The 56,324-nt window shown below is 70.6% G+C and carries 51 protein-coding genes, 1 tRNA gene, 1 pseudogene and 2 riboswitches (1 of these 55 running past the window's edge); of the genes and pseudogenes, 28 read left to right on the top strand and 25 right to left on the bottom strand.

Annotated features, from left to right (window positions below; translation table 11 throughout):
• The 7 genes from Aph01nite_RS27675 to bcp all read right to left on the bottom strand — a co-directional run.
• Positions 1–830, bottom strand: partial view of an ABC transporter permease gene (locus Aph01nite_RS27675; protein WP_204043932.1) — the 5' end (the start) only. The gene continues 1,690 nt to the left of window position 1, outside the view; only the first 830 of its 2,520 coding nucleotides appear in the window; the start codon lies at positions 828–830; its stop codon lies beyond the left edge, outside the window.
• A 3-nt stretch (positions 831–833) separates the two neighbouring features.
• Positions 834–1,577: an ABC transporter ATP-binding protein gene (locus tag Aph01nite_RS27670; RefSeq protein WP_204043931.1), complete on the bottom strand. Its 744-nt coding sequence runs from the start codon at positions 1,575–1,577 to the stop codon at positions 834–836.
• Positions 1,578–1,691: 114 nt separating this feature from the next.
• Complete coding sequence (locus Aph01nite_RS27665; RefSeq protein ID WP_204043930.1) at positions 1,692–2,354, bottom strand: response regulator; 663 nt, start codon at positions 2,352–2,354, stop codon at positions 1,692–1,694.
• Entirely contained in the window at positions 2,351–3,538 is a 1,188-nt protein-coding gene (locus Aph01nite_RS27660; protein WP_204043929.1) for a sensor histidine kinase, read from the bottom strand. Before Aph01nite_RS27660 ends, Aph01nite_RS27665 begins: the two co-directional genes overlap by 4 nt.
• 463 nt (positions 3,539–4,001) lie before the next feature.
• Positions 4,002–4,373: a hypothetical protein gene (locus tag Aph01nite_RS27655; protein WP_204043928.1), complete on the bottom strand. Its 372-nt coding sequence runs from the start codon at positions 4,371–4,373 to the stop codon at positions 4,002–4,004.
• A 289-nt stretch (positions 4,374–4,662) separates the two neighbouring features.
• Positions 4,663–4,736 (bottom strand) — tRNA-Leu (locus Aph01nite_RS27650).
• A 96-nt stretch (positions 4,737–4,832) separates the two neighbouring features.
• Positions 4,833–5,306, bottom strand: coding sequence for a thioredoxin-dependent thiol peroxidase (gene bcp / locus Aph01nite_RS27645; protein ID WP_373872335.1), 474 nt, complete (start codon positions 5,304–5,306; stop codon positions 4,833–4,835).
• A 142-nt stretch (positions 5,307–5,448) separates the two neighbouring features.
• Here bcp and Aph01nite_RS27640 point away from each other — a divergent pair, with 142 nt between their 5' ends.
• A complete protein-coding gene (locus tag Aph01nite_RS27640; RefSeq protein WP_204043926.1) occupies positions 5,449–5,844 on the top strand; it encodes a DUF3618 domain-containing protein in 396 nt (131 codons plus the stop codon).
• Between the two features lie 153 nt (positions 5,845–5,997).
• On the opposite strand, the gene Aph01nite_RS27635 is transcribed toward Aph01nite_RS27640, so the two are convergent.
• Positions 5,998–7,179: an amino acid deaminase/aldolase gene (locus Aph01nite_RS27635; RefSeq protein ID WP_204043925.1), complete on the bottom strand. Its 1,182-nt coding sequence runs from the start codon at positions 7,177–7,179 to the stop codon at positions 5,998–6,000.
• 216 nt (positions 7,180–7,395) lie between these two features.
• Here Aph01nite_RS27635 and Aph01nite_RS27630 point away from each other — a divergent pair, with 216 nt between their 5' ends.
• Positions 7,396–7,995: a DUF6286 domain-containing protein gene (locus Aph01nite_RS27630; RefSeq protein ID WP_204043924.1), complete on the top strand. Its 600-nt coding sequence runs from the start codon at positions 7,396–7,398 to the stop codon at positions 7,993–7,995.
• Complete coding sequence (locus Aph01nite_RS27625; protein WP_204043923.1) at positions 7,995–8,462, top strand: hypothetical protein; 468 nt, start codon at positions 7,995–7,997, stop codon at positions 8,460–8,462. Before Aph01nite_RS27630 ends, Aph01nite_RS27625 begins: the two co-directional genes overlap by 1 nt.
• Here the strand turns inward: Aph01nite_RS27625 and Aph01nite_RS27620 are convergent, their stop codons facing one another.
• The 8 genes from Aph01nite_RS27620 to Aph01nite_RS27585 form a co-directional block, all read right to left on the bottom strand.
• Positions 8,463–9,860, bottom strand: coding sequence for a hypothetical protein (locus Aph01nite_RS27620; RefSeq protein WP_204043922.1), 1,398 nt, complete (start codon positions 9,858–9,860; stop codon positions 8,463–8,465).
• 46 nt (positions 9,861–9,906) lie between these two features.
• The gene (locus tag Aph01nite_RS27615) at positions 9,907–11,328 is read right to left on the bottom strand and encodes an L-serine ammonia-lyase (protein ID WP_204043921.1); all 1,422 of its coding nucleotides are present in this window, start codon (positions 11,326–11,328) and stop codon (positions 9,907–9,909) included.
• Positions 11,329–11,355: 27 nt separating this feature from the next.
• Positions 11,356–11,742, bottom strand: a complete 387-nt coding sequence (gene gcvH, locus Aph01nite_RS27610) for a glycine cleavage system protein GcvH (protein ID WP_204043920.1) — start codon at positions 11,740–11,742, stop codon at positions 11,356–11,358.
• Positions 11,739–12,815 (bottom strand): glycine cleavage system aminomethyltransferase GcvT, encoded by a 1,077-nt coding sequence (gene gcvT, locus Aph01nite_RS27605; protein WP_204043919.1) that lies wholly within the window; start codon positions 12,813–12,815, stop codon positions 11,739–11,741. The genes gcvH and gcvT overlap by 4 nt, the downstream gene beginning before the upstream one ends.
• Positions 12,816–12,849: 34 nt before the next feature.
• Positions 12,850–12,943, bottom strand: a riboswitch (glycine riboswitch).
• Positions 12,944–13,041: riboswitch (glycine riboswitch) on the bottom strand.
• A gap of 16 nt (positions 13,042–13,057) precedes the next feature.
• Positions 13,058–13,753: a gamma-glutamyl-gamma-aminobutyrate hydrolase family protein gene (locus Aph01nite_RS27600; protein ID WP_204043918.1), complete on the bottom strand. Its 696-nt coding sequence runs from the start codon at positions 13,751–13,753 to the stop codon at positions 13,058–13,060.
• The gene (locus tag Aph01nite_RS27595; protein ID WP_204043917.1) at positions 13,750–14,514 is read right to left on the bottom strand and encodes a 3-oxoacyl-ACP reductase; all 765 of its coding nucleotides are present in this window, start codon (positions 14,512–14,514) and stop codon (positions 13,750–13,752) included. The genes Aph01nite_RS27600 and Aph01nite_RS27595 overlap by 4 nt, the downstream gene beginning before the upstream one ends.
• An 8-nt stretch (positions 14,515–14,522) precedes the next feature.
• Positions 14,523–15,860: an aldehyde dehydrogenase family protein gene (locus tag Aph01nite_RS27590; RefSeq protein WP_204043916.1), complete on the bottom strand. Its 1,338-nt coding sequence runs from the start codon at positions 15,858–15,860 to the stop codon at positions 14,523–14,525.
• Positions 15,857–17,203 (bottom strand): glutamine synthetase family protein, encoded by a 1,347-nt coding sequence (locus tag Aph01nite_RS27585; RefSeq protein ID WP_373872333.1) that lies wholly within the window; start codon positions 17,201–17,203, stop codon positions 15,857–15,859. The genes Aph01nite_RS27590 and Aph01nite_RS27585 overlap by 4 nt, the downstream gene beginning before the upstream one ends.
• Positions 17,204–17,320: 117 nt before the next feature.
• Here Aph01nite_RS27585 and Aph01nite_RS27580 point away from each other — a divergent pair, with 117 nt between their 5' ends.
• The 3 genes from Aph01nite_RS27580 (at position 17,321) to Aph01nite_RS27570 (ending at position 19,063) form a co-directional block, all read left to right on the top strand.
• A complete protein-coding gene (locus Aph01nite_RS27580) occupies positions 17,321–18,043 on the top strand; it encodes a FadR/GntR family transcriptional regulator (RefSeq protein ID WP_204043914.1) in 723 nt (240 codons plus the stop codon).
• Positions 18,044–18,061: 18 nt separating this feature from the next.
• Positions 18,062–18,832, top strand: a complete 771-nt coding sequence (locus Aph01nite_RS27575) for a hypothetical protein (protein ID WP_204043913.1) — start codon at positions 18,062–18,064, stop codon at positions 18,830–18,832.
• Between the two features lie 69 nt (positions 18,833–18,901).
• Positions 18,902–19,063 carry a hypothetical protein gene (locus tag Aph01nite_RS27570; RefSeq protein ID WP_204043912.1) on the top strand — a complete coding sequence of 54 codons (162 nt, stop codon included), beginning with the start codon at positions 18,902–18,904 and terminating at the stop codon, positions 19,061–19,063.
• A gap of 14 nt (positions 19,064–19,077) precedes the next feature.
• On the opposite strand, the gene Aph01nite_RS27565 is transcribed toward Aph01nite_RS27570, so the two are convergent.
• From Aph01nite_RS27565 to Aph01nite_RS27545, 5 genes are all read right to left on the bottom strand, one after another.
• Positions 19,078–19,752 (bottom strand): nucleotidyl transferase AbiEii/AbiGii toxin family protein, encoded by a 675-nt coding sequence (locus Aph01nite_RS27565; protein ID WP_239162014.1) that lies wholly within the window; start codon positions 19,750–19,752, stop codon positions 19,078–19,080.
• A gap of 216 nt (positions 19,753–19,968) precedes the next feature.
• Positions 19,969–22,113, bottom strand: a complete 2,145-nt coding sequence (locus Aph01nite_RS27560; protein WP_204043910.1) for a hypothetical protein — start codon at positions 22,111–22,113, stop codon at positions 19,969–19,971.
• A complete protein-coding gene (locus Aph01nite_RS27555; RefSeq protein ID WP_204043909.1) occupies positions 22,110–23,387 on the bottom strand; it encodes a tetratricopeptide repeat protein in 1,278 nt (425 codons plus the stop codon). Before Aph01nite_RS27555 ends, Aph01nite_RS27560 begins: the two co-directional genes overlap by 4 nt.
• 69 nt (positions 23,388–23,456) lie before the next feature.
• Complete coding sequence (locus Aph01nite_RS27550) at positions 23,457–24,848, bottom strand: DUF4331 domain-containing protein (RefSeq protein WP_204043908.1); 1,392 nt, start codon at positions 24,846–24,848, stop codon at positions 23,457–23,459.
• Positions 24,849–25,006: 158 nt separating this feature from the next.
• Complete coding sequence (locus tag Aph01nite_RS27545) at positions 25,007–26,920, bottom strand: cellulase family glycosylhydrolase (RefSeq protein ID WP_204043907.1); 1,914 nt, start codon at positions 26,918–26,920, stop codon at positions 25,007–25,009.
• 374 nt (positions 26,921–27,294) lie between these two features.
• Between Aph01nite_RS27545 and Aph01nite_RS27540 the strand changes: the two genes are divergently transcribed.
• The 4 genes from Aph01nite_RS27540 (at position 27,295) to Aph01nite_RS27525 (ending at position 32,056) form a co-directional block, all read left to right on the top strand.
• The gene (locus Aph01nite_RS27540) at positions 27,295–27,528 is read left to right on the top strand and encodes a hypothetical protein (protein ID WP_204043906.1); all 234 of its coding nucleotides are present in this window, start codon (positions 27,295–27,297) and stop codon (positions 27,526–27,528) included.
• Positions 27,529–27,557: 29 nt separating this feature from the next.
• The gene (locus Aph01nite_RS27535) at positions 27,558–29,264 is read left to right on the top strand and encodes an ABC transporter ATP-binding protein (RefSeq protein ID WP_307836808.1); all 1,707 of its coding nucleotides are present in this window, start codon (positions 27,558–27,560) and stop codon (positions 29,262–29,264) included.
• Between the two features lie 248 nt (positions 29,265–29,512).
• A complete protein-coding gene (hutU, locus tag Aph01nite_RS27530) occupies positions 29,513–31,159 on the top strand; it encodes a urocanate hydratase (protein ID WP_204043905.1) in 1,647 nt (548 codons plus the stop codon).
• A gap of 27 nt (positions 31,160–31,186) precedes the next feature.
• Positions 31,187–32,056 (top strand): MurR/RpiR family transcriptional regulator, encoded by an 870-nt coding sequence (locus tag Aph01nite_RS27525; protein ID WP_204043904.1) that lies wholly within the window; start codon positions 31,187–31,189, stop codon positions 32,054–32,056.
• Position 32,057: 1 nt separating this feature from the next.
• Here Aph01nite_RS27525 and Aph01nite_RS27520 read toward each other — a convergent pair whose 3' ends face one another.
• The 3 genes from Aph01nite_RS27520 to Aph01nite_RS27510 form a co-directional block, all read right to left on the bottom strand.
• Positions 32,058–32,807 carry an ABC transporter permease gene (locus Aph01nite_RS27520; protein WP_204043903.1) on the bottom strand — a complete coding sequence of 250 codons (750 nt, stop codon included), beginning with the start codon at positions 32,805–32,807 and terminating at the stop codon, positions 32,058–32,060.
• Between the two features lie 27 nt (positions 32,808–32,834).
• Positions 32,835–33,794 carry an ATP-binding cassette domain-containing protein gene (locus tag Aph01nite_RS27515; RefSeq protein ID WP_204043902.1) on the bottom strand — a complete coding sequence of 320 codons (960 nt, stop codon included), beginning with the start codon at positions 33,792–33,794 and terminating at the stop codon, positions 32,835–32,837.
• Positions 33,795–33,936: 142 nt separating this feature from the next.
• Positions 33,937–34,467, bottom strand: coding sequence for a PadR family transcriptional regulator (locus Aph01nite_RS27510; RefSeq protein ID WP_204043901.1), 531 nt, complete (start codon positions 34,465–34,467; stop codon positions 33,937–33,939).
• A gap of 55 nt (positions 34,468–34,522) precedes the next feature.
• Here Aph01nite_RS27510 and Aph01nite_RS27505 point away from each other — a divergent pair, with 55 nt between their 5' ends.
• The 5 genes from Aph01nite_RS27505 to Aph01nite_RS27485 all read left to right on the top strand — a co-directional run bounded on the left by Aph01nite_RS27505 (position 34,523) and on the right by Aph01nite_RS27485 (position 40,469).
• Positions 34,523–35,212, top strand: coding sequence for an SDR family oxidoreductase (locus Aph01nite_RS27505; RefSeq protein ID WP_204043900.1), 690 nt, complete (start codon positions 34,523–34,525; stop codon positions 35,210–35,212).
• A 389-nt stretch (positions 35,213–35,601) separates the two neighbouring features.
• On the top strand, positions 35,602–36,849 hold the full coding sequence (locus Aph01nite_RS27500) for an allantoate amidohydrolase (RefSeq protein ID WP_204043899.1): 1,248 nt from the start codon (positions 35,602–35,604) through the stop codon (positions 36,847–36,849).
• Positions 36,846–38,186: a formimidoylglutamate deiminase gene (locus Aph01nite_RS27495; protein ID WP_204043898.1), complete on the top strand. Its 1,341-nt coding sequence runs from the start codon at positions 36,846–36,848 to the stop codon at positions 38,184–38,186. The genes Aph01nite_RS27500 and Aph01nite_RS27495 overlap by 4 nt, the downstream gene beginning before the upstream one ends.
• 16 nt (positions 38,187–38,202) lie before the next feature.
• Positions 38,203–39,363, top strand: coding sequence for an imidazolonepropionase (hutI, locus tag Aph01nite_RS27490; RefSeq protein ID WP_204043897.1), 1,161 nt, complete (start codon positions 38,203–38,205; stop codon positions 39,361–39,363).
• A gap of 176 nt (positions 39,364–39,539) precedes the next feature.
• The gene (locus Aph01nite_RS27485) at positions 39,540–40,469 is read left to right on the top strand and encodes a sigma-70 family RNA polymerase sigma factor (RefSeq protein WP_204043896.1); all 930 of its coding nucleotides are present in this window, start codon (positions 39,540–39,542) and stop codon (positions 40,467–40,469) included.
• A 215-nt stretch (positions 40,470–40,684) separates the two neighbouring features.
• Here Aph01nite_RS27485 and Aph01nite_RS27480 read toward each other — a convergent pair whose 3' ends face one another.
• Positions 40,685–40,825 carry a hypothetical protein gene (locus Aph01nite_RS27480; protein WP_204043942.1) on the bottom strand — a complete coding sequence of 47 codons (141 nt, stop codon included), beginning with the start codon at positions 40,823–40,825 and terminating at the stop codon, positions 40,685–40,687.
• Here Aph01nite_RS27480 and Aph01nite_RS27475 point away from each other — a divergent pair.
• The 13 genes and pseudogenes from Aph01nite_RS27475 to Aph01nite_RS27415 form a co-directional block, all read left to right on the top strand.
• Positions 40,776–42,110, top strand: coding sequence for an ammonium transporter (locus Aph01nite_RS27475; RefSeq protein ID WP_204043895.1), 1,335 nt, complete (start codon positions 40,776–40,778; stop codon positions 42,108–42,110). The genes Aph01nite_RS27480 and Aph01nite_RS27475 overlap by 50 nt on opposite strands.
• Entirely contained in the window at positions 42,107–42,445 is a 339-nt protein-coding gene (locus tag Aph01nite_RS27470) for a P-II family nitrogen regulator (RefSeq protein ID WP_204043894.1), read from the top strand. The genes Aph01nite_RS27475 and Aph01nite_RS27470 overlap by 4 nt, the downstream gene beginning before the upstream one ends.
• Positions 42,446–42,452: 7 nt before the next feature.
• The gene (locus tag Aph01nite_RS27465) at positions 42,453–44,738 is read left to right on the top strand and encodes a [protein-PII] uridylyltransferase (RefSeq protein ID WP_204043893.1); all 2,286 of its coding nucleotides are present in this window, start codon (positions 42,453–42,455) and stop codon (positions 44,736–44,738) included.
• 211 nt (positions 44,739–44,949) lie between these two features.
• Entirely contained in the window at positions 44,950–47,808 is a 2,859-nt protein-coding gene (locus Aph01nite_RS27460) for a sensor histidine kinase (RefSeq protein WP_204043892.1), read from the top strand.
• Entirely contained in the window at positions 47,805–48,224 is a 420-nt protein-coding gene (locus tag Aph01nite_RS27455; protein ID WP_275419302.1) for a roadblock/LC7 domain-containing protein, read from the top strand. The genes Aph01nite_RS27460 and Aph01nite_RS27455 overlap by 4 nt, the downstream gene beginning before the upstream one ends.
• Before the next feature lie 9 nt (positions 48,225–48,233).
• Positions 48,234–48,593, top strand: a complete 360-nt coding sequence (locus Aph01nite_RS27450) for a DUF742 domain-containing protein (protein WP_204043891.1) — start codon at positions 48,234–48,236, stop codon at positions 48,591–48,593.
• Positions 48,574–49,158, top strand: coding sequence for a GTP-binding protein (locus Aph01nite_RS27445; protein ID WP_239162012.1), 585 nt, complete (start codon positions 48,574–48,576; stop codon positions 49,156–49,158). The genes Aph01nite_RS27450 and Aph01nite_RS27445 overlap by 20 nt, the downstream gene beginning before the upstream one ends.
• A 270-nt stretch (positions 49,159–49,428) precedes the next feature.
• Entirely contained in the window at positions 49,429–50,559 is a 1,131-nt protein-coding gene (locus tag Aph01nite_RS27440) for a polyamine ABC transporter substrate-binding protein (RefSeq protein ID WP_204043890.1), read from the top strand.
• Positions 50,560–50,647: 88 nt separating this feature from the next.
• Positions 50,648–51,928 (top strand): glycosyltransferase, encoded by a 1,281-nt coding sequence (locus tag Aph01nite_RS27435; RefSeq protein WP_204043889.1) that lies wholly within the window; start codon positions 50,648–50,650, stop codon positions 51,926–51,928.
• Positions 51,929–52,137: 209 nt separating this feature from the next.
• Positions 52,138–55,332 (top strand): sensor histidine kinase, encoded by a 3,195-nt coding sequence (locus Aph01nite_RS27430; RefSeq protein WP_204043888.1) that lies wholly within the window; start codon positions 52,138–52,140, stop codon positions 55,330–55,332.
• A complete protein-coding gene (locus tag Aph01nite_RS27425; RefSeq protein WP_250213403.1) occupies positions 55,329–55,751 on the top strand; it encodes a roadblock/LC7 domain-containing protein in 423 nt (140 codons plus the stop codon). The genes Aph01nite_RS27430 and Aph01nite_RS27425 overlap by 4 nt, the downstream gene beginning before the upstream one ends.
• Positions 55,752–55,770: 19 nt before the next feature.
• The gene (locus tag Aph01nite_RS27420) at positions 55,771–56,142 is read left to right on the top strand and encodes a DUF742 domain-containing protein (RefSeq protein WP_204043887.1); all 372 of its coding nucleotides are present in this window, start codon (positions 55,771–55,773) and stop codon (positions 56,140–56,142) included.
• A pseudogene (locus tag Aph01nite_RS27415) lies at positions 56,123–56,324 on the top strand (ATP/GTP-binding protein); the annotation flags it as partial. The gene Aph01nite_RS27420 and the pseudogene Aph01nite_RS27415, both read left to right, overlap by 20 nt.

Below are 56,324 nucleotides of genomic sequence, written 5' to 3'. Positions count from 1 at the left end.
GCGACCAGGATGTTGAACGTGTTGTAGATGACCAGGGCCGACACGAACATGGCGACCAGGCCGAACAGCAGCAGCAACAGGGTGAGGTAGCCGATCTCGACCTTGCTCTGGGCGGCCAGTTCGTCCGCGAGCTGGTCGCCCGTCTTGACCTGGAAGCCGGCTCCGAGGGCCGAGGCCACCGCGTCCCGCAGCCGCGCGGGGTCCTCGGTGCCCACGACGTCGACCCGGTCGAAACCCTTGGCGCCGGTCATGAGCCGCGCCGTCTCGGTGGTGAAGCCGACCGCCCCGCTGGAGGCGAGCTGCTGGTCCACGCCGGTGTCGAAGAGTCCGACCAGGGTGAACTCGTGCTTGACGTTCTTCTGGTCCAGCACGGTGATGGTGTCGCCGACGGCGAACTGCCGGGTCTTGGCCGTGTTGTCGTCCAGGATCGCCTCGTCCGGTTTGGCCGGCGCGACTCCACCGGTCAGCGTGAGGCGGTTGAGCTGCCCGGTCATGACGGAGATGCCCGTCGTCGGGTAGTTGCCCGCCGCCTTGCCGTCCCGGCCGAGCAGCGGGGCCGGGCCGCTGAGCATGCCCTGGGCTTCCACGACGCCGGGGACCTTCCGGATCTTCGCCAGGACCTCGGCGGAGATCGCCGGGTCGTCCGCGGGCCGGACCGCGACGTCGATCTTGGCGGCGTCGGCGGTGAACTTCTGCCGGAACCCGACCTCGATCGTGTCGGTGAGCACGAAGGTGCCGGCGATGAAGCCGACGCCGAGGGCGATGGCCAGGGAGGTGAGCAGCAGCCTGAGCTTGTGCGCGCGCAGGCCGGCCAGCGTGGTTCTGAGCACCGCCTACGCCTCCAGCTTCAGCAGCGTGTCGAGCACGCTCTGCGGCGTCGGGTCGGTCAGCTCGGTGACCAGCAGGCCGTCCCTCAGGAACACGACCCGGTCGGCGTACGAGGCCGCGCCCGGGTCGTGGGTCACCATGACGATGGTCTGCCCCAGTTCGCGTACCGACCTGCGCAGGAAGGCCAGCACCTCGGCGCCGCTGCGCGAGTCGAGGTTGCCGGTCGGCTCGTCCGCGAAGATCACGTTCGGCTTGCTGATCAGCGCGCGGGCCACGGCGACCCGCTGCTGCTGCCCGCCGGACAGCTCGCTCGGCTTGTGCGAGAGCCGGTCGCGCAGCCCCACCGTGTCGATCACCCGGTCGAACAGCACCTGGTCGGCCTGGCGTCCGGCGATCTCCAGCGGCAGCCGGATGTTCTGCTCGGCGGTGAGCGTCGGCAGCAGGTTGAACGCCTGGAACACGAAGCCGACCCGCTCCCGGCGCAGCAGCGTCAGCTGCTTGTCCGACAGCCGGGTGATCTCGACGTCGCCGATGGCCACGCTGCCCTCGGTCACGGTGTCGAGCCCGGCCAGGCAGTGCATGAGCGTGGACTTCCCGGAGCCGGACGGCCCCATGATCGCCGTGAACGCCCCCGTGGCGAAGCTCACGTCGACCCCGCGCAGCGCGTGCACCGCCGCGTCGCCCTGGCCGTATATCTTGGCGAGTCCCTTGGCGACGACGGCGTGCCGGACATCGGTGGTAATGGTCATGGGGTCAACGCTAGGGCGGCCGGCGGTCCCGATCCTCGGCCCTCGGAACGGACTCCGTCTGCTCCTGCGGGGGCTCCCGGCCGGGCCCGGTGCGACTCCTGAGGTAGCCGGGGGTCAGCCTTTCGGCCGACTCGCCACCAGGCCGCTCTCGTACGCGTACACGACGGCCTGGGCCCGGTCCCGCAGCTCCAGTTTGGCCAGAATCCTGCCGAGATGCGTCTTCACCGTGGCCTCGGCCAGCTGGAGCTGCCCGGCGATCTCCAGGTTCGACAGCCCGCGCGCCACGTGCAGCAGCACCTCACGCTCCCGCGCCGTCAGCACCTCCAGGTCCCGCGACGGCCTGGCCTCCCCCGGCAGGTACGCGGCGACGAGATCGAGCAGCCGCCGCGTCGTGCTGGGCGCCACCACGGCGTCGCCCACGTGCACGGACCGGATCGCGCTCAGCAGGTCGGCGGGCGGCACGTCCTTCAGCAGGAACCCGGACGCGCCCGCCCGGATCGCCGCGAAGGCGTACTCGTCCAGGTCGAAGGTGGTGAGGATGAGGACCTTCGGGGCGTCGGGCTGGGCGAGGATGAGCCGGGTGGCCTCGACGCCGTCCATCCTGGGCATGCGCACGTCCATCAGCACGACGTCCGCGCGGGTCTCGCGCAGCGCCGCCACGGCGGCCGCGCCGTCCGCGGCCTCGGCGACGATCTCGATGTCCGGCTGGGCGCTCAGCACCATCCGGAACCCGGCCCTGACCAACTGCTGGTCGTCGACCAGCGCGACCCGGATCACGCCGCCCCCTCGCGGACGACCGCGGGGAGGCGGGCCACCACGAGGAAGCCGCCGCCGATGCGGGGGGCGGCGTCCATCGTGCCGCCGTACATGGTGACGCGTTCCCGCATGCCGATCAGGCCGTGCCCGCCTTCGCTGACCCGGGCGGCCGCGCCGCGCCCGTCGTCGACCACTCTGACCACGATCTCCCGTCCGCCGGATTCCACCTGGACCTCGGCCCGCGCGCCGGGCCCGCCATGTTTGAGCGAGTTGGTGAGCGCCTCCTGGACGATCCGGTAGATCACCAGCTGCTCACCCTCCGGCAGTCCGGACAGGTCGCCGTCGATGGTCATCTCCACCGGCAGCCCCGACTCCCGTACCTGCCGGACGAGTTCCTCCAGCTGCGCCAGGCCCGGCTGCGGCTGATAGTCCTCCGCGCTCGCCGCGTCGTCCCGCAGCACCCCCACCAGCCGCCGCATCTCGGTCAGCGCCTGCCGCCCGGTCGCCGATATGGCCTGTACGGCCCTGCGCGCCTGCTCCGGGTCGGAGTCGATCGCGAAGCCGGCGCCGTCGGCCTGCACGACGATCACGCTCACGTTGTGGGCCACCACGTCATGCAGCTCCCGCGCGATCCTGGCCCGCTCGGCGGCGGTGGCGATCAGCGCCTGCTGGTCCCGCTCCCGTTCGGCCCGTTCCGCGCGTTCCTCCAGGCCCTGGACGTAGCGCCGCCGCATGTTGGCGTAGATGCCGGCGAACCAGACGGCCAGCATGAACACCGACGCGTTGATGAAGACCTCCAGCGACAGGTCGTTCCAGGAGCGCAACGCCAGGAACGTCCCGAACTCCACGACCGCCGCCGCGCCCACGGCCCATTCCAGGCGGCATCGGGCGGCGACGCCGTACATGCCGACCAGCACCGCGAGGTTGGCCGGCAGCGGCTCGATCCCCACCAGCCACTGGAGGAAGCTGATCCCCGCCACGACCGCGAACGTCTCGCGCGGAAACCTCCGCCGCCACAGCAGCGGTGTCAGCAGCACACCCGAAAGCGCCAACACGCCCGGCACACCGAACCGCGTGCTCTCCCCCACCGGATCGGCGACATACTCCGGCACGAGCGCCAGCGCGACGAACACCAGCGGCGCGATGGTGAGCAGGTCCACCACCGCCGGATGCTCCCGCCCCCAGGCCCGAAGTTTGCCGAACATGTCCCCACGATACGTATGACCTGTTCAATCCCGGTCACCCTCAGGACTGATTCCTGAGTACGACTCAGGTCGCAGACCTGCCTTACACCCCCCTTACGACCGGTCCAGCATCATCATTTTCGGGAACACCCCTTGGGGGTAGGTAAAGGGATACGAACCGATGGTGGATCGCCAGAACAGGTCGCGCGGTGCCAGGACACACCGCGCGACCTGACCTCCACCCCCCGAAGACCACGGCGGAGTCACTCCGAGGCTGCTGCGGGCACCGGAGTAGACTCCGCCGGCCATTTCCCCCGAAAACTCACCACGAATAGCCTCCGAGCCCCCGCCCGAGGCCATGTCCTCGCCGCTATCCGGCGCCGTTGACGCAGGTGACGCGACCCGCCGCACCGGCGCCAAGAGCGGCACGACCTGTCGAGACATTCCATCGCCTCAGCGCAATACAGCCTGCGCCATGCGTACATCAGCCGATGGTGTAGAAGGCCGGATAACCGGCGCAGCTCGCGGTGGTCAGCCTCAGCACGGAGGAAGTCTTGTCGTTGAACTTCCACTGCGGAGCCCCGAGGTCGGGCACGGACTCACCGGGCCGGATGCAGAAACGCCGATCCTCGTAATACTTGTCATCGAAGAGCACCCACGCCACCGAATCGTAGTTCCGAATAGCGCTGATCTTGTCCGAATAATAGGACGGCATATTCGCGTTACTGCCCCCGAAGATCCTGCTGTACCCCTCATACCAGGAGTCATTGCTATTCCACAGCCCACCCGACCGCCCCTGCGCCGGCGCGGAAACACCCACACCAACCAGAACGGCGACCGCAAGGACCCCCAGCACCCGAACGCCTCTCGACATGACCCCTCCAAAGAACTGTCGGCTCGTCACCACAAACCTTGCCGAACAGCACTTGGATCTACCTGGAGGCCAACTTGGCACCCACTTTATGCCAAGGTCACCGAACACTCCGCGCCCCAAAGGGCAACGCGCTAGCTCGGGGGCGTGGGGGGCTCGGCCCCCCACACCGGGGGGCTCGGGGGGTCGTCCCCCCGTGTAAACGACGAAGGGACCGGCGGGGAGCAAGCCCCCCGAAGGGGGGATCTTGCGACCAGCAGGTCCCAGTCACTCGTGGGGCTGGCGGGACTCGAACCCGCACCGGCATGATCCTAAGTCATGTGCCTCTGCCAATTGGGCCACAACCCCATTGTTCAATTATCAGAAAATTCGTTTTCGCGGAACTTTCCGGGTGCCGCCATCCTACCGGGTACGGGGTGGTGGGAGACACCCGTTTCCCGGGGGTCAGGAAATGCCCAGCTCCTTTAGCAGGCGGGCGACGTGGCCGGTGGCTTTCACGTTGTAGAGGGACTTTTCGATTTTGCCCTCGGCGTCGATGACGAAGGTGGAGCGCAGGACGCCGGTGATGGTCCTGCCGTAGTTCTGCTTCTCGCCGTACGCGCCGTACGCCTTGTGGACCTCGAGGTCGGGGTCGGAGAGCAGCGGGAAGGTGAGGCTGTCGCGTTCGACGAACTGCGCGAGCTTGGCGGGCTTGTCCTTGGACACGCCGAGGACGGCGAGACCGTGGCCGGTGAGCGCGTTGAGGTTGTCGCGGAAGTCGCAGGCCTGCTTGGTGCACCCGGGGGTCATCGCGGCGGGGTAGAAGTACAGGATGACGCGTTTGCCGCGGAACGCCTTCAGCGTGACGTGTTCCCCGTTGGCGTCGGGCAGGATGAAGTCCGGCGCGACGTCGCCGGGTTCGAGCTTGGACTGGCTCACTTCGCCTCCGGGTGGCGTGTTCTGGGACATCTCGGGCAGCGACCGGGTCGCGACGGCAACAAACTACCGGGTCGGGCGGCGTCCGGGGGCCGTACCCGGCCTGGCACACTGATCACAGACGAGACAACAGGAGGGGATCGTCATGGCGGACACCGATCCCGAGGCGCTGGAGCGGAAGATCGAGCGCACCCGGACGGAGCTGGCGCGCACGGTCGACGCCATCGCGGACCGGGTCAGCCCCAAGCGGGTGGCCGGGCGCAACGTGGCCAAGGTGAAGGCGCAGGCCGAGCAGGTGGTGACGTCGATCGGCGACTTCGTGGGCGCGCGGCCGAACGGGTCCTCGCGCGGGTTCGGCGCGACCGCTCCGCTCGCGAACGGCGCCGCTCCTTCCTCGGCCAACGGCGCCGCGCCCGGCGAGACCGAGACCTGGGAGGACGACTACCCGGCCCCCAACCTCGCCCCCGTCCTCATCGGCGTGGGCGTGCTCGTCGCCGTCGGCGCCGCGATCCTCATCATGCGCCGCCGCCGCCGTCGATAAGCCCGCTTCTCGCCGTTATCCGGCGCCGTTCACGCCGGTTCGGCTTCTCGCCGCACCGGCGCCCAGAATGCCCACGGGAAACCGTGCCGCCAGAGGGCCAACGCCGCTCGGGGCCGTCGATCGGCGGGAACGCGCCGGGTGCCGCTCCGAGGGTCAGAGGAAGAACTTGCCCTCGCCGCGGTACGTGGGGACCCGCTCGGTGACGGTGTCGTTCTCCAGGAGATGGAGGGCGGGGAAGTGTTCGCAGAGTTCGCCGGCCTTGGCGTGGCGGAACCAGACGCGGTCGCCGACGCGCAGGTCGTGGGCGGCCTCCCCGAGCAGGGGCGTCTGGACTTCGCCGGCGCCCTCGTCGGGGTGGTAGCGCAGGCCGGCGGGCAGGTACGGCTGCGGCAGCCGGGTCGGCCCGGGAGGGCCTGAGGCGTGGTAGCCGCCGCCCAGCACGGTGGCCACGCCCGGTGAGGGCTTGCGGACCACGGGGAGGGCGAAGAGGGCGGCCGGGACGCCGGTGAAGTCGCGGTAGAAGTCGAACAGGCGCGGGTGGTAGAGGCCGGAGCCGGCGGCGACCTCGGTGACCGCCTTCTCGCGGACGGTGCGCTCCAGGCAGCCGGTGCCGCCGCCGTTGACGAACTCCAGGTCGGCCACCTGCCGTACGGCGTGGACGATCCGGCCGCGGCGGACGATGAGCTCGCGGCGGGACATGGCCTGCATGAGGCGGACGGCTCTGCCGTACAGGCCGGGGATCTTGTCGCCGACGCCGGCGATCTGGGACTCGTACGAGAGCAGCCCGGTCAGGCGCAGGCCGGGGCGTTTGGCGATGTGGGCGGCGAGTTCGGCGGCCTGGCCGGGCTCCCGGACGGGGGAGCGGAGCGCGCCGGCGCGGAACTTCCCGGCCATGGCCACGAAGCCCGCATCGATATCCAGACATATCCGGATCTCGTGGGGTTGGCCCTCCAGGAGGTCGAGGTGGTCCGAGGAGTCGATCGTGAGGGTGATCTCGCGGGCCGCCCGCGGATCGGCGCCGAGGGCCGCGATGGCGGTCCTGTCGGTCGTCGGATAGGCCACCAGGATGTCGGTGAACCCGCAGGACACCAGCCAGAGCGCCTCATCCAGCGTGTACGCCATGATCCCGGCGAACCCGTCCATGGCCAGCACCCGCTCCAGGATCGCGCGGCACCGCACGGACTTGCTGGCCACCCTGATCGGCTTGCCGCCCGCGCGGCGCACCAGGTCGGCGGCGTTGGCGCGGAGCGCGTCCAGGTCCACCACGGCGAACGGAGGTTCCAGCGCCGCGGTGGCCCGGTCATAACGGGCTGCCGAACCCTCAGCAGATGTCATGAAATCTCCAGGCATCGCGGTCGATGTCCATGCGGGCAGCTTAACTCGCGCCAGCGTACATGAGCCTGGTTCATGTTAACCGGCCGAGCCGTCCAGGGGTCGTTTCCGGAGTTAACCGGCGGCGGGGCAAATATTTCCGCCCGTCCGCCGCCCGATCGGGCAAAGAGGCGAGTGCGGCGCACCTGGGGCGGTTCCGGCGTGTATCCCTGGGTGACCATGAGCACGGTTGAGGAGATCTTGGCCGCCGCGCCGGCCAAGCGCGCCCGGCGCCGGACGATCGCCAGGCAGGCCACCAGGACGCTGAACCCCGGCCGTTCCGCGGTGGCCACGGCGGTGGCGACGGCCCTGGCGGCGGCCGCGTGGGGGATCATCGCGGCGATGGTGGGCGCCTGGCTCGGCGCGCCGGCGGCGTGGACCCGGCTGGCGGTCATGCTGGGCGTGACCTGGCAGGATCCGCTCGTCCCCGGCCTCGCCCTGGTGGCCATCCTGATCGGCGCGGGCCTGATCGCGCTGGCGGTGCTCCCGGGCCGGGCCAAGCTGGTGGCCCTGGAGACCAGCGGCGAGAACGTGACCATGGGGCTGACCCGGCCGGGGCTGCGCCGTACCCTGGCCGCCGCGGCGCTCACCGTGGACGGCGTGGACGTGGCGCGGGTCCGGCTGCTGCACGGTCAGATCGAGGTCACCGTGGTCACCGACGCCTCGCGCACCGGCGATCTGCTGCGCGAGGTGGGCGCGGCCGTCGGGGACCGCCTCCAGTGCCTGGCGCTGCACGGCCGCCACGAGGTCGTGGTGCGCCTGCGCCGCAGGAGGATCTGATGGGCAACCGCCTCGCCATCGCCCTGGTCGGCGCCTGCGCCGTCTTCACCGGCCTGTACGCCCTGTGGGCCCGCGACGCCCGCCCCGGCCACGCCATCCTGGACCTGGAGTTCCTGGCCGCCCACGTCTGGGCCTGCGTGCTCACCACCACCCTGGTCACCGTGGTCGCCCTCGTCGCCACCCGCTGGCTCGTCGCCACGTTGGCCCGCCGCCGGTACGGCACCCGTCACGGCACCGCCACCGCCACCCTCGGCGTCGCCCTCCAGGGCCTGTACGGCATCGACAAGCTGTCCGTGCGGGTGGTCCCGTACGAGCGGACGAGGATCAACATCCGCTGCCGCCCGGCCACCCCGCTGGGCGACCTGACCCGCCGCCTGGACCAGCAGGCGATCGCCCGGGTGCGCGGCGTGCTCGGCCCCAGCGCCGACCTGCCGGTCGTGATCCGGCTGCACGTCACCCGGCTCTAGTCAGGCGTGCGCCGCCTGCTCGGCCCGGCCGGTGACGGCCACGCGCGCCGGCCGGCCACCGGCCGGGCGCGGCGCCAGGGCCAGCCCGGCGGCCAGGCAGGCGAGCGGGACGACGGGCACCACATACCGGTGGTCGAACGCGGCGACCAGCGGCGGCAGGAAGGCCAGGGTCATCGCGGCGGCCCAGGGCAGCAGCGCGGGCAGCGCGTCCGCGAACCGGCCGCGCACCAGCCGGACGGCCATGCCGCCCAGCGCCGCGAGCAGGATCGCCGCCAGGAAGGGCCCCCGCAGGTACCCCTGCTCCTGATAGGCCCGCAGCCACCCCGCGTACGGTTCGACCACGGCGGTCTCGCCGCTGGAGCCCTGGTACTGGACGGTCAGCTGGGTGGCGGTCCGCCCGGCCGAAGCCACCTTGTCGCTGAACGGCCGTACCGAATCGGGGAAGACGTAGGCGCTCTGGGGGCCCGGCGACGGATAGATCCGGCGGTTCCATTCGAAGGCCCAGAGGGCGTCGCCGAGCCCGGCCAGCAGGAAGTCGACCGGCTGGCTGCGGATGGCCAGGGAGGTGAACTCGCCGGTCAGCTCCTCCTTGGCGGCGCCGCTGCGCACGAGCGGGGAGGACGGGTCCCAGATGTAGGCGGGCGCCGCCAGCCGGGGGCCCGCCTCCGGGCAGAGCACCGCCAGCTCCGGGCGCGGGTCCATGACGCGGCAGTTCGCGAACGTCATCGTGCGGGACCACATCCAGACGTTGCTGCCGCCCAGGCCGAACGAGCCGTGCACGGTCGCGAACCAGGTCGCGTACCCGCCGACCACGACCGCGGCGGCGAGCACGCCCGCCCCGACCGCCCGCCAGTTCGCCCGGCGCAGCAGCAGCCAGACCACCGCCACCACGACCAGCGGCAGCCCGAGCGTCCGGGTGACCGTGGCCGCGCCGAGCAGCGCGAGACCCGCCACCACCGCCCAGGCCCCGGGCCGCCACACCAGCAGCGCGACCGCCGCCACCACCAGGAAGGTGAACAGCAGATCGGCCATCATCAGGTGCTCCAGCTGCACCTGATGCACGTCCAGCAGCACCGGCGCGGAGGCCAGCGCGGCCCCCCAGGCGGCCAGCCCGGCCCGCAGCAGCAGCGCGTAGATCGCGACGGCCATCGCGATCCCCATCAGGTGCTGCACGACCACCACGGCCTGCACGCTGTCGAAGAACCAGAGGAACAGCGAGTACCCGGACGGCCGGGACGGCAGCGGGCGCAGGTCGATGGCCGAGCTCAGGTACGCGAACGAATCCGCCCAGAACCACAGAACCGGCCGATACCCGAGCACCGCCAGCCCCCGCACGACGACACCCGCGAGAAGCAACCCCCCGAACCACAGGTGGGCACTCCACCGCGAGCGGATCATCACTGGCCTCCTCATCAGGGTGGCCAGAATACTGCCGCCAGAATCGTCAGCACTCCACGATGTTGACGCCCACGTGCGCCTCCGACTCGGCCTCCGCCTCGATGACGTTGACCGCCAGGCCGCCCCGGCTGGTCTCCTTGTACTTGGTGGACATGTCCCGGCCGGTGGTGCGGACGGTGCGGATGGCCTTGTCCAGCGAGACGAAGTGCCGCCCGTCGCCGCGCAGCGCCATCCTCGCGGCGGCGATGGCCTTGACGGAGGCCACCGCGTTCCGCTCGATGCACGGGATCTGCACCAGACCGCCGATCGGGTCGCAGGTCAGGCCCAGATTGTGCTCGATGCCGATCTCGGCGGCGTTCTCCACCTGCTCCGGGGTCCCGCCGAGCACCTCGGTCAGCCCGGCGGCGGCCATCGAGCAGGCCGAGCCGACCTCGCCCTGGCAGCCGACCTCGGCGCCCGAGATGGAGGCGTTCTCCTTGAACAGCACGCCCACCGCCCCGGCCGTGAGCAGGAACCGCACGACGCCCTCGTCGTCGGCCCCGGGGATGAACCTGGAGTAGTAGGACAGGACGGCGGGCACGATCCCGGCCGCGCCGTTGGTGGGCGCGGTCACGATGCGGCCGCCCGCCGCGTTCTCCTCGTTCACGGCCAGCGCGAAGAGGGTGACCCAGTCCATGGCCTGGAGCGGGTCACGCTCGGCGGACTCGCTCTGCAGGCGGCGCTGGAGCTGGTGCGCCCGCCGCTTCACCTTGAGGCCGCCCGGCAGCACGCCCTCCCGCGAGGAACCCCGCCGTACGGACTCCGCCATGACCTGCCAGAGCCGCAGCAGCTCGGACTTGATCTGCTCCTCCGTACGGCCGAAGGCGCGCTCGTTGGCGAGCATCAGGCCGGAGATGGACAGTCCGGTCTCGGCGCAGTGGGCGAGCAGTTCCGCGGCCGTGGTGAACGGGTGCGGGAGCACGGTGTCGTCGGGTTTGATGCGGTCCGCGCCGGTGGCGTTCTCGTCCACCACGAAACCGCCGCCGACCGAGTAGTAGACCCGCTCCCGTAACGCGTCGCCCTCCGCGCCGTACGCGGTGAAGCGCATGCCGTTGGGGTGGTGCGGCAGGGAGATCTTGCGCTCGAAGACCAGGTCCTCGCCGACCACGAACGGGATCTCGGGACCGCCGAACAGCCGGATCGTCCCCGCCGAGCGCATCTCGGCCAGGCGGGGTTCGACCGCGTCCACGTCGACGGTCTCCGGCTTCTCGCCCGACAGGCCCAGCAGGACCGCTTTGTCGCTGCCGTGGCCTTTGCCGGTCAGGCCGAGCGAGCCGTACAGGATGACCCCGACGCGGGTGGTCTTCTCCAGAAGACCGTCCCGGCTGAGGCCCCGGGCGAAACGATGGGCGGCCGCCATCGGGCCGCCCGTGTGCGAGCTGGACGGCCCGATGCCGACCTTGAACAGGTCGAAGACGCTGATCGCCATTGATCCGTGCCTTACGTCATGAGGGCGTTATTCGCCCGCGGTGAGTGCGCCGTATTCTTCGGCGGTGAGCAGGTCGGACGGGTCGCCGTCCATGCGGACGCGGAACAGCCAGCCCTCGCCGTACGGGTCGGAGTTGACCAGGGAGGGGTCGTCCACGACGGCCTGGTTGGTCTCGACCACCTCGCCGCTGACGGGGGAGTAGATGTCGCTGACCGACTTGGTGGACTCCACCTCGCCCACCGCGTCCCCGGCCGCGACCGTGCCGCCCACCTCGGGGACCTGCACGTACACCACGTCGCCGAGAGCCTCGGCGGCGTACTCGGTGATGCCGACCGTGACCGTCAGCCCGTCATCGACGCCGGCCACCCATTCGTGCTCCTTGGTGTAGCTCAGCTCGTTGGGGATGGTGCTCACTTCTTCCTCCTGTAGAAAGGCAGGTCAACGACGTCGACCGGTTCGCGCGTGCCGCGGATGTCCACGGCTAGATCGTCATTTTCCGACACTTCCGGACGTACGTACGCCATCGCGATGGGCTTGCCCAGCGACTGCGACGGCGCGCCGCTGGTGACCTCGCCGACGACCTCGCCGGCGGCGTCCACCACCGGGTAGCCGTGCCGGGGGACCCGCCGCCCGCGGGCGACCAGGCCGACCAGGCGGCGGCTCGGCTCCGTTCTCTTCTCCAGCGCGGCGCGTCCGATGAAATCGCCGGGTTTGTCGAACTTCACTACCCGGCCGAGCCCGGCGTCGAACGGGGTGATGTCAGCGGTCAGCTCATTGCCGTACAGGGCCATGCCGGCCTCCAGCCGGAGGGTGTCGCGGGCGGACAGGCCCGCGGGCACCGCGCCCGCCTCGGACAGCGCCCGCCAGAGCGGTACGGCGTCCGCGTTCGCGATGAACAGCTCGAATCCATCCTCCCCGGTGTAACCGGTACGGGCGATCAGCGCCTCCACGCCCGCCACGACCCCGGGCAGACCCGCGTAGTACTTCAGGCCGTCCAGGTCGGCGTCGGTGAGGGTGGCCAGGATTTCCTGCGCGCGGGGGCCCTGGACGGCGATCAGCGCGTACTCCTCGGAGCGGTCGGCGACCTTGGCCTCGAAGCGCTCGGACCGCGCGGTGAGCTCGGCGGCCACCCGCGGGTAGTTGGAGGCGTTCGCGCAGACCATGAACTCCTCGTCGGCCAGCCGGTAGACGATCACGTCGTCCAGCACGCCGCCGTCGGGGGCGCAGATGACCGTGTAGCGGGCCCTGCCGGGCACGAGCGTGCTCAGCTGGCCGGTGAAGGCGTGGTCGAGCGCCTCGCCCGCCTGCGGCCCGGTCACGAAGATCTCGCCCATGTGGGAGAGGTCGAAGAGACCGGCGGCCGTGCGGACGGTGTTGTGCTCGGCGGACTCGCTGCCGTACCGCAGTGGCATCAGCCAGCCGGCGAAGTCGGTGAGGGTCGCGCCGAGGTTCTCGTGAACCTCGGTCAGCGGCGTCGATCGTGGCATAGGGCGCACCTCAGACAGGGTCGGATGTTCTGCATCCTCCCCCTCTGTCATCGGTGCCTGAGAGCTTCGCCCGGATTTTGCCCGGACTTTCACCTTCGGCGAGGCGCAGCCTGCTTTCCAGAGGACACCTGACCCGCACGGTCCTTTGCCTTGAGAGGTTCGCGGGGAGGGCTTGCTCCTTCAGGGGACCTGGCCGGCTGCCAGGCCGCTCTCCCGCGCGGGATCACCGGTGTCCGGCCAGCCTAGCCGCCGCGACGGGCGGAGCGGAACCTGGCCACGAAGTCGTCGAAGAGTGGACCGTCCTCGTCCACCTCCGGGTGCCACTGCACGGCACGCACGTGCTCGTTCAGGTCGACGGCCTCGATGGTGCCGTCCTCGGCGGTCCCGGTCACGACCAGGCCGTCGGCCAGGCGCTCGATCGACTGGTGGTGGTAGTGGGCGGGCGTGATCTCCTCGGCGTCGTAGATCTTGGCCAGTTCGGGCGCGAGCCGTACGGGGAGGCGGCCGTAGGAGCCCGGGGCCGGGGAGTGGCCGGTGTGGCCGACCACGTCCGGCACGTGCTGGTGGAGCGTTCCGCCGAGGGCCACGTTGAGGACCTGCATGCCCCGGCAGATGCCGAGCAGCGGCATCCCCGCCGCCAGCGCCGCCCGTACCAGCCTGAACTCCGCCTCATCCCGAAATTTCCGGATGTAGGAGGTGTTGGGGTGGGGGTCGGCGGCGTACCGGCCGGGGTCGACGTCGCCGCCGCCGGCCAGGATCAACCCGTCCAGCCGCCCGATCACGGAGACGGGATCCCCGGCGGGCGGCAGGATGACCGGCTGCCCGCCGGCCCGCTCGACCTGCCGGACGTAGTCGTAGGGCAGCAGCGCCGCCGGCGTCTCCCACACCGTGTACGCGGCGGGCTCCACGTAACAGGTGATCCCGATGACCGGCCTCATAGCGGCGTCACGTACGCGCCGGAGATGCCGCCGTCCACCAGGAACTCCGCGCCGGTGATGAACGAGGCGTCGTCGGAGGCCAGGAACGCCACCGCGGCCGCGATCTCCTCGGCCCGCGCGAACCGGCCCATCGGCACGTGCACCAGCCGCCGCTGCGCCCGCTCCGGGTCCTTCGCGAACAGCTCCCGCAGCAGCGGCGTGTCCACCGGCCCCGGGCAGAGCGCGTTCACCCGGATGCCCTCCCGCGCGAACTGCACCCCCAGCTCCCTGCTCATCGCCAGCACCCCGCCCTTGGAGGCGGTGTACGACACCTGCGACGTGGCCGACCCCATCACCGCCACGAACGAGGCCGTGTTGATGATCGACCCCTTGCCCTGCCGCCGCATGTACGGCAGCACGTGCTTGCAGCACAGGTAGACGCTGGTCAGGTTGACCTCCTGCACCTTGCGCCAGACGTCGATGCCGGTGGTCAGGATGGAGTCGTCGTCGGTGGGCGAGATGCCGGCGTTGTTGAACGCGATGTCCACGCTGCCGTAGGTGTCGTAGGCCACCTGGAACATCCGGGCGACGTCGTCCTCGTCGGTCACGTCGGCCCGGACGAAGACGCCCCCGACCTCCTCGGCGAGCTTGCCGCCGACGTTCTCGTCCAGGTCGACCAGGACCAGCTTGGCCCCCTCCTCGGCGAACCGCCTGGCCGTGGCCAGCCCGATCCCCCCGGCGCCGCCGGTGATGACCGCCACCCGGTCCCGCAGTCGTTGCATATATGCACTCACTCCGATGCGATGAAGACGTTCTTGGTCTCGGTGAACGCGGCGAGCGCGTCCGGGCCGAGTTCCCGGCCGAGGCCGGACTGCTTGAAGCCGCCGAACGGCGTCCAGTAGCGGACGCTGGAATGCGAGTTGACGGAGAGGTTCCCCGCCTCGACGGCCCGCGCCACCCGCAGCGCGCGCCCGACGTCCCTGGTCCAGATCGACCCCGACAGCCCGTACGGCGTGTCGTTGGCGATCCTGATCGCGTCCGCCTCGTCCTCGAACGGCACGACGGACACGACCGGCCCGAACACCTCCTCCCGGAAGGCCCGGTCCCGGTCCCCGGTCAGCACCGTGGCCGGGAACCAGAATCCCGGCCCCGCCGGGCAGGAACCCTGGAAGTACGGCTCCGCCACGAACGAGGCCACCCGCTCCCGGTGCTCGGCGCTGATCAACGGCCCGAGCGAGGTCTCCGGATCCCGCGGATCCCCGACCTTCAGCTCCTGTACGGCTACCCGCAGCCGCTCCAGGAATTCGTCGTGGACGGAACGCTCCACCAGGATCCGCGACCGGGCACAGCAGTCCTGCCCGGAGTTGTCGAACACCGCCATCGGCGCGGAGGCCGCCGCCCTGGCCAGGTCGGAGTCGGCGAAGACGATGTTGGCGCTCTTGCCGCCCAGTTCGAGCGTGACCCGCTTCACCTGCCCGGCGGCCTTGGCGGCGATCTGCTTGCCGACCTCGGTGGAGCCGGTGAAGACGATCTTCGCGACGTCCGGATGCTCCACCAGCCGGGCTCCGGCGACCTCGCCCGCGCCCGGCAGGACCTGGAGCACCCCTTCGGGGATGCCCGCCGCCAGGGCCAGCTCGGCCAGGCGCAGCGCGGTCAGCGGCGTCCACTCGGCCGGTTTCACGATCACCGTGTTGCCCGCGGCGAGGGCGGGGGCGACCCCCCACATCATGATCACCATGGGGAAGTTCCACGGCACGATGATCCCGACGACGCCCAGCGGCTCCTGGAAGGTGACGTCGATCCCGCCGGGCACCGGGATCTGCCTGCCGTGGTTGCGCTCGGGCGCGCCCGCGTAGAAGTGCAGGACGTCCCGGACGTTCCCGGCCTCCCACCGGGCGTTGCCGACGGTGTGGCCGGAGTTCGTGATCTCCAGCTGGGCGAGTTCCTCGGCGTGCTCCTCGACCTGGCGGGCGAAGGCCCGCAGCAGCCGCGCCCGATCCCCGGGGGACACCTCGCGCCAGGTCCGGTACGCCCCCCGGGCCCGCTCCACCGCGCGGTCCACCTCGGCGGCGTCGGCGAGCTCGACCTCCGCGACGACCTCCTCGGTCGCCGGGTTGATGATCTTCACAGGCGCTCGAACCCCCGGAACATCTCCCAGTCGGTGACGGCGGCCTCGAAGGCGGCCAGCTCCACCCTGGCGTAGTTGGCGTAATGGTCGACCACGTCCTGGCCGAAGGCCGTCACGGCGAGTTCGGAGCCCGTGAACAGGTCCAGCGCGTCGCGTAACGTCGCCGGGACGGTGTCCGCGCCGGAGACGTACGCGTTGCCCTCGTACGGGTCCTCCAGGGGGAGTTCGTGCTCGATGCCGTACAGGCCGGCGGCGATCAGGGCCGAGACCGCCAGGTAGGGGTTGACGTCGCCGCCGGGCACCCGGTTCTCCACCCGCAGGGAGGGGCCGTGGCCGACCAGGCGGAGCGAGCAGGTGCGGTTGTCGATGCCCCACTTGACGGCGGTGGGGGCGAAGGAGCCGGGGACGTACCGCTTGTAGGAGTTGATGTTGGGGGCGTAGAGCAGGGTCAGCTCGCGCATGGCAGCCAGCTGGCCGGCGATGAAGTGCTGCCCGGCCTTCGACAGCCCGTACGGCTCGGAGCCGGCCATCACCGGGGTGCCGTTCTCGTCCCGCAGCGAGATGTGGATGTGGCAGGAGTTGCCCTCACGCTGGTTCGGCTTGGCCATGAAGGTCAGCGACATGCCCTCCTGGGCCGCGATCTCCTTGGCGCCGTTCTTGTAGATCGTGTGGTTGTCGCAGGTGGCCAGCGCGTCGGTGTACCGGAAGGCGATCTCGTGCTGGCCCAGGTTGCACTCGCCCTTGGCGGACTCCACGTACAGCCCCGCGCCCTCCATGCCGAGCCTGATCCGGCGCAGCAGCGGCTCCACCCGGGCGGTCCCGAGCAGCGAGTAGTCCACGTTGTAGAGATTCGTCGGCGTCAGATCCCGGTACGCGTTCCGCCACGCCTGCTCGTAACTGTCGGCGTACACGCAGAACTCCAGCTCGGTCCCCACGTACGCCCCCCAGCCGCGCTCGCCCAGGCGGGCCAGCTGGCGGCGGAGGATCTGCCGGGGCGAGGCCACCACGTCGGAGCCGTCCTCCCAGACCAGGTCCGCCAGGAGCATCGCCGTGCCGTCCTGCCAGGGGACCCGGCGCAGCGTGGCCAGGTCGGGCTTGAAGACGAAGTCGCCGTAGCCGCGGTCCCAGGAGGACATCGCGTAGCCGCCGACGGTGTTCATCTCCACGTCCACCGCGAGCAGGTAGTTGCAGCCCTCGGCCGCGTGGCCCAGCACCTCCTCCAGGAAGTAGCGCGCCGACAGGCGTTTGCCCTGCAGCCGGCCCTGCATGTCGGTGAAGCCCAGCAGTACCGTGTCGATCTTGCCGGTCTCGGCGTCGGCTCGAAGCTGCTCCACAGTCAGCACGCGCGAGTCCCTTCTAAAAGTCTGGAAACAGACCAATGGAGGCATGCAAGCACCCGGCCTGTCAGCTCGTCAACATCGGATTGAGCTAATCTTGGGCCATTTGAAGGGCGGTGCGTGATGACGGATTCCCCGCTTGTGTCGTTGCTCCGCCCGGTCCGATCGGGCAACGCGTTCGAGGAGACCGTCGAGCGGCTGCTCCAGGCGATCAAGCTCGGCGTCGTCGCCCACGGCGCCAAGATGCCCCCGGAACGGGAGCTCGCCGCCCAGCTCGGCATCAGCAGGGTCACCCTGCGCGAGGCCATCCGCGCCCTCCAGGAGTCCGGCTACCTGGAGGTGCGCCGGGGGCGTTACGGCGGCGCCTTCGTCGTCTACGAGCCGCCCGACCCGGGCCACGGCGACCTGCGCAGGGCCCTCAACGCCATGGGCCCCGGCGAACTCGACGACGCCCTCACCTTCCGGATGGCCGTCGAGTGCGGGGCCGCCCAGGTCCTCGCCGAACGGGCCCTCACGCCCGCCCAGATCACCCTCCTGCGCCGCCGCCTGGCCGACGTCAACAGGGCGGGCCCCTCTGACTATCGCCGCCTGGACACCGCCTTCCACCTGTGCATCGCCGAGCTCACCGGCTCCCCGCTGCTCGCCGCCGCCTGCGCGGACGCCCGATTACGCGTCACCGACCTGCTCAACGCGATCCCCATCCTGAGCTTCAACATCCAGCACTCGGCCCTCCAGCACGCCGCGATCGTCGAGGCCATCCTGGACCGCGACCCCGATCGCGCCCGCCAGGCCGTGGCCGAACACCTGGAGGGCACCGCGGCTCTGCTCCGCGGGTTCCTCGCGTAGGTAGCATCGACTCCTGTCATGAGCGAACTCTTCCAGCGCGGCATCGTGGACACGCAGCGCCTGCCGCTGTTCGCGTTCTTCGTGGCGTTGATCGTGGCGTTCGTGTTCACCCGGATCAACGTGCGGCTGATCCGCGCGGAGACGCGGTGGTGGTTCAAGAACGTCAACGTCGGCGACATGCACATCCACCACGTGGTGTTCGGGGTGGTGCTGATGCTGCTCGGCGGGGTGGCCAGCCTGGTCGTCTCCGGCCTGTCGGTCGGCTGGCACTCCTTCACCGCTGCGGTCTTCGGGGTGGGGTCGGCGCTGGTGCTGGACGAGTTCGCGCTGATCCTGCACCTGCGGGACGTCTACTGGGCGGAGGAGGGCCGCACCTCGGTGGACGCCGTGTTCGTCGCCGTCGCGGTCACCGGGCTGCTCCTGCTGGGCCGCCGCCCGCTCGACTGGACCGAATCGGAGGGGATCTGGTCGGGCGCGGGCTTCCTCGTCCTGAACCTGGTCTTCGCCGTGGTCACCCTGCTCAAAGGTAAAATCTGGAGCGGCCTGCTGGGCCTGTTCGTGCCCGTCTTCGGCTACGTCGGCGCGGTACGGCTGGCGCGTCCCGGGTCGCCGTGGGCGCACTGGTTCTACACCGGCAACAAGCGCAAGATGGCGCGGGCGGTGCGGCGGGAGGAGCGCTGGCGGCGGCCGGTGATCCGGGGGAAGATCGCCGTCCAGGAGTTCGTGTCGGGGCGGCACGACCTGCCGCGGGACCGTTCGCGTGATCTTCCGCGGGAGGCCCGGCGGTAGGGGCCCGCGTTAGGGGCGGGCTGTGACGGGCAGGTCACCCTTATGGAACTCATCACGAAATTTCGGGAAATGAAGGCTCGGATGAAGGCGCGGCTGGGGGCCCGGACGGGCAACCGGCGGATGGAGGCCGAAGGCCGTACCGAGACGGCTGAGGCCCGCCTGCTCAAGACGCGAGACAAGATCAAGTCGACGGCGCGCCGGATCCGGCGGGAACTCCGCTCGCACGGCTGACGGTCAGCTGGGGGTTATTCGAAGGGGTCGATGTCGGCTTCTTCGGCGATGCGCATCGTCAGGTCTTCGTACCAGGCCAGGGCGAATCGCTGGACGCGGGCGATCTGCTCGGGGGTGAGGCCGTACTCGGCGTAGGCCTCCTCGTCGTAGACGAGCGCGGTCTCCAGCTCGAAGGCGAGGGCCTGCTCGGTGAAGCCCTCCTCGAAGTGCGCGCCCAGGCGCTCCAGGTCGTCGAAGGAGTAGCGCTCGTTGAGGGCGGCCGCGTCGATGAGATCACGGGGGAGCGCCCGGTTCAGCACCGCGCCGACCTTCATGCCCGCGACGTCGTCCAGATCCGCCACCGGACGGTCGCCGATCAGCACGGGCGGCCGTTGTAGCGGCGCCTTCAGGATGTTGACCGGGCAGGACTGCTCGGGCACGACCGGGTCCGAGACCACCATCCTGGCCTGCAGCGGGTTGCCCGGTCGCTGCTTCACGGCCAGCGCCTTCTCCCGCAGCGCGTCGGCCACGTGGTCGGCGATGTCGACGAGCGGCAGTTCGCTGACCGTGACGAAGTCCAGACCCCGGCTCGGCCGCTCCACCAGGCCGTGCGCGCGCAGGGCGTACGCCCCGGTCAGGCGCAGGCCGTAGGCCGGGTCCACCTCGACCACCGCGTCGAGAACCCGCTCGTAGAAGTCCGTGAGCCGCATCACCGCGCTCGAATCGTCATGATCGCAGTATGCCCGCCCTATTCAGGCAGTATCCAGTCGGCCCGACCCGGCAGGCTTCCCGAATCACGCTTCCCGAATCACGCTTCCCGGATCAGGCTTTCCCGGATCAGGCTTTCCCGGATCAGGCTTTCCCGGTCAGGGCTGCCTCGGTCAGGGCTGCCTCGGTCAGGGCTGCCTCGGTCAGGGCTGCCTCGGTCAGAGGCTTCCGGTGAGGGAGCGGACGGCCAGGCCGAGGCCGAGGGTGACGACGATCAGGGCGGTGCCGACGGGGGCGAGGGCGGAGATCCTGGCCAGGAGGCCGGTGCCGGAGGCGGTCAGGCGATCCAGGCGGCTCGCCAGCTTCACCAGGAGCAGGCCGGTGGCGGTCAGGGTGGCCGCCATGCCGATCCCGTACGCCGCGACCAGGCCCACCCCGAACCAGGTGCGGCCGAGCGCGATCGCCCCGAGCAGCACGATCAGCGCCGACGGACTCGGCACCAGCCCTCCGGCGACACCCATCCCCACCAGCCCGACCCGCCGGCGACGCGCCGGCCGCCGGTCCTGATCCCGCTCATCTTCGGCCCGCTCGTTTTGAGCCAGCCCGCCTTCAAGAGCTTCGAGCCCCGCGAGAACCTCCTCGTCGCTCCGCTCCAGCGTCGCTACCCTGCCAGCCCTCTCAGCCGGTTCCCTATGCCGGTGACCGTCCCCATGGCCGTGCCTGTGGCCGTGGCCGCGGCCGTCGCCATGGTCGTCCCCGTGCCCGTGCCCGTGCTCGTCCCCGTGCTCGTCCCCGTGGTCGTGGTCGTGGTCGTGGTCGTGGTCGTGCCCGTGCTCGTCCCCGTGGTCGTGCCCGTGGTCGTGCCCGTGGCCATGCCCGTGGCCATGCCCGTGGCCATGCCCGTGGCCATGCCCGTGCTTGTGGCCGTGGCCGTGGCTATGGCCGTGGCCATGCCCATGCCCATGGAGGCTGCCGTTGGGGTCGCGTTTGATGGAGGTCCAGAGGAGGCGGGCGCCGATGGCGGTGATGAGGAGGCCGCTGGCCAGGCCTAGCCAGGCGAGGACGGAGTCGCCGGCCAGGGCGGAGAAGGCGCTCAGGAGCAGGCCGACGACGAGGACGCCGACGGTGTGGGTGACGGTGACGGTCATGCCGACGAGGAAGGCGTCGCGGGGGCGGCCCTGGCGGCCGGCCAGGTAGGCGGCCATGATCGTCTTGCCGTGGCCGGGGATGAGGGCGTGACCGGCCCCGAGGACGGCGGCGAGCAGGATGGCCAGCAGGCCGACGGGGACGGTGAGCGAGGACGAGCCGACCAGGTCGGTGAAGGTCCGGTCGAGACCGTCCAGCCAGGCCCCGATCGGGCCGGGGGCCGAGATGCCGGGAGCGGAGACCCGCTCGGTGGAGGCAAGGTCCGCGCGCTCGGGCAGGCCGGGGACCGCTCCGGCGGGGTCGACGGTCAGGGTCGCGGCGCGCTGGTCGAGCGGGGAGGCCAGCAGGTCCTCCGGGTAGGTGCGCAGCTCGTTGGAGATGCTCGTGCTGGGCAGGCCGGTGGGCGCTAGCCGTACCGAGTCGGAGGCGATGGTGATCTCGCGCCAGCCGAGACGGTCGGCGAGGAACCCGTCGGTGAACCCGATCGTGCCGGTGGGCACGGCGGCGGCGGTGAGGGCGCAGGTCAGGCGGCTGGTCTTGAGGCCGCCCTGGCCGGGGTGGTACGCGAACGCGGCCGAACCGACCTGCCAGGGGATGGGGGAGCCGCCCACGGTCAGGCGCTGGGCGGCGACCAGCGCGGCGCACTCGGCCGTGGCGTGGGCCTGAGCCTCGGCCGCGGAGACCGCGCCGGAACCGTCCGCGTCGACGGCCGGCTCCGACTGGAGCGTGGGCAGCTCGGCCGAGTCCACCACGGCGGTGCTCTCGACCCGGTCTTCGTAGAGCCGCAGGCCGTTGTAGTGGTTGACGGTGAAGTTGCCGAGCGGATGGGCGTGCGCGACGGCCGGAATCGCCAGCAGCACCGCGAGCGAGGCCAGCGCCACCACAAGCCCGGTCAGCGCGGCGGTCAGCACCAGCCGAATCCCACGGCCGAGCCGGGAGGCCCGAGGCAGGTCATCGCCGGACCGGGAGGCTGCGGACACACTTTTGCCGAGCTGGGAGGCGCGGGGCAGGTCGTGGCCGGGCGGGGAGGCTGCGGACATGTTTTTGCTGAGCTGGGAGGCCGGGGGCAGGTCGTGGGCGAGTCCGGAGTTCTGCGGGGAGGTGCCGCTGGAGCCGCGGCTGCGTGTGGACATTCGGTGGAGGGCCCGCCGGAAGGGGGAGGCTTGTCGGGGGGTGGAGGCGGGGCGGAGGTCGGCGAGGTGGTCGAGGGTGGTCATGAAAACCTCTGGAGGGCTGGGAGCTTCGGGTCGAAGCGCGGGTTGTAGGTCTTGACCAGGGCTGCGGACTTGCCCGCCGGAAGGTCCAGGGCGCGTTCGATCTCGGCGCGGTGGTGGGCGAAGAGGGCGTTGCGCCAGCCGGTGGCGGTCGCCTCCTTCGCGTACGGCAGGGCCTCGCGGGACCGGCCGTCGCGGTGCAGCGCCCAGGCGAGCGCGTCGGCGGCGATCACGTTGGGGTTGCGGGCGTACTCGGCGCGGGCGTAGGTGACGGCGGTCGCCGGGTCGCCGTGGTCGGCTTCGAACTCGGCCCAGGTGATGTCGTCGTGAACGCCGTTGGCGCGCATGAGGTCGCGCTGCGCGGTGAGGAGCCGCCACTGCGCGGAAGGGTCGCGGTCCAGTTTCTCCAGGACCTCGCCGTACTCGACCAGGTACTGGGGAAGCGGCAGGCGGCCGGTGACGGCGGCGTAGCGGTCGGCGGCCCCGGCCAGGTCGCCGCCGAGCGCGGCCACCCGGGCCAGCCCGGCCTGCGCGGGCACGAACTGCGGGTCGGCGGCCAGGGCGGCCTCGTAGTGGTCGCGGGCCTCGTCGAGGTCGCCCGAGTGCAGGGCCAGCTCGCCGAGGTACTGCCGGCAGAAGGCCACGTCGCCGGGGAGGTAGGCGTCGCGGAGCGCGTACTCCAGCATGCGGCGCGCGGTCGCCTGGTCCCCGTGCAGTTCGGCGTCGTAGGAGGCCCGGGTGAAGGAGGAGACGCCGGGGGCCAACTCCATCATCCTGGCGATGGCCTTCGTGGCCTGGTCGTACGCGCCGAGCTGGGTGTGGGCGTCGGCGAGCACGCCGTACGCGACGGGCCCGTAGGGGTTGGCCTCGATTGCCTGACCGGCGAGGCGTACGGCGGCGGTGAAGTCGTGGCGGCCGGCGGCGAGCGCGGCCTGGCCGGTGAGACCGGCGAAGTTGCCGGGCTTGAGCGCGAGCGACCGGGCGACGGCCTGTTCGGCTTTGGGGTAGAACGACGGGTCTCCGGTGACCCTGGCCTGCTGGACGTAGGCGGCGCCGAGCGCGGCCCACGCGCCGTCGTCCTTCGGCAGCCGCTTCAGGCGGACCTGGAGCGCCGGGATCGAGCCGGGCGCCGATCCGTTGGCGCCGACGGCCACGGCGGGCGCCATGGGGGCGGGGGAGCTTTCGGATCCGGGGATGAGGGCCGCACCGGCGGTGAGGGCGACGGCCGCGAGGACGGTCCCCGCGATGACGCCCACGGTGCGCTTCTTGGATGGCATTTCGGGGACCTCCTCGGCATGGGTAGGACCGCCGCCGCCGAGTCCGGCGGCGGCGGGGGTCGGGATGGGTCAGGAACCGTTGAGGGCCTGGTTGACGGCCACGTTGCTGGGGCCGGGGATGTACGGGAAGGTCGACAGGAACGGCACGTCGTTGCGGTCCACCTTGTCGCCCGCGGCCAGGGCCGGGACCAGCTGGCCGGTCTGGGCGGCGCCCGCCATGGCCTGGAGGGCGATGTCCACCACGTCGTCGCCGAGGCGCCGGCCGTTCGGGAAGCCCTGCAGGTCGCCGGCGAGCACGCCGAGCCGGTTCGGGCTGGCGGTCACCGGGATGGACAGGTTGAGGCGCAGCATCTCGGACGGGCGCAGCTTGCCCGCGTCCTTGTTCAGGACCTGCGAGTTGAGGTCGGCCTTGATCGGGCCGTTCTGCTTGGCGATGCCGGTCAGGAAGATCTCGACCAGGTCGTTACGCGGGGTCTTGGGAGCCTTCAGGCCGTAGATGCCCTCCAGCAGCATCGGCACCTCGGGGTGGGTGACCTTCTTGACCACGGCCGGGATGCCGGCGTCCTTGTCGGGGCTGAGGGAGTTGAAGGCGTCCTTCAGCGCGGCCGGGACGACGACCTCGTTGACCAGCGGCTGGCCCAGCCGGGAGACCTGCACGTAGCCTCTCGGGCTCCACTTGTCGGTGGTCGACCAGATGCCGACGACCGGGTTGCGCTTGACGTCGCCCTTGAGCGCGACCTCCTTCTTGGGCACCTGCACGGCCAGCGTGTGCACGTTGTAGCCGCGGGTGGTGTCCTGCCCGACCTCGGACAGGTTGCCGCCGTAGAGCAGGTCGAAGACGCGCAGGTCGAGGAAGAAGGCCTCGTCGGACTGGCCGGCGAACTGCTTGCCGCCGCCCTTGATGCCGTCCACGGCCTCGGCGCGCAGCTTGGCGTAGTCGGGCATTGAGGCGGGCCCGGTGTTGCTGGGCGCGACGGTGCCGGTGCCGATGGTGGTGGTGCCCTTCTCGGTGATGCGCTTGAGCGTGTACTTCTGCTTGAACAGCAGGTTCTTGTCCTTCAGCGAGGTGACCGGGCCGTTGTTGTAGAGGAACGTGCCGTTGCCGCGCTTGTCGACGTTGGTGAAGGTCCACTGGTAGGTGACGTCGGGCTTGGCGTCGCCGTCGTTGTCGATCTTGATGTTGTAGCGGGAGTTGGTGTCGAAGAAGTAGAAGTTCGGGCCGCCGTTGGGCTCCTCGAACGGGATCCAGTTGGCCAGCAAGGTGACGGTGTCGGACTTGTCGGGGCTGACGAAGGCGTACACGTCGGTGTTGTCGTTGCGCGGGTCGCCGGAGATGAGCGGGGCCTCGCGGTGGGAGGAGGCACTCGGGGCGGCCGGGCGAAGAAGGGCGATCGAGGAGGCGGCCAGCGCCCCCGCGACACCAATGGCGATCAGGGATCGCCGGTTGATCCGGAGCTCCATGTCGATCGGTCCTCTCAGGACGGTAGGGAGTCTTTAGGTCAGGTGAGTTGTCCGGCCGGAGTCCTCGACCGCCTATTCGCCCCATGGAGGCTCGCGGATTGGATGATTTTCAAAAAATGTGGCCCCGGTCTCCCGGGGCCACGTTTCCGCTGGTCAGGCTATGGAGTGCTGCAGGTATAGCCGGTCGGCACCGCGGTGTTGCCGTTGGGACGGCTGCCCTGGAAGCCGAAGTTGCCGCTCTGGCCCGCGCCCAGGTTGCCGTTGTGCCCGACGTTGCGGGCGGTCACGGTCTGGCCGCTGACGGTCAACTGGGTGTTCCAGGAACCGGTGATGGTGTGGCCGGCCGGGAGCGTGAACGTGACGGTCCACGACGTGATCGCGGAGCTGCCCGCCGTCACGGTGACCGGCTGGATCACGTACCCGTTGCCCCAGGTGCTCTGGGTGGTCGCGACCACGGTGCAGCCCCCGCCGGTGCCGCCGCCCGTGGTGGTGAAGGTCACCAGCGAGGAATTGCCGGACAGGTTCCCGGCGCCGTCGCGGGCCCGGACGTAGACCTGGTACTGGGTGTTGGCGGTCAGGCCGGTGAGGGTGATCGAGTTGGTGGTCGGGGAACCGAGCAAGGGGTCGGTGGTGCCCTGCTCGCGGTAGACGTTGTAGCCCGCCAGGCCGGAGCCGCCGCTGTCGGTGGAGGCCGTCCAGGTCAGCGTCGCGCCCGAGGAGGTGACGTTGCTCGCGGTAGGCGTACCGGGGGTGGTGGGTGGAGTCGTGTCCGTGGTGCCGCCGCTCGTGGTGAAGGTCACCAGGGACGAGTTGCCGGACAGGTTTCCGGCGCCGTCGCGGGCCCGGACGTAGACCTGGTACTGGGTGTTGGCCGACAGCCCGGTCAGGGTGATCGAGTTGGTGGAGGTCGTGCCCAGCTGCGGGTCGGTGATGCCCTGCTCGCGGTAGACGTTGTAACCGGCCAGGCCGGAGCCGCCGGAGTCGGTGGACGCGGTCCAGGTCAGGGTCGCGCCCGAGGAGGTCACGCCGGACGCGGTCGGGGTGCCCGGTGTGCTCGGAGGGGTGGTGTCGGTGGGCGTGCCGCCGCCGCAGAGGGAGCACTGCACGGCGGTGGAGGCGATGCCGTTGGCGCCGGTGAACAGGCGGGTGCCCCAGGAGGTCATCTGGTTCGGGTTGAAGTTGGTGACCTGGTCGAGGTACTCGACGCCGCCGCCGTTGCCGCTCCACGACCAGCCGAGATAGCCGATGCCCCGGCTCTGCGCCTGGGCCATGATCGTGTCCTCGTCGGGGTTGCCGTCCGAGTGGTTGAAGCCGAACTCGCCGATCACCAGCGGCAGGTTCGCGGTCTGGAAGGCGTTCAGGTACGCGTTGATCTCCGCCGCCGTGTCGAAGACGCCGTACATGTGGACCGAGAAGACGGTGTTGTTCTGCGAGTCGGCGGCGGCCACGGTGGCCGCGTTGTCGCGCATGGTGAACTGCCAGTCCTGGCCCCAGTTGGGCGCGTCCACCATCAGCAGGTGCTGGAAGCCGGCGTTGCGCATCCGGGTGATGGCCGAACTGGTGGCCTGGGTCCACCCGGGGGTGACGGCGTTGTTGCCGATAGGCTCGTTGCCGATGTTGATGATGACCGTGTTCTCCTGGCCGGTCAGCGCGCTCTGGATGCTGATCCAGTAGTTGACCGCCGCGTCCAGGCTGACGGCTCCGCTCTGCTCCCCGAACCCGGTCGTGTCGTGGTTCTCCAGGATGCAGACCAGCCGGTTGGTACGGCACAGCGAGACGATGTTCGCCACGTCGGAGGCGTTGTTGGCCGGCGTCCACCGGCCGCCGCTGAGCACGACCCGGACGGCGTTGGCGCCCTTGGCCTTGATGTTGGCGATGGAGCTGGTCTGGCTCGGGTACCAGACGTGCGCGTGGCTGGTGCCGCGGATGATGAAGTTGTTGCCGTTGGCCTCCACGATGTTCCGGCCGCTGATGCGCAGGCCGACCGCGGCCTCGGCGGGCAGCGCGGTGACGAACAGGGACACGAGCAGGGCGAGGACGGTCGCGCCGGATAGCGCGATGCGTTTTCTCATGGTCTGCCTTTCTGCATGGACTCTGCATTAACCGGTTAAGCAAACGGCCGGAGATCGGCCCCCGGCGGCGTCACCGCAGGGTCGGTTGGTCGGGTGAACCGGTCTTCCTGGGGCGGCCCGGCGCGCTCCCAGACTCGGGGGATTTCGCAGGTGTGTACAGGATGTTGCGGAAAGCTGACCGCGGGGATCGGCCGCCATCCGCGCCGGATATGGGGAAATGTCCGGGGCAAACCGATGAAAGATTCACTTTCCCGGCGGTGATCGTCGGCTACGCGCAGAGCGGAATGCGCCCGAATCGGGTCAACCAGGGTTGACCCCGCCCGGCGGGTCAACCTAAATTGACCGAGTCGGGTGGTCAACATAGGTTGACCCTTATGAGCGGAGAACTCGTGGCTCTCGTGACCACGGCCGAAGGGGACGACCCCATGCGCGGGCTCGTCGCGGCGGCCGAACTGCGGCGGCAGGCCGACCGGCTGGCCGCCGTACAGGTGCGCCGGGCCCGCGTACAGGGGATTTCGTGGGTGCAGATAGCGATGGCCCTGGGGGTCAGCAAGCAGGCCGTGCACAAGAAGTTCGGCGGGGGCCGGCTGTTCCGGAACGAGGACTGAACGCGCTCGCCGAGCGGGCGTCCTGGCGGTTGCTCCTGGACTACCTGCGGCCGCACCGCGGCACGCTGGCGCTCGGGGCGGTGCTCGCCCTGGTCGGGAGCGTAGCCGGCCTGGCCATGCCGTTGCTGGCCAAGAGCGTGATCGAGACCTTCGGCACCGGCCAGGCCCTGGTCGGCCCGGTGCTCCTGCTCTGCGGGGCCGTACTGGCCGGGTCGCTGATCTCGGCGGCGGGCAGCTTCGTGCTGGAGCGCATGGGCGAGGGCATCGTGTTCAGGGCGCGGATCCGGCTGGTGGACCGCATCCTGCGGCTGCGGGTGGCCGAGGTGGACCGGCTCAAGCCCGGCGACCTGCTGTCCCGGGTCACCGCCGACACCACGCTGCTCCGCGCGGTCTGTACGGACGCGCTGGTCACCGCCGTCGGCTCGGTGTTCATGTTCGCCGGGGCCGCGATCATGATGGCGATCATGGACCTGGTGCTGCTGCTGGTCACGCTGGGCGTGGTGGCGGCCGTCGGACTGGTCAACGCGGTCATCCTGCCGAGGATCCGCAAGGCGTCCACGCTGGCGCAGGTGGCGCTGGGCGAGATGGGTTCCGCGCTGGACCGGGCCCTGCAAGCGTTCCGTACGGTGAAGGCCAGCGGGGCGGAGCACCGGGAGATCGAGGTGGTGGCCGCGGCGGCGCGGCAGGCCAGGGACCGGGGCGTCACCGCGTCGGCCTGGCAGTCGGCGGCCGGCGTGAGCGCGTGGCTGTCGGTGCAGCTGGCGTTCCTGGCCGTGCTCGGCGTGGGCGGAGCCCGGGTGGCCGACGGATCGATGCAGATCGCGGCGCTGATCGCGTTCCTGCTGTACCTGTTCTACCTGGTCGCCCCGATCGGGCAGCTGGTGCAGAGTTTCACCCAGCTGCAGAACGGGCTGGCCGCCATCACCCGCATCCGGGAGATCGAGGAACTGCCCGCGGAACCGGCCGTCGCCCCGCTGCGCGCCGAGGGCGCGCCGGTCGGGGTCACCTTCTCCGGCGTCGTCTTCCGTTACGGGGAGGACCGGCCGATCGTGCACGACGGGGTGGACTTCGAGGTGCGGGCCGGTGGGCTGTCGGCGCTGGTCGGGCCGTCCGGGGCCGGGAAGTCCACGGTGTTCGCCCTGCTGGAGCGCTTCTACTCCCCCCAGTCCGGAAATATCACGATGGCGGGGCGGGACATCCGGGACTGGGACCTGGCCGAACTCCGGGCCGCCGTCGGCTACGTGGAGCAGGACGCTCCCGTTCTGGACGGCACCCTCCGCGAGAACCTGACCTTCGCCGCCCCGGACGCCACCGAGGCGGAGGTACGGCACGCGCTCGTCCGTACCAAACTGGACGACCTGGTCGACCGGCTGCCCGAGGGACTGGAGACGCAGGTCGGGCATCGCGGCGTGCTGCTGTCGGGCGGGGAACGGCAGCGGGTGGCCATCGCCAGGGCGCTACTGCGGCGGCCCCGGCTGCTCCTGCTGGACGAGGCCACCTCCCAGCTGGACGCGGTCAACGAGCTGCGGCTGCGCGAGGTCATCGCCGAGGTGGCCAGGGACACCACGGTCCTGGTGATCGCCCACCGGCTGTCCACGGTCACCGGAGCGGACCGGATCATCGTGATGGAGGCGGGCAGGGTCCGCGCCGCCGGCACCCACGCGGAACTGCTGGACGGCGACGAGCTCTACCGCGAGCTGGCCACCACCCAGTTCCTGGCCACGGCGGTCTCCTGACCGCCACCCAAATGATCGAACGTTTGCCGTGCGCTGACGATCAGCCGCCGGAATGAGGGGCACTTCCGTGAGTGCGGAGCCTCTCCTTCGCCAAGCCCGCTCCCGGGGATCACGCGTACGTGCGGTGCGCGCCCGGGACAGTGCGTGGGGGCACCCCGGGACCACAGGACACCGGGGTGCCCTATGCGCCTTCCGCGCCGTATCCTTCGGGTGACCGATGTGAATGCTTTCATTCAGGAGGACGGCACATGCCTACCGTTCGGGCGCCGCGCGGCACCGCACTCACCGCGCGAGACTGGCCGCAGGAGGCCGCCCTCCGGATGCTTCAGAACAACCTCGACCCCGAGGTCGCCGAACATCCGGAACAGCTCGTCGTGTACGGCGGCTCGGGCAAGGCCGCCCGGGACTGGCCGTCCTTCCAGGCGATCATCCGTACCCTGACCACGCTGGCCGGGGACGAGACCCTGCTGGTGCAGTCCGGCCGCCCGGTCGGGGTGATGCGCACGCACGAGTGGGCGCCCCGGGTGCTGATCGCCAACTCCAACCTGGTGCCCGACTGGGCGAACTGGGAGGAGTTCCGGCGGCTCGAGGCGGCCGGCCTCACCATGTACGGCCAGATGACGGCGGGTTCCTGGATCTACATCGGGACCCAGGGCATCCTGCAGGGCACGTACGAGACCTTCGCGGCCGTGGCCGCCAAGCGGTTCGGCGGCTCGCTGGCCGGCACGATCACGCTCACCGCCGGGCTCGGCGGCATGGGCGGGGCGCAGCCGCTCGCGGTCACCATGAACGGCGGCGTGGCCATCTGCGTGGACTGCGACCCGCGCAGCATCGAGCGCCGGATCGAGCACCGGTACCTGGACGTCCGCGCCGCCGACCTGGACGAGGCGCTGCGCCTGGCCTACGAGGCTCGGGACGCGCGCCGCCCGCTCAGCATCGGGGTGGAGGCCAACGCGGCCGAGGCCCTGCCGGAGTTGCTGCGCCGGGGCGCGGAGATCGACGTGGTCACCGACCAGACCTCGGCGCACGACCCGCTCATGTACCTGCCGGTCGGGGTGGCGTTCGAGGACATGGCGGAGGCCAGGGAGAAGGACCCGGCCGGGTTCACCACCCGGGCCAGGGAGTCCATGGCCAGGCACGTGGAGGCCATGGTCGGCTTCCAGGACGCGGGCGCCGAGGTCTTCGACTACGGCAACTCCATCCGCGGCGAGGCCCAGCTGGCCGGGTACGCCCGCGCGTTCGCCTTCCCCGGCTTCGTGCCCGCCTACATCCGCCCGCTGTTCTGCGAGGGCAAGGGTCCGTTCCGGTGGGCGGCCCTCAGCGGCGACCCGCGCGACATCCACGCCACCGACCAGGCCATCCTGGACCTGTTCCCCGAGAACGAGCAGCTGGCCCGCTGGATCCGGATGGCCGGCGAGCGTGTGCACTTCCAGGGCCTGCCCGCCCGCATCTGCTGGCTCGGGTACGGCGAGCGCGACCGCGCCGGCGAACGCTTCAACGCCATGGTCGCCGACGGCACCCTGAGCGCGCCCGTGGTCATCGGCCGCGACCACCTGGACTGCGGCAGCGTCGCCTCCCCCTACCGCGAGACCGAGGCCATGGCCGACGGCTCCGACGCCATCGCCGACTGGCCGCTGCTCAACGCCATGGTCAACGTCGCCTCCGGCGCCTCCTGGGTCTCCATCCACCACGGCGGCGGCGTCGGCATCGGCCGCTCCATCCACGCCGGCCAGGTCTCCGTGGCGGACGGCACCGCCCTCGCCGCCGAGAAGCTCAACCGGGTGCTCACCAACGACCCGGGCATGGGCGTGATCCGCCACGTGGACGCCGGCTACGACGAGGCCACCGAAGTCGCCGACGCCCGTGGCGTACGCGTCCCGATGCGGGAGAGTTGATCCGCCGGGTTCGCGTGGATTTGTGAGGTGGCTGTGGGCGACGGGATCGATGAGCTCCTGGCGGGCAGGCGGCTCTCCCCGGTGCAGCGCCGGATCGCCCACTACCTGGGCGAGCACCTGTCCGAGGCGATCTTCCTGTCCAGCGTCGAGCTGGCCGAGCGGGCGGGCGTGAGCCAGCCGTCGGTCACCCGCTTCGCGGCGGCGCTGGGGTTCGCCGGCTATCCGGAGCTGCGGCAGGCGCTGCGGCCCCTGGTGCTCGGCGTGGGCGGCGACGGGAAACCGGACATCCCGGGTGAGCGGGCGCTGCTGCGGAACGCCCTGGACGCGGAGATCCGCAACCTCGCCGCCCTGCGCGACCGCGGCGAGTTCCTGGCGCTGATCGCGGAGCTGGGAGTCGCCCTGGCGGCCTCGGAGCCCCTGCTCGTCGTCGGCGTACGGGTGTCCAGTGGCCTGGCCACGACCTTCGCGTACTACGCGCGGCGGATCCATCCGGACGTGCGGCTGCTCACCCACGGCGGTTCGGAACTGGCCGACGGCCTGCACAGCGCGCGCCGGGCGGGCGCGGCCTGGGTGCTGGCCGTGGTGCTGCCCAGGTACCCGGCGGAGGCCGTGGAGGCGCTGGAGTCGGCCAAGGAGCTGGGGCTGCGGGTGGCGGTGATCACCGACAGGAGCGTGGTGCCGTTCCCCGCGGACGTGGTGCTGGACGCGCCCGTGGGGGAGCGGCTGGTCTTCGATTCGCACGCGGCGCCGCTGGCCCTGGCCATGCTGCTGGTGGAGGCCATGGCCGACGCGGCGCCGCTGCGAACCCAGGCGCGCCTGGAGGAGTACGAGCGGATGACCGAACAGCGCGGGGTCTTCGTGGACCCGCCGGTTCGGGAGGATCCGTCCGTCCTCTAGATCAACCCGCCATCTTGCGGAGCGACCGCATCGACCAGACCAGGGTGATCACCGCGAGGACGGCGAGCAGGCCGAACGCGGTGGGGATGGTGCTGTCGGAGAGGTCGTCGCGGAAGAGCGCCCGGCCGGCCTCGACGCCGTAGTAGAGCGGGTTGAACTTGGCCGCCGTCTGGAGCCATTCGGGGCCGAGGGAGACCGGCAGGAACAGGCCGGCGATCAGGGTCAGCGGCATGGCGAAGAACTGCACGATCTGCGACATGCCGTTCTCGTCCCGCAGGGCCAGGGCCAGGCCGTAGGAGAGGCTGGCGGCGAACAGGCCGGTCATGGCCATCAGGGCGAGCATGATCAGGAAGGAGACCAGCCCGATCCGCAGGCCCATCAGCACGGCCACGCCCATCACCAGGATCGCCTGGAGCACCAGGACCAGCATGTCCTTGGCCACCCGGCCGAGGATGATGGCCGGCGGCCAGGCGGGGCTGACCGCCAGCCGCTCCAGCACGCCGTTGCGGGTCTCGTTGATCAGCCCGAACCCGGCGAACAGCGAGCCGAACAGGGCGATCATCATCATCGAGCCGGGCGTGAACATGGCCAGCACCTCGGGCATCGACCCGCTCGGGGTGGTGCTGCCCAGCAGCGGCGCGAAGAAGATCAGGTACATGACCGGCTGCAGGATGCCGAACACCGGCCAGATCGGATTGCGGAGCAGGAACCTGAGCTCGTAGCCCAGGAAGAGCGCGGTATGGCGAAGCATGGGGGGAATCCTTAGGAGATGTGGGGGTCAGGCGGCGTCGCGCAGCGAGCGGCCGGTGTGGCGGAGGAAGACGTCGTCGAGCGTGGCCCGATCCAGCGAGATCGAGTCCAGGGTGAGGTTGCGCTCCTCCAGGGCCCGCAGCAGGTGCGGCAGCCCGTGCTCCCCGTCGTCCAGGTAGGCGCGCAGCGTGTCCTCCTCCGCGCGGACCTCCTTGATGTAGTCCTGCGCGGCCAGCAGTTCCTTCGCCTCGGCGACGCCCTTGAGCTTCAGCGTGACGACGTCGCCCGCCACTTCCTTCTTGAGCTCGGTGGGCGTGCCCTCGGCGACGATCTTGCCGTGGTCGATGATGACCAGCCGGTCGCAGAGCGCGTCCGCCTCGTCCAGGTAGTGGGTGGTCAGCAGGACGCTGGTGCCCTGGGCGCGCAGGTCGCGCACCTCGTCCCACAGGTTGGCCCGGTTCTGCGGGTCCAGACCGGTGGTGGGCTCGTCCAGGAAGACCAGCGGAGGCTTGGTCACCAGGCCGATGGCCAGCGCGAACCGGCGCTTCTGCCCGCCGGACAGGGTCTTGGCCGGGCGGTTGGCGATCTCGGTCAGGCTGAAGGCCTCAAGCAGCTCGTCGGCGCGCGTCCTGGCCTGTTTACGGGACATGCCGCTGAGCCTGGCCGCCAGCATGAGGCTGTCCAGGCCCGGGGAGTTGTCGTCCACGCCGCCCGCCTGGCTGACGTAGCCGATGTTCTCGCGCACCTTGGCGGCGTCCTTCACCACGTCGAACCCGGCCACCCTGGCCGTGCCGGAGGTGGGGGCGGTGAAAGTGGCCAGCATGCGGACGGTCGTGGTCTTCCCGGCGCCGTTGGGGCCGAGCGCCGCGAAGATCTCACCGGCCTCGACGCTCAGGTCGATGCCCTGGACGGCCTGGACCTCCTCGGTCTTGCCGCGGCCACGTTTGGCGATGAAGGTCTTACGCAGATCATGCGCTTCGATGATCATGATTTCTCCGGATTCAGGGGATAGTCAGCATGGAGGGTGACCCGGCGCGAGGGTCAAGCGGTTTTCCCGACAGCTGAGCGCGCCCAGTCTGCCCGGTGCCACCGACAGTTTCCGGGGTCGGTTTCCGGGGTCGGTTTCCGGGTCAGGGCAGCTCGCCGTTCCGCACCCGGCCGACGGCCTCGCGCAGCCAGGTGAGCTGGGCGGTGAGCTGAGCCGCGTTGAGGCGCAGGCACTCGTCCACGTGCCGGGGAGCGCCGAACGCCTGCTTGCCGCCGAGCGCCCGTTCGGTCATCGAGATCGCCGCCGTCAGCTGCTCGTCTCTGGCCTTCATGGCGGCCACCAGATCGGCGGGGGCGAGGCGGTTCATGAAGGTGAGCGCGACCTGGAAGGGGTCCACGATGGGATGGATCTCCCACCAGTAGGCGACCAGCTGGCGCTGGAACTCCATCCGTCCGTCGTCGGTCAGTTCGTAGACGGTCTTGCCGCCCCTGCCCTGCTCGGCCACGGTCAGCAGGCCCTCGTCCGCCATCTTGGCCAGGCCGTGGTAGATCGAGCCGAAGGCCACGTTGGCCCACGTGCTCGCGCCCCAGAGTTCGAGGCGGCGGCGGACCTCGTAGCCGTGGAGGGGGCCGTCGAGGAGGGTGCCGAGGATCAGGATGCGCGTCGAGGACATGCTCAAATTTATATACAAATTTGTATGATCAACTCAACGGCTTAGACTGAATGCCATGAGCGAACGTCCAACCGCCCTGGTCACCGGGGCGTCCCGCGGTCTCGGGGCCGCCATCGCCCGCGCTTTGGCGCCGGATTACGACCTCGTCCTCGGCGGGCGCGGCGGTGCGGCCCTCGACGCGATCTGCTCCGAGCTCGGCGCGCGGGCGCTTCCGGTTGATCTCGCGGAGCTCAGCCCCTTCGATGTCGCCGGAGTGGGGCGGGTGGATCTTCTGGTGCACAGTGCGGGCATGGTGCGCGTCGGGAGCATCGAGGACACGCCCGCCGAGGTGTGGCGCAGGACCTACGAACTCAACGTCGTCGCGGTCGCCGAACTCACGCGGCTGCTGCTGCCCGAACTCCGCGCCGCCAAAGGCCACGTCGTCCTCATCAACTCGGGTGCCGGCCTGCGCGCCCATCCGGGCTGGGCCTCCTACGCCGCCAGCAAGTTCGCCCTCCGGGCCTTCGCCGACGTGCTCCGCCAGGAGGAAGAGCCCCATGGCGTACGCGTCACGAGTGTCTACCCCGGCCGTATCGCCACCGACATGCAACGCCAGGTACGCGAAGAAGAAGGTGGCGCCTACGACCCCGACCGCTACCTGAAACCCGACTCCGTAGCCCGGGCCGTCCTAGCCGCCGTCACGGCTTCCGCCGACGCTCACATCACCGAAATAACCGTCCGCCCCTCGGCCGGCCCGGTGAACTGACCCTGCCCTGGAGAATCCCGGCATCCTTGTTTGCCGGGATTTCCCCACCCACCCACCCTTTGTTGAGCTGGCGCTCTGCCCCTCTTCCGGCGCTCGCCGGCATGCCTGGCATAGCCCGCGGTGGTTCTCCCATCTATCCGCCCTTTGTCGGGCTGGTACTTCCTCTTCGGGCGTTCGCTGGCACGCCCGGCATCGCCTGCGGTGGTTCTCCCACCCACCCACCCTTTTCGGGCTGACGCTCGGGTCCGTCCGGCTTCGGGCTGACGCTCGGGTCCGTCCGGCTTCGGGCTGACGCTCAGCCCTCCGTTGGCAAGCGCCGTGCCATTAGTCGTATGTTCGGCTAAGCCCGGTCCTACACGTTGAATGGAGTCATTCAGTACGCTGGGAGGATGCTTGAAGTACTAGCGGGAGTTGGCCGGAGCGGGCGGACCGGGGGGTATCGGCGGGACGCCTGGTCGGGGGCTGAGCTGGAGCTTCGGGAGTGGTTCCGGCAGGAGGCCGACGCGCGCGGCCTGGATCGGCACGAGGATCGCAACGGGAATCTGTGGGCCTGGTGGGGGGATCCGGACAGCGCGCCGGGCGTGGTCACCGGGAGTCATCTTGATTCGGTGCGTGAGGGCGGCGCCTTCGACGGGCCGCTGGGGGTCGTGTCGGCGTTCCAGGCCGTGGACGCGCTGAGAGGCCGAGGGTTCAGGCCCGACCGCCCGCTGGGGATCGTCAGTTTCAGCGACGAGGAGGGCGCCAGGTTCGGGGTGCCCTGCGTCGGGTCGAGGTTGCTGACGGGAATCCTGCCAGCGGAACGCGCACGAGGGCTGACCGGCGACGACGGGCGTACGCTCGCCGAGGTCCTGCGCGCCAACGGCCGGGACCCCGCGGGCCTCGGCCAGGACGAGGAGACCCTCAAGCGGATCGGCGTCTTCGTGGAACTCCACATCGAGCAGGGCCGGGCGCTCACCAAGCCGGTCGGGGTGGCCGCCGCGATCTGGCCGCACGGCCGCTGGCGGTTCGACTTCCGCGGCACCGCCGACCACGCCGGCACCACCGCCCTCGCCGACCGCGACGACCCCATGCTGCGTTATGCCCAAGCCGTCCTGGCCGCCAGGCAGGAAGCCGAACGCCTCGGCGTGGTGGCCACCTTCGGCAAGGTCCAGGTCACCCCGAACAACGCCAACGCCATCCCGTCCCTGGTGTCGGCCTGGCTGGACGCCCGCGGCGCCGACGAGCAGACCGTGCGCCACCTGGTCGCCGCCCTCTCCGAAGGCCAGGAGGTGGTCTGCGAGTCGTGGACCCCCGAGGTCGCCTTCCCGGCACTCCTGCGCGACCGCCTGGCCGCGATCGCCGGAGCCGCCGGAGCCGCGGGAGCCGCCGGAGACGCCGCCCCGATCCTGCCCACCGGAGCTGCGGGAGCCGCGGGCGACGCCGGAGACGCCGGAGACGCCGCCCCGATCCTGCCCACCGGAGCCGGCCACGACGCCGGCATCCTCGCCTCCGCCGGAGTCCCCAGCGCCATGCTGTTCGTCCGTAATCCCACCGGCGTCTCGCACTCGCCCGCGGAGTTCGCCGAACCGGCGGACTGCGCGGCCGGGGTCACCGCCCTCGCCGCGGTCCTCGCCGACCTCTGTGGTGACGCCGCATGACCAGGTACTGGTGCGAACTCGCCTGGCTCCCTCCGGGAGAGGTCATCTCGGGCGTGCTCATCACGGTGCACGGCCGCTGGATCGCCGACGTCGAACGCCACACCGCCCCCCCGCCCGCCGCCGTACGGCTGGCGGGGTTCACCATTCCCGGCCTCGCCAACACCCACTCGCACGCCTTCCACCGCGCGCTGCGCGGCCACACCGAGGCGGAACGCGGCTCGTTCTGGACCTGGCGCGAGCAGATGTACGCGGTGGCCGCCCGCCTGGACCCGGACAACTACTACACCCTGGCCAAGGCCGTGTACGCGGAGATGGCCCTGGCCGGGATCACCTCCGTGGCCGAGTTCCACTATGTGCACCACGGTCCGGACGGCACGCCGTACAAGGACGGGAACGAGATGGGGCACGCGCTGGTGCAGGCGGCGCGGGCGGCGGGGCTGCGCATCGCCCTGCTGGACACCTGCTACCTGACCGGCGGCATCGGGGCCGCGCTGCAAGGGCCGCAGGTGCGGTTCGGGGACGGCGACGCGCAGCGCTGGGCCGAGCGGGCGGAGGAGCTGGCGGCCGTCTACCACGGCGAGGAGGACGTGGAGATCGGCGCGGCCATCCACTCGGTGCGCGCGGTCCCGCCGGAGCAGATGCCCGTGGTCGTGGAGTTCGCGCACCGGCAGGCGGGCCCGCTGCACGCGCACGTCTCCGAGCAGCGCGCGGAGAACGACGCCTGCGTGGCCGCGTACGCCGCCTCCCCGGTCCGGGTGCTGCACGAGCACGGCGTGCTCGGCCCGCGCTCGACGGCCGTGCACGCCACCCACGTGTCGGATGAGGACGTGGCCCTGCTCTCCGGTTCCGGCACGCACGTCTGCATGTGCCCGACCACCGAACGCGACCTGGCCGACGGCGTCGGCCCGGCCCGCCGCCTGTTCGAGGCGGGCTGCCCGATCACGCTCGGCTCCGACAGCCACGCGGTGATCGACCTGTTCGAGGAGGCGCGCGCCGTCGAACTGGACGAGCGGCTCGCCACCGAGACGCGCGGCCACTGGACGGCCGCCGAACTGCTCAACGCCGCCTCCGCCGCCGGGCACGCCTCGATCGGCTTCCCCGACGCCGGTTTCCTGCTCCCGGGCGCGCACGCCGACCTGGTCACGGTCCGCCTCGACTCGGTCCGTACGGCCGGAGCCACCGCAGGTTCCGCGGTGGAGTCGGTGATATTCGCGGCGACCGCGGCGGACGTCACCTCGGTGGTCTCGGGCGGCCGGCGGATCGTCGAGGACGGCAGGCACACGCTGGGCGAGGCGGGCCCGCTGCTCCGGGACGCCATCGACGCGGTCCGCGGCTGACGGGCGGGATGGGACGATGACGGAGACCTCCAAGAAGTCGACGCTCTTCCACGGCATCGGCGTGCTCTACACCGGCGACCCCGAACGCGAGGAGATCGCCGACGGCGCGCTGGTCGTCGAGGGCGACACCGTGGTCTGGGCGGGCGAGCGCGCCGACGCCCCCACGGCCGACCGTGCCGTGGACGCGGCGGGCCGGGCGGTTCTGCCCGGCTTCGTGGACAGCCACGCCCACCTGGTGTTCGCGGGGGACCGCACCGAGGAGTTCGCGGCCCGGATGGCCGGCCGGCCGTACTCGGCGGGCGGGATCCGCACCACCGTGGCCGCCACCCGCGCCGCCACCACCCCCGCCCTGGCCGCGAACACGGCCGCGCTGGTCGCCGAGATGATCGCCCAGGGCACCACCACCATGGAGATCAAGAGCGGGTACGGCCTGACCGTCGAGGACGAGCGCAGATCCCTGGAGATCGCCTCCGCCTTCACCCCCGAGACCACCTACCTGGGCGCGCACGTCGTCCCCGACGGCGACCCCGACGCGTACGTGCGCCTGGCCGCCGGCCCGATGCTGGAGGCCTGCGCGCCGCACGCCAGATGGGTGGACGTGTTCTGCGAGCGCGGCGCGTTCGACGAGGACCAGACCAGGGAGATCCTGGCCGCCGGGATCAAGGCCGGGCTGCGCGCCCGGGTGCACGCCGGCCAGCTGGGGGAGGGGCCCGGCGTACGGGTGGCCTGCGAGCTGGGGGCGGCCTCGGCCGACCACTGCACCCACTTGAGCGACCGGGACGTGGACCTGCTGGCTACCAGCGGCGTGGTGGCCACGCTGCTGCCGGGTGCGGAGTTCTCGACGCGCTCGCCGTACCCGGACGCGCGGCGGCTGCTGGACGCGGGGGTGACGGTGGCGCTGGCGACGGACTGCAATCCGGGGTCCTCGTTCACCTCGTCGATGCCGTTCTGCGTGGCGCTGGCCGTACGGGAGATGGGCATGACGCCGTTGGAGGCGGTGCGGGCCGCGACGCGGGGCGGGGCCGCGGCGCTGCGGCGCGGCGACGTCGGCGTGCTGCGGCCGGGAGCGCGGGCGGATCTGGTGATCCTGGACGCTCCGTCGTACGTGCACCTGGCCTACCGGCCGGGGGTTCCGCTGGTGGCGCAGGTGTGGCAGGCGGGGCGGCGCGTCGTTTGAATCCCGTTTCCAAGGGCAGACGCGGAAATTACCGGGCGCGCATCCTCCCATAGGAGGAAACCAAAACCGTTCTCCGGTCGTATTTGTTAGGGGAATCTTTGCCCTGGCCGATCCGTTGGTCGTTGCAGGACGAAGCTGTTGATGAATCATGCCGCGGCGGAACGAGGTGCCATCGAATGGCGACGGGGAATCGCACAGCTGAGGTAGCGGACCGCGACCTGCTGGGAACCTATCTGGCCGAGATCGGGCGTGTGCCGCTGTTGACCGCCGAGGAGGAGGTGGAGCTCGCCAAGCGCATCGAGGCCGGCCTGTTCGCCGAGCAGCTGCTCGACTCCGGTGACGCCGAACCCAAGGTGGGCGACGCGCTGGACGAGGAGCTGGAGCGCATCGCGATCTCCGGCCAGCGTGCCAAGGACGAGTTCATTCAGGCCAACCTCCGGCTGGTCGTGGCGGTGGCCCGGAAATACTCGGGGCGGGGCATGCCGCTGATCGACCTGGTGCAGGAGGGAAATCTCGGCCTGGTGCGCGCGGTGGAGAAATTCGACTATCGGCGTGGCTACAAATTCTCGACATATGCGACATGGTGGATCAGGCAGTCGGTGGGGCGCGCCATCCATGAGCAGGCCAGGCCGGTCCGGCTGCCGACGCACGCCGGTGAGCAGATGACCCGGCTGATGCGGGTGCGCCGCGACATGCTCGCCGAGTTCGACACCGAGCCCACCGACGTGGATCTGGCCGAGGTGCTGGACCTGCCGATCGAGCGGGTCAGGGAGCTGCGCCGCTGGGCCTCCGACCCGGTCTCGCTCCAGCTCGGCGTGGGCGACGAGGACGAGACCGAACTGGGCGACATGATCGCCGACGACACCTGGGCGGACCCCGAGCAGCAGGCCATGGCTACCCTGGAGAAGGAGCGCCTGGAGCAGTGGCTGACCGGCCTGGAGGGGCAGGCCAGGGAGATGCTGCGCTGGCGTTACGGCCTGGTGGACGGGCGTGAGCACACCCTCACCGAGGTGGGCGAACGTTACGGAATCGGCCGCGACCGGGCCCGCCGGGTGGAGCGCGACGCGCTGGCCCGGCTGCGGAAGATGGCGCACGCCGCGGCTTGATCGAAGTTTTACTCGCGCGCACCCCTTAGGGGGTGCGCGTTTTTGCATGCCCGGACGCTCCGAAACCTGGCCGAAACATCCCACAAACGAGTTTCACAGATGTGAAACACACCACGTCGCGACCTGAAACGGCGGAAGAACACGCTGGCGCCCACGGAAGAGAACCCGAGCCGTCGGCGACACGCAGGCGGTAGAGGCTGCTTCGTCCGAATACGTCAGTGCGCCAGCCGGTCGATGAAGCCTGGGTGCAGCCCACTGCGCACGTGAAAAACCGGCCACACGCCAATGGAAGGGAGGGCCGCGTCGATGGAAATCGATACCGGCTCCACATCCTGGATGCTGATCAGCACGGCCATCGTGCTGCTCATGACGCCAGGTCTCGCGTTCTTCTACGGGGGCATGACCAGGGCGAAGAGCGTCCTGAACATGATGATGATGTCGTTCGTCAGCATCATCACGGTAACCATCACTTGGGTCATCTACGGTCATTCCCTCGCCTTCGACGCGGTCGGTGACGGGTCCGGCTTCGTCAATAAGATCGTCGGTGGGCTCGACGCCGTCGGCCTGAACGGCGTGGTGGACACCTTCTCCGCGGGTCTGCTCCCGGACAGCACCTCCGACAACATCCCCAACATCGTCTTCTCCGCCTTCCAGCTGACCTTCGCCATCATCACGGTGGCCCTGATCAGCGGCGCCATCGCCGACCGCGCCAAGTTCGGCGCGTGGGTGCTGTTCAGCGTCGTGTGGGCGACCGTCGTCTACTTCCCGGTCGCGCACTGGGTCTGGGGCGGCGGCTGGCTGTTCAACATGGGCATCGAGGACTTCGCCGGCGGCACGGTCGTGCACATCAACGCCGGTGCCGCGGCCCTGGCGCTGGCCATCGTGCTCGGCAAGCGCGCCGGCTGGCGCAAGGAGCCGATGCGCCCCCACAACCTGACACTGGTCCTGCTCGGCGTCGGCCTCCTGTGGTTCGGCTGGTTCGGCTTCAACGCCGGTTCGGAACTGGCGGTGGACGGCACCACCGGCCTCGCCTTCATCAACACCCAGATCGCCGCCGCCGTCGCGGCCGGCGCCTGGATCGTGGTGGAGAAGTTCCGCGACGGCCACGCCACCACCCTCGGTGTCGCCTCCGGCGCCGTGGCCGGTCTGGTGGCGATCACCCCCGCCGCCGGTTTCGTCAACCCGCTGATGGCGCTGGCCCTCGGCGTCGTCGCCGGCGCGGTCTGCGCGTACGCGGTCGGCCTCAAGTACCGCTTCGGCTACGACGACTCCCTCGACGTGGTCGGCGTGCACCTCGTCGGCGGTGTCATCGGCGCCGTCTCGCTCGGCTTCATCGCCGAGTTCCCCTTCCTCCCGCAGCAGTCCAAGGGCCTCTTCTTCGGCGGCGACCTCGGTCAGCTGGGCCTGCAGGTCCTCGGCCCGGTCGCGGTCGGCGGATACTCCTTCATCGCGACGTTCATCATCGGCAAGATCATCGACAAGACGATGGGCTTCCGGATCGCGCAGGAGGACGAGGTCACGGGCATCGACATCACCACCCACGCCGAGACCGGCTACGACCTCGGCACCATCCACTCCTCGGGCGTAACCTCGCCGAACGGGCCGGCTGTCCCGGCTGAGGCCAAGAAGGTGGACGCATGAGACTCATCACCGCAGTGATCAAGCCGTTCAAGCTCGACGACGTGAAGGCGGCGCTGGAGCAGTTCGGCATCAAGGGCCTCACCGTGAGCGAGGCCAGCGGCTACGGCCGCCAGAAGGGCCACACCGAGGTCTACCGCGGCGCCGAGTACCAGGTGGACCTGGTGCCCAAGGTACGCGTCGAGGTGCTGACCGAGGAGGACGACGCCGAGGACGTCATCGACGTCATCGTCAAGGCCGCCCAGACCGGCAAGATCGGCGACGGCAAGGTCTGGTCCGTGCCGGTGGACACGGTCATCCGCGTCCGCACCGGTGAACGCGGGCCGGAGGCGCTGTAACCGAATGATGAGAGGGGAAGCTCGCTCGTTCGCCGCGGCCCGCAAGGAGCGGGCCGCGGACATCGACCGCTGGCTCACCGATCTGTTCCGTACGGCCATCAGCCAGCGGAACGGGAAGAGCGGGCTCCCCGAGATCGAGAGAGGCGGCGAGCGCGCCACCGCAGGGAGCGGGGTCGCGCTCGTCGCCGTCGGCAGCCTGGGCCGGGGGGAACTCGCGCCCGGCAGCGACCTGGACCTGGTATTGCTGCACAACGGCCGGGACGACGTCGCCCAGATCGCCGACCGGATCTGGTATCCCATCTGGGATTCCGGGATCGGCCTGGACCATTCCGTCCGTACCGTGGACGAGGCCGCGAAGGTCGCCAGGGAGGATCTGAAGGCCGTGCTCGGCCTGATCCAGGCCCGGCACATCAGCGGCGACCCCGAGCTCACCCGGGCGGCCCGCGAGGCCGTGCTGGTGGAGTGGCGCGCCGACTCGCGGCGGCGCCTCGGCGAGCTGCGGGAGGCCGCGGACAAACGGGCCGACGCCGGCGGGGAACTGGCCTTCCTGCTCGAACCCGACCTGAAGGACGCGCGCGGCGGCATCCGTGACGTGCAGGCGATGCAGGCCGTGGCCGCCGCCTGGGTGGCGTCCGCCCCGGGGCCGCGGGTGCGGGAGGCGTACGAGCTGCTGCTGGACATCCGGCACGGACTGCACCTGGTCACCGCGCGCGGCACCGACCGGCTGGTGCTCCAGGAGCAGGACGCGGTGGCCGGCACGCTGGGCATGCTGGACGCGGAGGCGCTGATGCGCCGCCTGGCCGAGGCCGGGCGCACGATCGCGCACTCCTTCGACGCCACCTGGCGGACCGTGGACCGGCTGCTGTCCGGGCCCGCGCCGCGGGGTCGCCGCCCGCTCGCCGACGGTGTGGTGGAGCACGGCGGGGAGGTGGTGCTGGCCCGCGGGGTCAGCCCGCGCAACGACCCGGTGCTGGTGCTGCGCGCCGCCGCGGCCGCCGCCGAGGCCGGGCTGCCGCTGGCCCCGGCCACCGTGAGCATGCTGGCCGCGCAGTCGCCCCCGTTGCCGGTGCCCTGGCCGGACGAGGCCAGGGACGCGCTGGTGGGGCTGCTCGGCGCGGGGCGTGCCGCCGTACCGGTGTGGGAGGAACTGGACCAAGCCGGAGTGCTGGTCCGGCTGATCCCGGACTGGGAGCGGGTACGGCACCGCCCGCAGCGGAACCCCATCCACACCTACACGGTGGACCGGCACCTGATCGAGACGGCCGCCGGCGCCGCCGCGTTCACCCGCGAGGTGTCCCGCCCCGACCTGCTGCTGATCGGCGCGCTCCTGCACGACATCGGCAAGGGCTGGCCGGGCGACCACTCCACCACCGGCGAGGTGGTGGTCCGCGACATCGCCGCCCGGATGGGCCTGCCCCCGGCCGATGTGGACGTGCTGGCCACCATGGTCCGCCACCACCTGCTGCTGCCGGAGACCGCGACCCGCCGCGACCTGGACGACCCGGTGACGATCTCCCGGGTGGCCGAGGCGGTGGGCAGCCGCGAGGTGCTGGAGCTGCTGGCCGCGCTGGCGGTGGCCGACGGCCAGGCCACCGGGCCGGCCGCCTGGAACAGCTGGAAGGCGTCCCTGGTCTCCGACCTGGTGCGCCGGGTCAGGTCGGCGCTGTCCGGCAGCGTCCCGGCGCCCGCGCCGAGCCTGTCGCCCGAGCAGGCGTCGCTGGCCCGGCACGGCGGCGGCGCGATCCGGGTGAACGGCGGCGCGGTGACCGTCGTCGCGCCGGACCGTCCGGGGCTGCTCTGGCGGGCGGCCGGGGTGCTGGCCGCGCACCGGATGGTGGTGCGCTCGGCCTCCGCCGCGTCGGCCGGCTCCACCGCCGTGATCGAGTTCGCCGTCGTCCCCGAGTACGGCTCGCCCCCCGACCCGGCCACCCTGGAGGCGGACCTGCGCCTGGTGCTGGCCGGCCGCCTGGACATCGAGCAGCGGCTGGCCCGCAGGACCCGCTCGCTGCGCCCGCCGCGCGTGCCGGTGGCGCCGCCGCGCGTCACGCTGGTGGACGACGCGTCCAGCACGGCCACCGTGGTCGAGGTGCGCGCCCACGACCGGCCCGGCCTGCTGTGGAAGATCGGCCGCGCGTTCGGCGACTGCGGCCTGGACGTGCGCGCGGCCCGGGTGGAGACGCTGGGCGCGGAGGCGGTCGACGTCTTCTACGTGGTGGATCGCGCCGGCCGCCCGATCCTGGACGAGCAGCAGCGCCTCCAAGTGCGGGAACAAGTGCTTATCGCACTTAGGTGACCTTCAGTGATCTTCTGTCCGGCCTGTCCTTTGGGATCATTCCTCTTACCACTTGGTAACGATTGCGTCCCTTGTATCGGTAAACCCTCTTACCATCGTGACCTTGTGGTCGAATTGTCCGCGCTTGAGTAGCAATGGCACTTCATGTTTGCGGGGGCCGGTGAGTACGGAAAGACCGACGGGGGATCGGGAACGCACCAATCGTTTCGCCTTGCGAAACTGGCGCGTGCCAACCCGGCTGACCGCCTTGATCCTCGCGCCCACCCTGATCGCGGTGATCCTGGCCGGCATCCGGGTCACGGATTCGATCGACAGCATCGCCGCCAACGAGCGCACCCTGGCCGCGGCCGAGTACGCCGGGCGGCTGCGCGACCTGAGCGAGCAACTCGGCAACGAGCGGGACCGTACGGCCTGGCTGGCCGGCCTGGCCGGGGTGCGCTCCTCGCTCCGCGACCCGGGCCGCATCCTGCAGCAGCAGGAGTACGACCTCAACCAGCAGAAGGCCGTCGTGGACCGGCTCCTGGCCGCCTCGATCGCCGACGTCAGGCTGATCGACGAGTCGTACGGCGAGCGCGCCGCCGAGGAGGCCACCCAGACGCTCAGCCGCCTGGAGGTCATCACCGACAGCCACGCGGCGGAACGCGACAAGGACGCGGCCACCTCGATCTTCTTCGACTACGGCCAGGCCATCGCCACCATCCTGCGCCTGCACGACTCCCTCGGTGAGATCAGCGACGACCCGCGGGTGGTCTCCGCCTCCCGCGCGCTCAGCGCGCTGGCCCACGCCAAGGACGAGGCCTCCCAGCAGCGCGCGGTGCTCATCACCGAACTGCTCGAACCCCGCCAGGCGTTCACCCCGGACGACCTGCAGCGCTTCCTCGGCTCCTGGTCGCGGCAGACCACCTACTCGACCGCGTTCAACGCCGAGGCCGACACCGCCGCGTTCACCGCGTTCCACAACGCCCGCGGCGTGCCCGCGGCCCGGGACGTGGAGATGACCAAGGCGTGGGCGGTCGCGCTCGGCTCCCGCAACCACGCGCTGCGGCCGATCCCCGGCCGGGTCATCACCGCGCAGGAGTGGTTCAAGGACAACACCGCCGCCCTGGAGGCGCTCGACCCCGTCGAGCAGCAGGTCGACCGCGCGGTGCTGAACCGCGCCGAGGCGCTCCAGTCCGCGGAGCTGCGCTCCGCGCTGCTGGCCGGCGGCCTCATCCTCGCCCTGATCCTGCTGGTGCTGGCCACCACCGTGCTGATCGCCCGCTCCATGGTCCGCCCGCTGCGCCGGCTGCGCGCCGAGGCCCTGGACATCGCCGGCATCCGGCTGCCCGAGGTGGTCCGGCGCATGCGCGAGTCCAACGAGGCCCAGCAGGCGCCGGAGACCGAGTCGGTCACCGTCGACAGCGCCGACGAGATCGGCGAGGTGGCGCAGGCCTTCGACGAGGTGCACCAGCAGGCGGTCCGGCTGGCGGCCGAGGAGTCGCAGCTGCGTAACAACGTCAACGCGATGTTCGTGAACCTCTCCCGGCGTACGCAGACGCTGGTGGAGCGGCAGATCTCGCTCATCGACGGCCTGGAGCGCGGCGAGCAGGACGGCACCCGCCTGGCCGACCTGTTCAAGCTGGACCACCTGGCCACCCGCATGCGCCGCAACAGTGAGAACCTGCTGGTCCTGGCCGGGCACGAGCCGGCCCGCAAGCGCAGCCAGCCGGCCCGCCTGGTGGACGTGGTCCGGGCGTCCCTGTCCGAGGTGGAGGGCTACGAGCGGGTCACCGTACGGGTGCACCGTTCCGCGGCCGTGGCCGGGCACGCGGCGAACGATGTCGTGCACCTGGTGGCCGAACTGGTGGAGAACGCCGTCGTGTTCTCGCCCCGGGACACCAAGGTGATCGTCTCCAGCAGCCCGATAGAGGGCGGCGCGGTCCTGCTCGCGGTGAGCGACACCGGCATCGGGCTGACCCCGGAAGAGATCATGGAGATCAACCGGCGGCTGGCCGAGCCGCCCACCGTGGACGTGTCGGTGTCCCGGCGCATGGGCCTGTTCGTCGTCGGCCGGCTGGCGCAGCGCCACGGCATCCGGGTGCAGTTACGGCCTGGCGACGTGAGCGGCCTGATCGCGATGGTGCTCTTCCCGGCCGAACTGATCAGCAACCCGGACGCCAAGCCCGTCAGCTCCGGCTTCGGCGAGATGCCCGCCTGGCAGCCGCCCGCCGCGATCGAGTCCTCGGGTTCCTTCCCCGCGATGCCCTCGTCGACCACCAGCGGCCTGCCGGTGCGCAAGCCCGCCGCGCCCCGCGAGCCGGCCCCCTCCTCCAACAACGGGTGGTCCGCGTTCGGGGCGCCGCCCCGGCAGGAACGTCAGGAACGCCAGGAACGTCAGGAGTGGCAGGGCCGTCCGGAGCCCGCGGGGGAGTCCACCGCCGTGTTCCCCGCGTTCACCGAGCACTCGGGAGCGTTCCCGGTGCTGGGGGCGCCCTCGTACGAGTCGCAGCCGTTGCCGCGGGTGCCCGAGCAGCCGTTGGAACGCGGCGACGAGTTCCTGCCGATCTTCGCGTCGGTGGAGTCGGCCTGGTTCCGCCGCCCCGACACCCTGCCTGCCGTGCCGCCGCAGGCAGGACCACCCCAGTTCGGATCCCAGACCGGGCCACAGCCGATGCCACAGCCGATGCCACCGACAGGGTCACAGACCGGGCCGCACAACTGGCCACAGAGCGCGTCGCAGACCGGGCCGCAGTCAGTGCCGCCGCAGCAGAGTCCGCCGCAGTCGCCGGCGGTGCCGCCGCAGAGCGCCTGGCGGTCCAGCGCGGACACCGGCTTCCAGGCGGCCGCCGCGGCCAGCGAGCCGGCCGCCGGCGGGGTGACGTCGGCGGGCCTGCCCCGGCGTACGCCCCGGGCGAACCTGGTGCCGGGCTCGGTGAGCTCCGCGAGCTTCCCGCCCGCCGCGGCCGGGCCGGTCTCCCCGGAGGCGGTGCGGGATCGTTTCTCCAGCTTCCAGCGGGGCGTACGGCGGGGCCGTGCGGAGGCCGCCGGGGAACCGGCCGAGGGGCCGGTTAACGACGAGGAGGGCTCGTGACAGAGCTGAGCGCCGAGGCGCGCAAGTTCGACTGGCTGATCACCGAGTTCGTGGGCAGCACCCCCGGGGTCGCGCACGCCGTGGTGGTCTCCGCAGACGGCCTGCGCCTGGCGAACTCGGACGGCTTCCCGCCAGACCGGGCCGACCAGCTGGCCGCGGTGGCCGCCGGGCTGCTCAGCCTGACGTCGGGAGCCTCCCGGGTGTTCGAGGGCGGCGCGGTCACCCAGACCGTGGTGGAGATGCAGCGCGGTCTGGTGCTGGTGATGGCCATCAGCGACGGCTCCTGTCTCACCGTGCTGGCGGCGCCCGACTGCGACATGGGGCTGGTGGCGTACCAGATGACGCTGCTGGTCGAGCGCGCAGGTCAGACGCTCACACCGGCGTTGCGCGCCGAGTTGCAGACCACGCGTCGGTGATGTCCGGTGATGCGTGGGCCTGACGGGACCGAGGACGAGCCGCTCTTCCGTCCTTACGCTGTCACCGGAGGACGTGCGGAACCGCGTTACCATCTGGCGATGGAGACGTTGGTCTCCACAGTGACGTTCATGAGCGATGACTACTCGATGCTCTCCCCCGAGCAGGAAGCGATCATGACGCTCTGCCGTTCCGTGCGTTCGGTCGCGGAGATCTCCGCGCTGCTCCGGGTCCCCCTCGGCGTGGCGCGGGTGCTGATCGCCGACCTGGCCGACGAGGGTCTGGTCCGCCTGCACATGCCGCAGCTCAACCAGGGACAACCAGACCACAATTTGCTCGAAAGGGTGCTCAGTGGACTTCGCAGGCTCTAGTCGCGGCCTGACCTCGACGAAGATCGTCGTGGCGGGCGGGTTCGGCGTGGGCAAGACGACCTTCGTCGGTGCCGTCTCGGAGATCCTTCCGCTGACGACCGAAGCGGTGATGACCGATGCCAGTGCCGGCATCGACGACCTCGGGCTGACGCCGAACAAGACCACCACCACGGTGGCCATGGACTTCGGCCGGCTCTCCCTCGACCAGGATCTGATCCTCTACCTGTTCGGCACGCCCGGTCAGCACCGTTTCTGGTTCATGTGGGATGACCTGGTGCGGGGCGCCATCGGCGCGGTGGTGCTGGTGGACAGCCGCCGCCTGGCCGACAGCTTCCCGGCCATCGACTACTTCGAAGAGGCGCAGCTGCCCTTCGTGGTGGCCATGAACGGGTGGGACGGGCAGTTCCTGCACGCCGAGGAGGAGGTGCGGGAGGCTCTGTCGCTCGCCGCCACCATTCCGGTCATCCGTACCGACGCGCGCTCCCGGGAGGCGGTCAAGTCGACGCTGATCACCCTGGTGGAGTACGTGCTGACGGTGCGGTCGGCGTACGGGAGACCGTACTAGGCGGAACAGGGTCGCCGCGGGCCATGTGCCGGACCCGGCACATGGCCCTTCGCTTTGCCTGGATATAGATCGATAAATGGTGATTTGTGGCTATTTGTCCGAGTTTGCAAACTGGACCCAGATGTGAACTGAATCCGGATTCAAATCAGATGGTGAACGTCCAGCTAACAATGTCCCGAAAAGTCTTGATCTATCTTGATACGGGCTGCAACACTCCCTCTTTGGTCTGCTGCTCGCAGGCATCTACGCACCTATGAAGGAGTAGCGGTCGTGTCCCGTATCCGGTACACCCGTCATCTTCCGGCTGCTTTCACCGCTGCCGGACTTGTCCTCGCGCTGGCCGCGTGTGGTGGATCGAGCACCTCGCCTGACTCCACCGCGGCCGCGGCGCCGAGCGCCACGACGGTTCAGCTCGACCCCAACGCCGATCTCAGCAAGCAGAGCCTCTCCATGTCGATCTGGGAGGGCTACAGCCCGCCGGACCTGCCGCAGCGGGTCAAGGAGAACCTGAAGTTCGACCTGAAGATCGCCCCGCACGCCACCAACGAAGAGATCATGGCCAAGCTCACCGCGGGCGCCACCAACTTCGACCTGGTGTTCGTCTCCGGTCAGTACGCGCAGGCCCTCAACGAGGCCGGTCTGCTCGAGCCCCTCCACCCCGAGCTGATCCCGAACCTGGCCAACCTCTACCCCGAGGCCGCCAACCTGTCCTACGACAAGGGCAACGCGTTCTCGGTGCCCTACACCTGGGGCACCACGGGCATCTGCTACCGCACCGACATGGTGGACGCCGAGCCGACCAGCTGGAACGACATCCTCGCTCCGACGGGCAAGGCCCGCGGCAAGGTCCTCATGATGACCACCGAGCGCTGGCTCGCGCTGCCCGCGCTGAAGGCGCTCAAGAAGTCCATCAACACCAGCGCCGACGCCGACCTGGCCGCCGCCAAGGACCTCCTCCTCAAGGCCAAGTCGACCATGCTCGCCTTCGACGACGTCACCTTCGGCGACAAGCTGAAGGCCGGCCAGGCGGCCATGGCCGTGGCCTGGGACGGCTGGTGCCCGACGGATGACCCGAAGATCAAGTTCAAGATCCCGTCCGAGGGCAGCGACCTCTGGGCGGACACCATGGTCATCATGAAGTCCTCCAAGAACAAGGAGGCGGCGCACGCCTTCATCAACTACATCCTCGACCCGAAGGTCCACGGCTGGGTGGCCGCGAACATCCTCTACAAGGTCCCCAACAAGGCCGCGATGGACCAGGTCGACCCCTCGCTGATGAAGACCTACCCGGCGCTCACCATGACGCCGGCCGAGCTGCTGCAGGGTGAGTCGATCATCGACCTCGGCCAGGACTCGGTGAAGTACACCCGCCTGTCCTCCGAGATCCAGGCGGCCCAGTAACGCGTGGGTGCGGCGGCGGGCGCCACGGCGCCCGCCGCCGCACCGTCCCCAGCCGGACATTGATTTTCTTGATCGGGAGACAGACGAAATGGTTGAGCAGCCGCTGACGGTGCTCTTCATGCCGGAGAGCGCCTACGGGCCGACCAACAACTGCATCGGCATCGGCGACGTGCTGCGCCGCCGCGGGCACCGGGTGGTCTTCGCCGCGGAGGCGTCCTGGAAGGGCAAGCTGGTCGCGCTCGGCTTCGAGGAGGACCTGGTCGACCTGGCCGAGCCCGCCGCCGACGCCGAGGAGCAGGACGCCGGCCAGTTCTGGAAGGACTTCATCCGGGACACCGCGCCGGAGTACCGCAAGTCCACCCAGGTGCAGCTGGAGACGGTCACCAAGCCGATCTGGGACGCCCTGATCGACGGCGCCAAGTACTGCGAGCCCCAGCTGAAGGACATCATCGCCAGGGTCAGGCCGGACGTCATCGTCGAGGACAACGTCATCGCCTTCCCGGCGCTGGTGACCGCGGGCGTGCCGTTCGTCCGGATCATGTCCTGCAACCCGCTGGAGGTACGCGGCGACGGCGTGGCCCCGGTCTTCTCCGGCCTGCCCGCGGACGGCACCGGCTGGGACGAGTTCCGCGCCGAGTACGACCGCACCCACCGGGAGATCTGGACCGCCTTCAACACCTGGGTGGTCGAGCAGGGCGCCCCGCCGCTGCCGGATCTGGACTTCATCCACGAGGGCGACGCCAACCTGTACGTCTTCCCCGAGATCATCGACTACACCGCCGAGCGCCCGCTGGGCCCGTCGTGGACGCGGCTGGACTCCTCGGTCCGCGAGACCGACGAGGCGTTCACGCTTCCCTTCGAGCGCGGGGACGAGGCGCTGATCTACTTCTCGCTCGGGTCGCTCGGCTCCGCCGACGTGGAGCTGATGCGGCGGGTGATCGACGCGCTGGGCCGTACGCCGCACAAGTACATCGTCTCCAAGGGCCCGCTGCACGAGGAGATCGAATTGGCACCCAACATGTGGGGTGCGGAGTTCGTCCCGCAGACTAAGATCATCCCGTTGGTGGACCTGGTCATCACGCACGGCGGCAACAACACCACCACCGAGGCGCTGCACTTCGGCAAGCCCATGATCGTGCTGCCGCTGTTCTGGGACCAGTACGACAACGCCCAGCGGGTGCACGAGACCGGCTACGGCGTCCGGCTGGACACCTACAAGTTCACCGACGAGGAACTGTACGCGGCGCTCGACCGGCTGCTCGGCGACACCGAGCTGCGCGAGCGACTGGCCGTGGCCGGGGCCGAGATCCGCCGCCGGGACGGGCTGCGCGTTGCCGCAGATGTCATCGAGAAGGTCGCCGCCAAGTAATAACATGCCGTACGTCCGAATTGGTGCATCATGTGTGATTCGCCGATCTGGTAATGGTGTGTTCCAATTTCTGATGCCACAGAAGGCACACGCGTGACAGGCGAGAGGTTTAGAAGCCAGTGACAACGCACGACCCGCGAGGTGGCCGAGCGACGAGGAACGGACCGGAGTCGAGCGCTCCGGGTTCCTCCGGCTCCCGCGCTGCGTTTATGCGGCTGGGCAACTGGCGGGTGCGCTCCCGCCTGGTCGCGCTGATCCTCCTGCCGACGGTGGTCGGCGTGTTGTTCGCCGGTGTGCAGCTCACCGCGGCGATCAACACGTCGGCCGAGTACCGGCGGCTCACCCAGGTCGCCGAACTCGTGGTCCAGCTCGACGAGCTCAACCACGAACTGGCCAGAGAACGCGACCTGATGGCCTGGTACAGCGCCGAGGGCTGGCGGAACGCCCGCAAGAACCAGGTGCTCAACCAGCAGGGCAAGGTCGACGGCCTCCGCGGCCGGGTGATCGAGGCGCTCCAGACGCTGGACGAGTCCCAGCCCGTACGCGTGCTCAACCAGGCCAAGCGCATCACCGGCTGGCTCCAGGGCCTGGAGAGCCATCGCGAGGGCCTGATCAAGAGCCAGGTGCCGCCGCGAGGCGCCATCGGCATGTACACCCGCATGATGGCCGACATCAGCGTGCTCCACGAGGACCTGGGCCGCAGCGGCGCCGACGAGCAGCTGTTCGGCGACAGCCTCGCCCTGAGCGCGCTCAGCCGGGCCAAGGAGAACCTGTCCAGAAGCCGCGGCATCCTGATCGTCGCCCTCATCGCCAAGGGCAAGCTGGACTACGACGACCTGTCCGACTTCCTCACCGCCGGCCGCAACCACGACGCCGACCTGGTGATCTTCCAGAAGGAAGCCTCGCCGGACATCGCCGCCCTCTACAAGAAGACGGTGCGCGGACCGCAGGTCGAACGTTCGCACTCGATGCGCGCCCTCGCGCTCGCCCAGGTGCGCGAGACGCAGCAGGTCGGCGACCTCGACCCGTTCCGGGTCAACGACGTGCCCACCTGGGACACCAACCTTTCCACCAACATCGACCTGCTCCGCCAGGTCGAGAAGGCGCTCGGCGCGAAGGTGGTCGCGCACAGCCAGACCCTGCAGGACAGCGAGCAGCGCAGCGCCATCATCTCCGGCGTCCTGATCCTGGTCCTGCTGGCCGTGGTCCTGGCCATCACCGCCCTGGTCGCGAGTTCGCTGACCCGCCCGCTGCGCCGCCTGCGCCGGGAGGCCCTGGAGATCGCCGGTTCCCGGCTGCCGGACACCGTCCAGCGGCTGCGCGAGTCGGGCGAGTCCGCGGAGGCCCCCGAGGTGTTCCCGATCGGGGTCACCACCAGCGACGAGATCGGGGAAGTGGCCCGGGCCTTCGACGAGGTCCACCGCGAGGCGGTCCGGCTGGCCGGCGACGAGGCCAAGCTGCGAAGCAACGTCAACTCGATGTTCGTCAACCTGTCCCGCCGTACGCAGACGCTGGTGGAACGGCAGCTGTCCCTCATCGAGGGCCTGGAGCAGGGCGAGCAGGACGAGCAGCGGCTCGGCAACCTGTTCAAGCTGGACCACCTGGCCACCCGCATGCGCCGTAACAGTGAGAACCTCCTGGTCCTCGCCGGCCAGGAGCCCGCGCGCCGGTGGGGCCAGCCGGTCCCCGTGGTCGACGTGGTCCGCGCCTCCCTGTCGGAGGTCGAGAACTACGAGCGGGTCAACATCCAGATCCAGCCGGGCGTGGCGGTCCTCGGCCAGTCGGTCAACGACGTCGTGCACCTGGTCGCCGAGCTGGTCGAGAACGCGATCTCCTTCTCCCCGCGGGAGACCAAGGTCGCGGTGTCCAGCAGCCGGATCGACGGCGGCGGTCTGATGATCTCCGTCAGCGATGTCGGCATCGGCATGACCGGCGAGGAGCTCGCCGCCGCCAACTGGCGGCTGGCCAACCCGCCCGTCGTGGACGTGTCGGTGTCCCGCCGCATGGGCCTGTTCGTGGTCGGCCGCCTGGCGCTGCGCCACGGCATCCGGGTGCAGTTGCGCCAGCAGGACATGGGCGGCCTGACCGCCATGGTGCTGCTGCCCGAGTCGCTGCTCTCCCAGCCCGCCGCGTTCCCCGGCATGCCCCAGCAGCCGGCCGCGCTCCCCGGCGGCCCGCAGTCCCAGTACGGCCAGCCGCCCGCGCCCGCCTACGGGCAGCCCGCGCTGGCCAGCCCGACCTCGTTCGAGACGATGAACCGCCCGCCCGTCTTCGGCGCGGACGCCCCCGGCGTGGGCGCGCCCGAACCGTGGCGCCGCGGCCGCTTCGAGAACTTCGACCGGAACCAGCAGGGCGGCGGTCTCGACCGCTCCCAGCCGGCGCTGGAGCGCGGTCCCTTCGACACCGGCCCCAACACCAACCCGTTCGGTACGCGCAGCCCCTTCGAACCGCCGGCGGCGAATCCGTTCGACACCGGTCCGCACCGCAACCCGTTCGACCCGGGCGGGCGCAGCCCGTTCGAGTCGGGCGCCTTCGGCGCGGGCAACACGACCGGCCCGAACCCGTTCGACCCGAGCACCTCCGGCGGCTTCGGCAACGCCACGGGGCCGAACCAGAACCCGTTCGATCCCAGCACCTCCGGTGGCTTCCGCGCGGGCGGTCCGACAGGGCAGAACCCGTTCGACTCCGGCGCCTTCGCCTCCGGGTCCTTCAATTCCCCCCGATCCTTCGACAACGGCGCGACCACGGGCGGCACGCCCTGGCCCGGACAGCCGTCCACCCCGGGCGGCCCGTCCTGGCCGGGCGGCGCGCCGGGCGAGCAGGCCAACGGCTGGCCCGGCCGGCCGACGCGCGGCCCGTTCGAGCCGGACGTGGACAACACCGGCCCGCTGCCGGTGGTCCGCAGTTCGCCGCTGGAGGAGATCGACGAATTCCTGCCGATCTTCGCGGCGGTGGAGTCGGACTGGTTCCGCCGGTCCACGCCGAGCGCGGAGGAGCCCGACGGCGACGCCGAGGGCGGGCAGGCCGAAAGCAGGGTCTGGTCGTCTCCGGCCGACGCGGGCTGGCAGGCCGCGAAGGCCGCCGCCGAGCCCGCCCTGGGCGGGGTGACCTCTTCCGGTCTGCCGAAACGGGTGCCCAAGGCCAACTTGGTCCCCGGTTCCGCGGAGACCAAGCCGTCCTCGCCGGTCGCGGCGGCCTCCGCCGCCCCCGCGTCCGCCGCACTTCCCGCCGCACCGCCCGGCCCGATGCCCGGGGTCTCCCCCGATCGGGTGCGTAACCGCCTGTCGAGTTTCCAGCAGGGCGTACGCCAAGGCCGTGCGGTGGCCAGGGGTGACATCAGCGAGGAGCAAGGATGGCCGGGGGCCGTCCACAGCGGTCCTGAGAGCGATAAGGATGAGGCATGAGGGAAATGAGCCAGGCCGCTCGCGGCGTCAATTGGCTGATCACAGATTTTGTTAACAACGTCCCAGGTGTGGCCCACACGGTGGTGGTCTCGGCCGACGGGTTGCCCTTGGCGTTCTCCGAGGGATTCCCCAAGGACCGGGCCGACCAGCTGGCCGCGGTGGCCGCCGGTCTGATCAGCCTGACGCAGGGCGCGTCCCGGGTGTTCGAGGGTGGACCGGTCACGCAGACGGTGGTCGAGATGCAGCGCGGGCTGCTCCTGATCATGTCGATCAGCGATGGTTCGTGTCTGGCCGTCCTGGCGGCCGCCGATTGCGACATGGGCCTGGTGGCCTACCAGATGACGCTCCTGGTCGAGCGTGCGGGTCAGGTGCTCACGCCGGCGGTTCGGGCGGAGCTCCAGTCCTCGCATCCCCGTTGATCGATACTAGGAGGACGCGGTGGCAGGCGGCTGGACAGGCGAGCCCCCGGCGGAAACCAGCTCGCTGGTGCGGCCGTACGCGGTAACCGGTGGCCGGACGGCGCCGCGGATGCAACTCGCCATGGAGGCGCTGGTCTCCTCGGCGACGGCGGGGCACATCGACCTCTCGGCGTTGACCCCGGAGCGTCAGGCGATCAGTTCGCTGTGCCGGCAGGTGCGCTCGGTGGCGGAGATCTCGGCGATGCTGAGGATGCCGCTCGGGGTGGCCCGGATCGTCATCGCCGACATGGCGGCCGAGGGGCTGGTGCACGTGCACCAGCCGCAGCTGGACGCGGGTAAGCCGGACTTGGGCTTGTTGGAAAGGGTGCTCAGTGGACTTCGACGGCTTTGATCCCGGGGCAGGCGCCGCGGGCGCCGGCCGGGGCCTCACCTCAACGAAGATCGTCGTTGCGGGCGGCTTCGGGGTTGGAAAGACGACTTTCGTGGGAGCGGTGTCGGAGATCGTGCCGCTGACCACGGAGGCGGTGATGACCGACGCCTCGGCCGGAATCGACGACGTCGGGCTCACCCCCC

Source organism: Acrocarpospora phusangensis, assembly GCF_016862995.1.
Lineage (GTDB): Bacteria > Actinomycetota > Actinomycetes > Streptosporangiales > Streptosporangiaceae > Acrocarpospora > Acrocarpospora phusangensis.
Note: the sequence above shows the minus strand (reverse complement) of the source record. Positions and strands in the feature narration are given on the sequence as shown.

What these genes read in the sequence shown, in the direction of transcription:
- gcvT (WP_204043919.1), bottom strand. Translation starts at nt 12,815, where the DNA reads ATGCCACGATCGACGCCGCTGACCGAGGTTCACGAGAACCTCGGCGCG.
- Aph01nite_RS27565 (WP_239162014.1), bottom strand. Translation starts at nt 19,752, where the DNA reads ATGCGGCTCACGGACTTCTACGAGCGGGTTCTCGACGCGGTGGTCGAG.
- Aph01nite_RS27480 (WP_204043942.1), bottom strand. Translation starts at nt 40,825, where the DNA reads ATGGCCGTGCTGATCAGCATCCAGGATGTGGAGCCGGTATCGATTTCC.
- Aph01nite_RS27520 (WP_204043903.1), bottom strand. Translation starts at nt 32,807, where the DNA reads ATGCTTCGCCATACCGCGCTCTTCCTGGGCTACGAGCTCAGGTTCCTG.
- Aph01nite_RS27595 (WP_204043917.1), bottom strand. Translation starts at nt 14,514, where the DNA reads ATGCAACGACTGCGGGACCGGGTGGCGGTCATCACCGGCGGCGCCGGG.
- Aph01nite_RS27425 (WP_250213403.1), top strand. Translation starts at nt 55,329, where the DNA reads ATGAGGGAAATGAGCCAGGCCGCTCGCGGCGTCAATTGGCTGATCACA.
- Aph01nite_RS27625 (WP_204043923.1), top strand. Translation starts at nt 7,995, where the DNA reads ATGGGCAACCGCCTCGCCATCGCCCTGGTCGGCGCCTGCGCCGTCTTC.
- Aph01nite_RS27555 (WP_204043909.1), bottom strand. Translation starts at nt 23,387, where the DNA reads ATGCCATCCAAGAAGCGCACCGTGGGCGTCATCGCGGGGACCGTCCTC.
- hutI (WP_204043897.1), top strand. Translation starts at nt 38,203, where the DNA reads ATGACGGAGACCTCCAAGAAGTCGACGCTCTTCCACGGCATCGGCGTG.
- Aph01nite_RS27435 (WP_204043889.1), top strand. Translation starts at nt 50,648, where the DNA reads ATGGTTGAGCAGCCGCTGACGGTGCTCTTCATGCCGGAGAGCGCCTAC.
- Aph01nite_RS27495 (WP_204043898.1), top strand. Translation starts at nt 36,846, where the DNA reads ATGACCAGGTACTGGTGCGAACTCGCCTGGCTCCCTCCGGGAGAGGTC.
- Aph01nite_RS27560 (WP_204043910.1), bottom strand. Translation starts at nt 22,113, where the DNA reads ATGACCACCCTCGACCACCTCGCCGACCTCCGCCCCGCCTCCACCCCC.
- Aph01nite_RS27485 (WP_204043896.1), top strand. Translation starts at nt 39,540, where the DNA reads ATGGCGACGGGGAATCGCACAGCTGAGGTAGCGGACCGCGACCTGCTG.
- Aph01nite_RS27640 (WP_204043926.1), top strand. Translation starts at nt 5,449, where the DNA reads ATGGCGGACACCGATCCCGAGGCGCTGGAGCGGAAGATCGAGCGCACC.
- Aph01nite_RS27510 (WP_204043901.1), bottom strand. Translation starts at nt 34,467, where the DNA reads ATGTCCTCGACGCGCATCCTGATCCTCGGCACCCTCCTCGACGGCCCC.
- Aph01nite_RS27580 (WP_204043914.1), top strand. Translation starts at nt 17,321, where the DNA reads ATGACGGATTCCCCGCTTGTGTCGTTGCTCCGCCCGGTCCGATCGGGC.
- Aph01nite_RS27505 (WP_204043900.1), top strand. Translation starts at nt 34,523, where the DNA reads ATGAGCGAACGTCCAACCGCCCTGGTCACCGGGGCGTCCCGCGGTCTC.
- Aph01nite_RS27635 (WP_204043925.1), bottom strand. Translation starts at nt 7,179, where the DNA reads ATGACATCTGCTGAGGGTTCGGCAGCCCGTTATGACCGGGCCACCGCG.
- Aph01nite_RS27545 (WP_204043907.1), bottom strand. Translation starts at nt 26,920, where the DNA reads ATGAGAAAACGCATCGCGCTATCCGGCGCGACCGTCCTCGCCCTGCTC.
- Aph01nite_RS27570 (WP_204043912.1), top strand. Translation starts at nt 18,902, where the DNA reads ATGAAGGCTCGGATGAAGGCGCGGCTGGGGGCCCGGACGGGCAACCGG.
- Aph01nite_RS27470 (WP_204043894.1), top strand. Translation starts at nt 42,107, where the DNA reads ATGAGACTCATCACCGCAGTGATCAAGCCGTTCAAGCTCGACGACGTG.
- hutU (WP_204043905.1), top strand. Translation starts at nt 29,513, where the DNA reads ATGCCTACCGTTCGGGCGCCGCGCGGCACCGCACTCACCGCGCGAGAC.
- Aph01nite_RS27620 (WP_204043922.1), bottom strand. Translation starts at nt 9,860, where the DNA reads ATGATCCGCTCGCGGTGGAGTGCCCACCTGTGGTTCGGGGGGTTGCTT.
- Aph01nite_RS27630 (WP_204043924.1), top strand. Translation starts at nt 7,396, where the DNA reads ATGAGCACGGTTGAGGAGATCTTGGCCGCCGCGCCGGCCAAGCGCGCC.
- Aph01nite_RS27660 (WP_204043929.1), bottom strand. Translation starts at nt 3,538, where the DNA reads ATGTTCGGCAAACTTCGGGCCTGGGGGCGGGAGCATCCGGCGGTGGTG.
- Aph01nite_RS27600 (WP_204043918.1), bottom strand. Translation starts at nt 13,753, where the DNA reads ATGAGGCCGGTCATCGGGATCACCTGTTACGTGGAGCCCGCCGCGTAC.
- Aph01nite_RS27465 (WP_204043893.1), top strand. Translation starts at nt 42,453, where the DNA reads ATGAGAGGGGAAGCTCGCTCGTTCGCCGCGGCCCGCAAGGAGCGGGCC.
- Aph01nite_RS27575 (WP_204043913.1), top strand. Translation starts at nt 18,062, where the DNA reads ATGAGCGAACTCTTCCAGCGCGGCATCGTGGACACGCAGCGCCTGCCG.
- Aph01nite_RS27540 (WP_204043906.1), top strand. Translation starts at nt 27,295, where the DNA reads ATGAGCGGAGAACTCGTGGCTCTCGTGACCACGGCCGAAGGGGACGAC.
- Aph01nite_RS27550 (WP_204043908.1), bottom strand. Translation starts at nt 24,848, where the DNA reads ATGGAGCTCCGGATCAACCGGCGATCCCTGATCGCCATTGGTGTCGCG.
- Aph01nite_RS27430 (WP_204043888.1), top strand. Translation starts at nt 52,138, where the DNA reads ATGCGGCTGGGCAACTGGCGGGTGCGCTCCCGCCTGGTCGCGCTGATC.
- Aph01nite_RS27515 (WP_204043902.1), bottom strand. Translation starts at nt 33,794, where the DNA reads ATGATCATCGAAGCGCATGATCTGCGTAAGACCTTCATCGCCAAACGT.
- Aph01nite_RS27615 (WP_204043921.1), bottom strand. Translation starts at nt 11,328, where the DNA reads ATGGCGATCAGCGTCTTCGACCTGTTCAAGGTCGGCATCGGGCCGTCC.
- Aph01nite_RS27475 (WP_204043895.1), top strand. Translation starts at nt 40,776, where the DNA reads ATGGAAATCGATACCGGCTCCACATCCTGGATGCTGATCAGCACGGCC.
- Aph01nite_RS27500 (WP_204043899.1), top strand. Translation starts at nt 35,602, where the DNA reads ATGCTTGAAGTACTAGCGGGAGTTGGCCGGAGCGGGCGGACCGGGGGG.
- Aph01nite_RS27670 (WP_204043931.1), bottom strand. Translation starts at nt 1,577, where the DNA reads ATGACCATTACCACCGATGTCCGGCACGCCGTCGTCGCCAAGGGACTC.
- Aph01nite_RS27450 (WP_204043891.1), top strand. Translation starts at nt 48,234, where the DNA reads ATGCGTGGGCCTGACGGGACCGAGGACGAGCCGCTCTTCCGTCCTTAC.